49 protein-coding genes are annotated in these 57,671 nt (G+C 63.2%); 34 read left to right on the top strand and 15 right to left on the bottom strand.

Annotated elements, in window-relative coordinates; genetic code table 11:
• Positions 1-244 precede the first annotated feature (244 nt).
• Positions 245-454: a cold-shock protein gene (locus WD006_RS20485; protein WP_008644945.1), complete on the bottom strand. Its 210-nt coding sequence runs from the start codon at positions 452-454 to the stop codon at positions 245-247.
• A gap of 564 nt (positions 455-1,018) precedes the next feature.
• On the opposite strand from WD006_RS20485, the gene clpS reads away from it, so the two are divergent.
• From clpS to WD006_RS20465, 4 genes are all read left to right on the top strand, one after another.
• On the top strand, positions 1,019-1,345 hold the full coding sequence (gene clpS / locus WD006_RS20480; protein WP_008644942.1) for an ATP-dependent Clp protease adapter ClpS: 327 nt from the start codon (positions 1,019-1,021) through the stop codon (positions 1,343-1,345).
• A complete protein-coding gene (clpA, locus tag WD006_RS20475; RefSeq protein ID WP_008644941.1) occupies positions 1,342-3,639 on the top strand; it encodes an ATP-dependent Clp protease ATP-binding subunit ClpA in 2,298 nt (765 codons plus the stop codon). The genes clpS and clpA overlap by 4 nt, the downstream gene beginning before the upstream one ends.
• Positions 3,640-3,845: 206 nt before the next feature.
• A complete protein-coding gene (locus WD006_RS20470) occupies positions 3,846-4,850 on the top strand; it encodes a tripartite tricarboxylate transporter substrate binding protein (protein WP_011517444.1) in 1,005 nt (334 codons plus the stop codon).
• A gap of 14 nt (positions 4,851-4,864) precedes the next feature.
• Entirely contained in the window at positions 4,865-5,710 is an 846-nt protein-coding gene (locus tag WD006_RS20465) for a VOC family protein (RefSeq protein WP_060784844.1), read from the top strand.
• A gap of 51 nt (positions 5,711-5,761) precedes the next feature.
• On the opposite strand, the gene dut is transcribed toward WD006_RS20465, so the two are convergent.
• From dut to ltrA, 7 genes are all read right to left on the bottom strand, one after another.
• On the bottom strand, positions 5,762-6,256 hold the full coding sequence (gene dut / locus WD006_RS20460; protein ID WP_011517442.1) for a dUTP diphosphatase: 495 nt from the start codon (positions 6,254-6,256) through the stop codon (positions 5,762-5,764).
• 104 nt (positions 6,257-6,360) lie between these two features.
• The gene (locus WD006_RS20455) at positions 6,361-7,380 is read right to left on the bottom strand and encodes an LLM class flavin-dependent oxidoreductase (RefSeq protein WP_017511833.1); all 1,020 of its coding nucleotides are present in this window, start codon (positions 7,378-7,380) and stop codon (positions 6,361-6,363) included.
• 18 nt (positions 7,381-7,398) lie between these two features.
• On the bottom strand, positions 7,399-8,598 hold the full coding sequence (coaBC, locus tag WD006_RS20450) for a bifunctional phosphopantothenoylcysteine decarboxylase/phosphopantothenate--cysteine ligase CoaBC (RefSeq protein ID WP_060784846.1): 1,200 nt from the start codon (positions 8,596-8,598) through the stop codon (positions 7,399-7,401).
• A 121-nt stretch (positions 8,599-8,719) separates the two neighbouring features.
• Positions 8,720-9,256: a signal peptidase II gene (gene lspA / locus WD006_RS20445; RefSeq protein WP_008644930.1), complete on the bottom strand. Its 537-nt coding sequence runs from the start codon at positions 9,254-9,256 to the stop codon at positions 8,720-8,722.
• Positions 9,256-12,135, bottom strand: coding sequence for an isoleucine--tRNA ligase (gene ileS / locus WD006_RS20440; protein ID WP_011517438.1), 2,880 nt, complete (start codon positions 12,133-12,135; stop codon positions 9,256-9,258). The genes lspA and ileS overlap by 1 nt, the downstream gene beginning before the upstream one ends.
• A 119-nt stretch (positions 12,136-12,254) precedes the next feature.
• On the bottom strand, positions 12,255-13,238 hold the full coding sequence (locus WD006_RS20435; protein ID WP_017511836.1) for a bifunctional riboflavin kinase/FAD synthetase: 984 nt from the start codon (positions 13,236-13,238) through the stop codon (positions 12,255-12,257).
• A gap of 123 nt (positions 13,239-13,361) precedes the next feature.
• Positions 13,362-15,062 carry a group II intron reverse transcriptase/maturase gene (ltrA, locus tag WD006_RS20430; protein ID WP_035884682.1) on the bottom strand — a complete coding sequence of 567 codons (1,701 nt, stop codon included), beginning with the start codon at positions 15,060-15,062 and terminating at the stop codon, positions 13,362-13,364.
• A gap of 1,384 nt (positions 15,063-16,446) precedes the next feature.
• Between ltrA and WD006_RS20425 the strand changes: the two genes are divergently transcribed.
• Positions 16,447-18,285 carry an ATP-binding response regulator gene (locus WD006_RS20425; RefSeq protein WP_060784847.1) on the top strand — a complete coding sequence of 613 codons (1,839 nt, stop codon included), beginning with the start codon at positions 16,447-16,449 and terminating at the stop codon, positions 18,283-18,285.
• Between the two features lie 65 nt (positions 18,286-18,350).
• Here the strand turns inward: WD006_RS20425 and WD006_RS20420 are convergent, their stop codons facing one another.
• Complete coding sequence (locus tag WD006_RS20420) at positions 18,351-19,010, bottom strand: response regulator (RefSeq protein WP_011517433.1); 660 nt, start codon at positions 19,008-19,010, stop codon at positions 18,351-18,353.
• Positions 19,011-19,247: 237 nt separating this feature from the next.
• On the opposite strand from WD006_RS20420, the gene purN reads away from it, so the two are divergent.
• From purN to nadC, 6 genes are all read left to right on the top strand, one after another.
• Positions 19,248-19,910 carry a phosphoribosylglycinamide formyltransferase gene (gene purN, locus WD006_RS20415; protein WP_035884684.1) on the top strand — a complete coding sequence of 221 codons (663 nt, stop codon included), beginning with the start codon at positions 19,248-19,250 and terminating at the stop codon, positions 19,908-19,910.
• Complete coding sequence (locus WD006_RS20410) at positions 19,907-21,307, top strand: RsmB/NOP family class I SAM-dependent RNA methyltransferase (RefSeq protein WP_060784848.1); 1,401 nt, start codon at positions 19,907-19,909, stop codon at positions 21,305-21,307. Before purN ends, WD006_RS20410 begins: the two co-directional genes overlap by 4 nt.
• On the top strand, positions 21,307-22,677 hold the full coding sequence (locus WD006_RS20405) for a mechanosensitive ion channel family protein (RefSeq protein ID WP_035884685.1): 1,371 nt from the start codon (positions 21,307-21,309) through the stop codon (positions 22,675-22,677). The genes WD006_RS20410 and WD006_RS20405 overlap by 1 nt, the downstream gene beginning before the upstream one ends.
• A gap of 295 nt (positions 22,678-22,972) precedes the next feature.
• The gene (locus WD006_RS20400) at positions 22,973-24,163 is read left to right on the top strand and encodes a DesA family fatty acid desaturase (RefSeq protein WP_029310125.1); all 1,191 of its coding nucleotides are present in this window, start codon (positions 22,973-22,975) and stop codon (positions 24,161-24,163) included.
• Positions 24,164-24,304: 141 nt separating this feature from the next.
• A complete protein-coding gene (gene nadA / locus WD006_RS20395) occupies positions 24,305-25,459 on the top strand; it encodes a quinolinate synthase NadA (protein WP_011517426.1) in 1,155 nt (384 codons plus the stop codon).
• A complete protein-coding gene (gene nadC, locus WD006_RS20390; protein WP_011517425.1) occupies positions 25,456-26,319 on the top strand; it encodes a carboxylating nicotinate-nucleotide diphosphorylase in 864 nt (287 codons plus the stop codon). Before nadA ends, nadC begins: the two co-directional genes overlap by 4 nt.
• A gap of 27 nt (positions 26,320-26,346) precedes the next feature.
• Here nadC and nadB read toward each other — a convergent pair whose 3' ends face one another.
• The 3 genes from nadB to rpmB form a co-directional block, all read right to left on the bottom strand.
• Entirely contained in the window at positions 26,347-27,954 is a 1,608-nt protein-coding gene (gene nadB / locus WD006_RS20385; RefSeq protein WP_060784849.1) for an L-aspartate oxidase, read from the bottom strand.
• 181 nt (positions 27,955-28,135) lie between these two features.
• The gene (rpmG, locus tag WD006_RS20380) at positions 28,136-28,306 is read right to left on the bottom strand and encodes a 50S ribosomal protein L33 (protein ID WP_008644909.1); all 171 of its coding nucleotides are present in this window, start codon (positions 28,304-28,306) and stop codon (positions 28,136-28,138) included.
• Between the two features lie 13 nt (positions 28,307-28,319).
• On the bottom strand, positions 28,320-28,553 hold the full coding sequence (gene rpmB / locus WD006_RS20375) for a 50S ribosomal protein L28 (RefSeq protein ID WP_008644908.1): 234 nt from the start codon (positions 28,551-28,553) through the stop codon (positions 28,320-28,322).
• A gap of 382 nt (positions 28,554-28,935) precedes the next feature.
• Between rpmB and WD006_RS20370 the strand changes: the two genes are divergently transcribed.
• The 7 genes from WD006_RS20370 to WD006_RS20340 all read left to right on the top strand — a co-directional run bounded on the left by WD006_RS20370 (position 28,936) and on the right by WD006_RS20340 (position 36,143).
• On the top strand, positions 28,936-29,427 hold the full coding sequence (locus WD006_RS20370) for an FKBP-type peptidyl-prolyl cis-trans isomerase (protein WP_008644907.1): 492 nt from the start codon (positions 28,936-28,938) through the stop codon (positions 29,425-29,427).
• Positions 29,427-30,419 (top strand): 4-hydroxy-3-methylbut-2-enyl diphosphate reductase, encoded by a 993-nt coding sequence (gene ispH, locus WD006_RS20365; RefSeq protein WP_011517422.1) that lies wholly within the window; start codon positions 29,427-29,429, stop codon positions 30,417-30,419. Before WD006_RS20370 ends, ispH begins: the two co-directional genes overlap by 1 nt.
• A 674-nt stretch (positions 30,420-31,093) precedes the next feature.
• Positions 31,094-32,299 (top strand): branched-chain amino acid ABC transporter substrate-binding protein, encoded by a 1,206-nt coding sequence (locus tag WD006_RS20360; protein ID WP_011517421.1) that lies wholly within the window; start codon positions 31,094-31,096, stop codon positions 32,297-32,299.
• 217 nt (positions 32,300-32,516) lie between these two features.
• Positions 32,517-33,452 carry a branched-chain amino acid ABC transporter permease gene (locus WD006_RS20355; protein ID WP_008644904.1) on the top strand — a complete coding sequence of 312 codons (936 nt, stop codon included), beginning with the start codon at positions 32,517-32,519 and terminating at the stop codon, positions 33,450-33,452.
• A gap of 13 nt (positions 33,453-33,465) precedes the next feature.
• Positions 33,466-34,620, top strand: coding sequence for an ABC transporter permease subunit (locus tag WD006_RS20350; protein ID WP_008644903.1), 1,155 nt, complete (start codon positions 33,466-33,468; stop codon positions 34,618-34,620).
• Positions 34,621-34,633: 13 nt separating this feature from the next.
• Complete coding sequence (locus tag WD006_RS20345; RefSeq protein WP_011517420.1) at positions 34,634-35,410, top strand: ABC transporter ATP-binding protein; 777 nt, start codon at positions 34,634-34,636, stop codon at positions 35,408-35,410.
• A gap of 16 nt (positions 35,411-35,426) precedes the next feature.
• Positions 35,427-36,143 (top strand): ABC transporter ATP-binding protein, encoded by a 717-nt coding sequence (locus WD006_RS20340; protein WP_011517419.1) that lies wholly within the window; start codon positions 35,427-35,429, stop codon positions 36,141-36,143.
• A gap of 112 nt (positions 36,144-36,255) precedes the next feature.
• Here the strand turns inward: WD006_RS20340 and WD006_RS20335 are convergent, their stop codons facing one another.
• Together WD006_RS20335 and WD006_RS20330 are read right to left on the bottom strand one after the other, a co-directional pair.
• Complete coding sequence (locus WD006_RS20335; RefSeq protein WP_008644896.1) at positions 36,256-37,443, bottom strand: acetylornithine transaminase; 1,188 nt, start codon at positions 37,441-37,443, stop codon at positions 36,256-36,258.
• Positions 37,444-37,720: 277 nt separating this feature from the next.
• Positions 37,721-38,776 carry a CDP-6-deoxy-delta-3,4-glucoseen reductase gene (locus tag WD006_RS20330; RefSeq protein ID WP_011517418.1) on the bottom strand — a complete coding sequence of 352 codons (1,056 nt, stop codon included), beginning with the start codon at positions 38,774-38,776 and terminating at the stop codon, positions 37,721-37,723.
• Positions 38,777-38,786: 10 nt separating this feature from the next.
• On the opposite strand from WD006_RS20330, the gene WD006_RS20325 reads away from it, so the two are divergent.
• The 11 genes from WD006_RS20325 (at position 38,787) to hutG (ending at position 51,075) form a co-directional block, all read left to right on the top strand.
• A complete protein-coding gene (locus tag WD006_RS20325; RefSeq protein ID WP_060784850.1) occupies positions 38,787-39,812 on the top strand; it encodes an NAD-dependent epimerase/dehydratase family protein in 1,026 nt (341 codons plus the stop codon).
• Positions 39,813-40,141: 329 nt separating this feature from the next.
• Positions 40,142-41,095, top strand: a complete 954-nt coding sequence (locus WD006_RS20320; protein WP_011517416.1) for an ABC transporter substrate-binding protein — start codon at positions 40,142-40,144, stop codon at positions 41,093-41,095.
• Between the two features lie 16 nt (positions 41,096-41,111).
• Positions 41,112-41,987 carry an ABC transporter permease gene (locus WD006_RS20315; RefSeq protein ID WP_011517415.1) on the top strand — a complete coding sequence of 292 codons (876 nt, stop codon included), beginning with the start codon at positions 41,112-41,114 and terminating at the stop codon, positions 41,985-41,987.
• Complete coding sequence (locus tag WD006_RS20310; protein WP_008644773.1) at positions 41,984-42,763, top strand: ABC transporter ATP-binding protein; 780 nt, start codon at positions 41,984-41,986, stop codon at positions 42,761-42,763. The genes WD006_RS20315 and WD006_RS20310 overlap by 4 nt, the downstream gene beginning before the upstream one ends.
• A gap of 4 nt (positions 42,764-42,767) precedes the next feature.
• Positions 42,768-43,535: a histidine utilization repressor gene (gene hutC / locus WD006_RS20305; RefSeq protein WP_011517414.1), complete on the top strand. Its 768-nt coding sequence runs from the start codon at positions 42,768-42,770 to the stop codon at positions 43,533-43,535.
• A 109-nt stretch (positions 43,536-43,644) separates the two neighbouring features.
• Positions 43,645-45,213 carry a histidine ammonia-lyase gene (hutH, locus tag WD006_RS20300; RefSeq protein WP_060784851.1) on the top strand — a complete coding sequence of 523 codons (1,569 nt, stop codon included), beginning with the start codon at positions 43,645-43,647 and terminating at the stop codon, positions 45,211-45,213.
• 68 nt (positions 45,214-45,281) lie between these two features.
• Positions 45,282-46,988 (top strand): urocanate hydratase, encoded by a 1,707-nt coding sequence (gene hutU, locus WD006_RS20295; RefSeq protein WP_011517412.1) that lies wholly within the window; start codon positions 45,282-45,284, stop codon positions 46,986-46,988.
• A complete protein-coding gene (locus WD006_RS20290) occupies positions 46,985-47,560 on the top strand; it encodes a HutD/Ves family protein (protein WP_060784852.1) in 576 nt (191 codons plus the stop codon). Before hutU ends, WD006_RS20290 begins: the two co-directional genes overlap by 4 nt.
• On the top strand, positions 47,557-48,804 hold the full coding sequence (gene hutI / locus WD006_RS20285; protein WP_011517410.1) for an imidazolonepropionase: 1,248 nt from the start codon (positions 47,557-47,559) through the stop codon (positions 48,802-48,804). Before WD006_RS20290 ends, hutI begins: the two co-directional genes overlap by 4 nt.
• Positions 48,801-50,210 (top strand): formimidoylglutamate deiminase, encoded by a 1,410-nt coding sequence (locus WD006_RS20280; RefSeq protein ID WP_060784853.1) that lies wholly within the window; start codon positions 48,801-48,803, stop codon positions 50,208-50,210. Before hutI ends, WD006_RS20280 begins: the two co-directional genes overlap by 4 nt.
• A gap of 49 nt (positions 50,211-50,259) precedes the next feature.
• Entirely contained in the window at positions 50,260-51,075 is an 816-nt protein-coding gene (hutG, locus tag WD006_RS20275) for an N-formylglutamate deformylase (protein WP_008644124.1), read from the top strand.
• A gap of 119 nt (positions 51,076-51,194) precedes the next feature.
• Here the strand turns inward: hutG and WD006_RS20270 are convergent, their stop codons facing one another.
• Positions 51,195-51,944 carry a M48 family metallopeptidase gene (locus tag WD006_RS20270; protein ID WP_011517408.1) on the bottom strand — a complete coding sequence of 250 codons (750 nt, stop codon included), beginning with the start codon at positions 51,942-51,944 and terminating at the stop codon, positions 51,195-51,197.
• Positions 51,945-52,060: 116 nt separating this feature from the next.
• Between WD006_RS20270 and WD006_RS20265 the strand changes: the two genes are divergently transcribed.
• From WD006_RS20265 to WD006_RS20245, 5 genes are all read left to right on the top strand, one after another.
• On the top strand, positions 52,061-52,456 hold the full coding sequence (locus WD006_RS20265; RefSeq protein WP_375199003.1) for a hypothetical protein: 396 nt from the start codon (positions 52,061-52,063) through the stop codon (positions 52,454-52,456).
• A 122-nt stretch (positions 52,457-52,578) separates the two neighbouring features.
• Positions 52,579-53,610: a site-specific integrase gene (locus tag WD006_RS20260; protein WP_375199002.1), complete on the top strand. Its 1,032-nt coding sequence runs from the start codon at positions 52,579-52,581 to the stop codon at positions 53,608-53,610.
• Complete coding sequence (locus tag WD006_RS20255; RefSeq protein WP_375199001.1) at positions 53,607-54,185, top strand: exonuclease domain-containing protein; 579 nt, start codon at positions 53,607-53,609, stop codon at positions 54,183-54,185. Before WD006_RS20260 ends, WD006_RS20255 begins: the two co-directional genes overlap by 4 nt.
• A 220-nt stretch (positions 54,186-54,405) precedes the next feature.
• Positions 54,406-56,097, top strand: a complete 1,692-nt coding sequence (locus tag WD006_RS20250) for a site-specific DNA-methyltransferase (RefSeq protein WP_375199000.1) — start codon at positions 54,406-54,408, stop codon at positions 56,095-56,097.
• The coding region (locus WD006_RS20245) for a DEAD/DEAH box helicase (protein ID WP_425648267.1) at positions 56,094-57,671 on the top strand (1,578 nt) is incomplete at its 3' end. The genes WD006_RS20250 and WD006_RS20245, both read left to right, overlap by 4 nt.

Genomic DNA, 57,671 nt, shown 5'->3' with positions numbered 1-57,671 from the left:
AAGACGCCCAGCGGGTGAGCGGTCTGAATATCGACGGACGGTGGGAGTGAGGCGAGGGGCGGAAAGCAGAACGCCCGGCACGAGGCCGGGCGCTCCATCGGATGCGTGGCGTACCGCCAAAAGCAGCGTGCCGCTGGCCGGCATTGCCGTACCGTGGCACTGGATCCCGTTCCGCGGGGGTACATCCCCCCAGCATCCTGACGGACCGACGCGGCTCTGCGGCCGGTTCGGTCGCGGCGCACTCTTACTGGTTCGCGTCCTGGATGTTCGTAGCTTGCTTGCCCTTCGGGCCTTGCACGATTTCGAACACCACACGCTGGCCTTCCTTCAGCGTCTTGAAACCCGACATCTGAATTGCCGAAAAGTGCGCAAACAGTTCTTCCTCGCCGTCGTCCGGCTTGATAAAGCCGAAACCCTTGGCGTCATTGAACCATTTGACGATACCGCTTGCCATAAACTCCCCCAACGAAAAAGCAGATTTCAAGCGGGGAAACCGATGGCCAGCTGAAAAACACTTCGACGGGCTTCCAGCGTCGGCGCCCTGCGGCACCGGCAGCCAGAAGGCGCCGTATCGATGAGATTCGCGTGGTCGGCGCCCGGTTACCAGTCAAATGCTGGCATGCGGGCGCATGACCGACGCCGGTCGTGGGCCTCCCCTGCTCACGGAATCATCCGGACTGACCTTGTTGCTTGGCTCGCGTGACCATGCCCGAATGCGCGAACGATTCTTTCGGCAAACCTACATACTGTCAAGCTGGCAGAATCCCCACTCGGCGCGGGGTGTGGCGGGATTGAAACGGCCACCAGTGGTACCTTTGGCGCCGGGGCGTACGGATTTTCCCGAATGCCCCGGACTGGTGCCAGGGAGCCGTCCCGCTCGTGTGCGGCGTGCTCCGCCAACGTGCGCCGAACGTCCTTTGTGTGGCGGGCCACGCAGAGAATTTACCGGGTGCGGGGCTTGAATAACAGCCCAGTTCCCCAAATTGCAGACTTGTGAACAAGGGTTAGAATAAAAGCCATGGCGACACGGCTGGCGAACACCCCCCAACGCGAAACAGGCACTGTCATCGAACGGAAGGAGCAGCAGCTCAAGCCGCCGGCGATGTACAAGGTGGTCCTGCTCAACGACGACTACACTCCGATGGAGTTCGTCGTGATGATCCTGCAGCAGTATTTCAGCAGGGACCGGGAAACGGCGACGCAGATCATGCTGACCGTCCACCGGGAAGGTAAGGGCGTTTGTGGTATCTATACGCGTGATATCGCGGCGACCAAAGTCGAGCTTGTATCAACCCATGCGCGGCAGGCGGGGCACCCGCTGCAGTGCGTGATGGAGGAAGCATGATTGCGCAAGAATTGGAAGTGAGCCTGCACATGGCCTTCGTCGAGGCTCGCCAGGCGCGCCACGAGTTCATCACCGTGGAACACCTGCTGCTGGCGTTGCTCGACAACCCCACGGCGGCCGAGGTGCTGCGCGCGTGCGCAGCCAACATCGAGGACTTGCGCACTAGTCTGAAGAACTTCATCGCGGACAACACGCCGGTCGTGCCCGGCACCGATGAAGTGGACACACAGCCGACACTCGGTTTCCAGCGAGTGATCCAGCGCGCCATCATGCATGTGCAGTCGACCTCCAACGGCAAGAAGGAGGTGACTGGCGCAAACGTGCTGGTGGCGATCTTCGGCGAGAAGGATTCCCACGCGGTCTACTACCTGCAGCAGCAGGGCGTCACGCGCCTGGACGTGGTGAATTTCATCAGCCACGGCATCCGCAAGGATCAGGCCGAGCCCGCCAAGCATGGCGACGGCAACGCCGAAGGCGAGGGCGGTGACGGCAAGGAAAGCCCGCTCGAGCAATACACCCAGAACCTGAACACGCTGGCCAAGGCCGGCAAGATCGATCCGCTGATCGGCCGCGAAAGCGAAGTCGAGCGCGTCGTCCAGGTGCTGTGCCGCCGCCGCAAGAACAACCCGCTGCTGACCGGCGAGGCCGGCGTGGGCAAGACGGCGATCGCCGAAGGTCTGGCCTGGCGCATCACCAAGGGCGAGGTGCCGGATATCCTGGAAAAGGCCGTGGTGTACTCGCTCGACATGGGCGCGCTGCTGGCCGGCACCAAGTACCGTGGCGACTTCGAGCAGCGCCTCAAGGGCGTGCTGAAGTCGCTCAAGGACAATCCGAACGCGATCCTGTTCATCGACGAGATCCACACGCTGATCGGCGCGGGCGCCGCATCGGGCGGCACGCTGGACGCCAGCAACCTGCTGAAACCGGCGCTGTCGTCGGGGCAGCTCAAGTGCATCGGCGCGACCACGTTCACCGAGTACCGTGGCATCTTCGAGAAGGATGCGGCGTTATCGCGTCGATTCCAGAAGATCGACGTGGTCGAGCCTTCGGTAGACCAGACCGTGCAGATTCTGCGTGGCCTGAAGTCGCGCTTCGAGGAGCATCACGGCGTCAAATACGCGGCCTCGGCGCTGACCGCGGCGGCCGAACTGTCGGCACGCTTCATCACGGACCGTCATCTGCCGGACAAGGCGATCGATGTGATCGATGAAGCGGGTGCGGCACAGCGCATCCTGCCGAAGTCGAAGCAGAAGAAGACGATCGGCAAGGCCGAGATCGAGGACATCGTGTCGCGCATCGCGCGTATCCCGCCGCAAAGCGTGAACCAGGACGACCGCAGCAAGTTGCAGACGCTGGAACGCGACCTGAAGTCGGTGGTGTTCGGTCAGGACCCGGCCATCGAGGCGCTGGCTTCTGCGATCAAGATGTCGCGTGCTGGCCTGGGCAAGACCGACAAGCCGATCGGCTCGTTCCTGTTCTCGGGCCCGACCGGCGTCGGCAAGACCGAAGTGGCCAAGCAGCTCGCGTTCATCATGGGCATTGAGTTGCTGCGCTTCGACATGTCCGAATACATGGAGCGCCACGCGGTGAGCCGCCTGATCGGCGCGCCCCCGGGCTATGTCGGTTTCGACCAGGGCGGCCTGCTGACCGAGGCCGTCACGAAGAAGCCGCACTGCGTGCTCCTGCTCGACGAGATCGAAAAGGCACATCCGGATATCTTCAACATCCTGTTGCAGGTGATGGACCACGGTTCGCTCACCGACAACAACGGTCGCCGTGCCGACTTCCGCAACGTGATCATCATCATGACCACCAATGCGGGTGCCGAGACGATGAACCGTGCCACGATCGGCTTCACCACCGCCCGCGAGCAGGGCGACGAGATGGCCGATATCAAACGGATGTTCACACCCGAGTTCCGTAACCGGCTCGATGCGATGATCAGCTTCCGTTCGCTGGATGAGGAAATCATTCTGCGCGTGGTGGACAAGTTCCTGATGCAGCTGGAAGAGCAACTGCACGAGAAGAAGGTAGATGCCAGCTTCTCGGAGAAGCTGCGCAAGTATCTGGCGAAGAAGGGCTTCGATCCGCTGATGGGTGCCCGTCCGATGCAACGTCTGATCCAGGACATGATCCGCAAGGCGCTGGCCGACGAGCTGCTGTTCGGCAAGCTTGTCAGCGGCGGCAAGGTCGCGGTGGACCTGGACGACGACGACCAGATCAAGCTGACGTTCTCCGAAGCGGATCCGGAGCCGCCCGAGGCGCCGGAAAGCGAGCAGCGCGCAGAAGTCTGAGCGTCTGACATATCAGCAAATTGGATAACGGCCGGGTCATTCCCGGCCGTTTTTCTTGGGCGATTGTTCCAGCTTCGTGGGCTTTTGGGCGATCAGCGAAGGCATTGCCTCCAACGCGAGCGATCATCGGGCAAAATACGGGCGGGCGGCATGTCGCCCTTTCTTTTTTGTCACGCGGCCATGTGGCCGCACAGCTCAAGTCACCGATGTCCTCTCCAGACCGCATGCGGCTGCGCCGTCTGCTGCTCAAGACCTTGCCGATGGGTGCCGTGCCCGTCGCTTCGATCTCCAGCCTTGCCCGCGCGGCAGAACCTGCCTCGGGTGGCCGTCCCATTTCCATGGTGTTGCCGTTCCCGCCGGGTGGCAGCGTGGACATCGTTGCGCGCCAACTGCAGCCCGGGCTGAAGAGTGGACTCGGCCAGACCGTCGTCGTCGATAACAAGCCTGGCGCTGGTGGACTGATCGCCAGCAGCACCGTGGCGCGCGCCAAGCCAGATGGCAATACGCTGCTGATGGCTTTCGATACGCATGCGATCAATCCATTTGCGTACAAGAACCTGCCGTACGACACGTTCAAGGATTTCACGCCGATCTCCCAGCTGGTGCGCTTCCCGCTGGTGATCGCCGCCAATCCCGCGCTTTCGGCCTCGAACGTGCGTGAGCTCGTGGAATTGGCCCGCGCCAATCCCAAGGGCGTGCGCTATGCCTCGTCGGGTATCGGCAGCCTGAATCAGCTTGCCGCGGAAGCGCTGGCCACAGACGCGGGCGTCCAGTTCCTCCACGTGCCCTACAAGGGTGGCGGCCCGGCCGTGCAAGCCGTGCTGGCGGGGGAAGTCGACCTGTTCTTCAGCAGCTACGCCGCCGTGCAGGCCCACATCGCCGCCAAGACGATCAAGGTGCTCGGCGTGACCGGATCGAGCCGCATCAAGCAACTTCCGCAGGTGCCGACCGTGGCCGAGCAGGGCTTCAAGGGCTTCGAGGCCTACTCGTGGATCGGCGTTTTCGGCCCGGCTCATATGCAACCCGATACAGTGACTCGCCTGCACGATGCGCTGGGCGTCGCGATTCGCCAGCCCAAGGTGGTTGAGGCGCTGACGGCTCAGGGTTTCGAAATTGCGGTTGGCACACCTGCCGACCTTGGCAACCTGGTGCGCCACGAGCATGACAAATGGCAGGCGGTGGCTCGCAAGGCCAATATCCAGTTCGAGTAAATGTCGAGTCAGCAATGAGCGGTCTGCCTGAACCTTTCGATCATGCCGTGGTGGTTTGCGGCGACCTGGACGCCGCAGTTGCCAACTGGCGCGCGCTGGGATTCACGCTGACGCCGCGCGGCTATCACACGCTGGGATCGCAGAACCACTGCATCATGCTGGCGCGTGATTACCTGGAACTGCTGCACGTCACCGCGCCGAGCCCGAGTCGCCAGTATTACTGGGACGCCCAGCGGCGTGGGGGTGGCTGCGCGGCCATGTCCTGCAAGAGCAGCGATGCGTTCGCCACGGCCGACCGCCTGCGTGCGGCGGGCTTCCAGCCGTCCGATCCGATCGAGTTCTCACGCCCCGTCCGGCTCGATGATGGCAGCGAGCATCCGGCCACGTTCCGCGTCACGGCACTTGATGGCGCGCCGGGCGCGCGCTACTTCGTCTGCGAACACCGCACGCCGGAGCTGCTGTGGCGCCCAGAATGGATGGCGCACGCCAATGGCGCTCGGGCCATTGCGGCAACGTATCTGGTGGTGGAGGCGGAGCAGGTGAGCGCGACGGCCGAGGCCTATGCTGTGCTGACGGGCGGGGCGATCATCGAGGCGACCGATGAGGCTGCCACGATCGCCATTGGCGACGCCAGGTTCGTGATCGTGGCGCCGCAGGCGCTGGCGGTTGCCGCTGGCGCACCGCGATTGCAACACGCCGAGCGCGGCTACGCGGCTATTCGCCTTGCCACGTCCAACCTGGCTGGCGCGCGCGCTCACTGGCGCGAGCAGGGTGTCGAATCTATCGACCTGTCACCGGAAGTCACGCTGATCCCGGCGATGCAGGCCAACGGTGTAGCGCTGATCTTCGAGCAGCGCTGAAATCTTTCTCCCTCTCCAGGACAGCGTGAGAGGGAGAGTACCGCTCTGGCTTTACGCCTTTGCGTGCGCGACGCCGGTCGACCCGAAGCCACCGGCACCACGCGTCGAATCTTCCGAGAATTCTTCCACCGTCGTGAACACCGGACGCAGCACCGGCACGAACATCATCTGGGCGATACGCTCGCCGGGCTGGATCATGATCGGTTCGGTGCCGGGCGCGTTGCGATTCCACACGCTGACCATGATTTGCCCCTGGTAATCCGCGTCGATCACACCGATCGAATTGCCGAGTACGAGCCCCTTCTTGTGGCCCAGACCCGAGCGCGGCACGATCGTGGCGCACATGTACGGATTGGCCATATGCACCGCGATACCGGCCGGAATCAGTTGGGCAGGCGTGCCGGCCTCGATCGTGACCGGGCCGTCCACGCACGCGTGCAGGTCGATGGCTGCGGCCATGTCGCTCTGGTAGGCGGGCAGGCCCCAGTCATTCAGGCGGGCGTCGAGCACCTTGATTTCGACGGTCGGATTGGCGGCTACGGTCATGGAAGCGGTTTCCTGCAATGCGTGAAAGATGGGCTAGGCAGTCCGGCAAAAGCACGGACTGGCCAAAGGCCGAATCATACCGCGCCGCGCCGGATGGCCTGGAGTCAGGCGGCCAGGTCGAATGCCTCGGCCAGCAACTGATAGGTGCGCAGACGCGCCTTGTAGGAGGCCGTCACGCTCAGCACAACTAGTTCGTCCGCCGCGAACCGGTCCTTGAGCGCCAGCATCCGCTCGGCAACCTGCTCGGGCGTGCCACAGATCGTGCGCGGCCGTTCGCGCTCGATGATCATCCGGTCGCGTTCGGTCGGCGTGAAGTCGGCGGCCTGCGCCAGCGAGGGAATGGGCGCGTTCACGCCGTAGGCCATCTGCAGCCGGCGGATATCGACCGCGCGTTCCAGCGTCGCGGCTTCCTGTTCGGTATCGGCGCAGATCACGAAGATAGCTGCGGCGCTGTAAGGCTTGTCTTCGTAGCCGGACTCGAACGCTTCGCGATATTGCTGGGTAACCAGATGCCCGCTGTGCGCATTGATGAAGTGGGCAAACGCGAATCGCAGTCCAAGGCGGGCAGCCAGCGCGCCGCCGAAATCGCTCGAACCAAGCACCCAGAGTTCGGGTTTGGTATCGATCACCGGCTGCAGCAGCACCCCTTCAGCCAGATGGTCGGGCGGGACTTCCCCGCGCAGCAGCCAGGCCAGGTCCTGCACCTGTTGCGGGAACTGGTCGCCACGGTTGTACTGCCCCATGGCCACCGCCTGCGCAGTGCGCATATCGCCGCCGGGCGCGCGGCCCACGCCCAGGTCGACGCGGTTCGGAAACAGCGCTTCGAGCATACGGAACTGCTCGGCCACCTTGAACGGGCTGTAGTAGGGCAGCATCACGCCGCCGGAGCCCACGCGGATGCGCTTCGTCGCGCTGCCCAGCCGCGCAAGCATGACTTCGGGCGCGGGATTGCAGACGCCTTGCAGACCGTGGTGCTCGGCGCACCAGTAGCGGGTATAGCCGAGATCGTCGGCCATCTGGGCCAGTTCGACGGTCGCAGCCACCGCGTCGCGCGCGGTATGGCCGGCGATGACCGGGCTCTGGTCGAGCACGGACAGGCGCAGCTTGGGGCGGGGTTGGCTCATGGCGGGCAGGGCGGGGGATTACACGAGTTTGCGCGGCAAACGCTGGCCGATTGCGTTGACAAGCTCGCGCGCCAGCGAGAGCTTGTCCGCGCGCGGCAGGCGCGTCATGCCGTTGGCATCGAACAGCACGATCTCGTTGTCGTCGAGACCGAACGTGCGATGGCCGATATTGCCGACCAGCAGCGGCACGCCCTTGCGCTTGCGTTTCTGCTCGCCGTATTGCTCCAGGTTCTCGCTCTCGGCCGCAAAACCGACGCAATAGGGGGCATCGGCACGGGCGGCCACGGCAGCCAGGATGTCCGGGTTCTGCACGAATTGCAGGGTCGGCGTGTCGGTGTCGTTGGCCTTCTTGAGCTTCTGCTGCGCGACCTCCGCGGGACGCCAATCCGCCACGGCGGCCACGGCGACGAACACGTCGACATCGCGCAGTTGCGCCATGACCGCGTCGTGCATCTGCTGGGCGCTGCGCACATCGGTGCGTGTGACGCCACGGGGCGTGTCGAGCGCGGTCGGGCCAGCCACCAGCAGTACCTCGGCACCCGCTTCACGTGCGGCGCGCGCGATCGAGAATCCCATCTTGCCCGAGGACAGGTTCGTGATGCCGCGTACCGGATCGATCGCTTCGAACGTCGGGCCCGCCGTGATCAGCACGCGCTTGCCAGCCAGCGGTTTGGGCTGGAAGAACGCGATCAGGTCGTCGACGAGTTCCTCCGGTTCGAGCATCCGCCCATCGCCGATTTCGCCACAGGCCTGGTCGCCCGTGCCGGGGCCGAGGATCATGACCCCATCGGCGCGTAGCTGCGCGGCATTGCGTTGCGTTGGCGCGGCGGCCCACATCTGCCGGTTCATCGCCGGCGCCACCAGCAGCGGGCATTCACGCGCGATGCACAGCGTGGTCAGCAGGTCGTCGCAGAGGCCGTTGGCCACCTTGGCGAGGAAATCGGTCGATGCTGGCGCGATCAGGATGGCGTCTGCCTCTCGCGAGAGGTCGATATGCGCCATGTTGTTGTCGATGCGGGTGTCCCATTGGGAGAGGAACACCGGACGTCCGGAGAGCGCCTGCATCGTGACCGGCGTGATGAAGTGCGTTGCCGCTTCGGTCATCGCCACCTGCACCGTGGCGCCAGCCTTGGTGAGCAGTCGGACCAGCTCGGCTGACTTGTAGCAGGCGATGCCGCCAGTCAGACCAAGGACGATGTGCTTGCCGCGCAAATCCATGGGGAGAGCTCTTCAGGGAGACGGGAGTCTGCGCATGATACCGCTGGGAGAGGCGACGCGCTGGAAGGGATGGTTGGCTGGCGCCCTCTCCCGCTTGTGGGAGAGGGGCGTATGACAGGCGTCAGTGACGTCGCACGCGCCGCAGCTCGTCGACGATCAGCAGGATCGCCCCGAGCGTGATCGCGCAGTCCGCCACGTTGAATGCCGGGAAATGCGTGTTACGCAGATGGAAGTCCAGGAAGTCGATCACGTGGCCGTGGATGATCCGGTCGACCACATTCCCCACGGCGCCACCGAGAATCAACGATACCGCCAGGCAAAACAGCTTCTGTCCGGTATGGCGATAGAGCAGCCAGATGATAAACGCGCCGACCACCACGCCCAGCAGCGTGAAGAACCAGCGCTGCCAGCCGCCCGCATCCGCCAGGAAGCTGAACGCGGCGCCCTTGTTATAGACCAGTACCAGGTTGAAGAAGCTGGTGACCGGGCGCGACTCGCCATACTGGAACGAGCGCGTGATCACCACCTTGAAGAACTGGTCGATCATCACCACCAGCAGGGCAAAGGCCATCCACAGCCACGGCGTGACGTTGCTGCTGGCGCCCTTGCTCTTGCCGCGGGCCGGCGTCGAACGCGTCGAACGAGTGGACGATGCCATCAGGCGTGGCTCCTGTGTTCACCGGCGCCGAACAGGTTGCTGTCGCAGCGGCCGCAGATCGTCGGATGCTCGGGGTTGTGGCCCACGTCGGCGCGGTAGTGCCAGCAACGCTCGCACTTGGCGTGCTGCGACGGCGTGACCGTCACCAGCAGGTCGCCGCCTTCTGGCGCCGGCGTGACCTTGGCGGCCGACGTCAGCAACACGAAGCGCAGGTCGTCTTCCAGGCTCTGCAGCGCGGCCAGCACCGGACCGCCCGCGGCGATCGTGACTTCCGCCTGCAGCGACGAACCGATGTCGCCTTCCACGCGCACGGCTTCGAGCTGGCGCGTGACTTCGGCGCGCACGGTACGGATCTCGTGCCACTTCTGCAGCAGCGTGTCGCCGTCGTCCACCGACGGGATCGCATAGTACGTGCTCGTGAAGATCGTGTCCTTGTGCTCGGTGCCGTGGGCAAAGATCTGCCACGCTTCCTCGGCCGTGAACGTCAGGAACGGCGCCATCCAGTGCAGCATCGCCTGGGTGATGTGATACAGCGCGTTCTGCGCGCCACGGCGAGCCTTCGAGTCAGCGGCCGTGGTGTACAGGCGGTCCTTCAATACGTCCAGATAGAAGCCCCCGAGGTCCTCGGAGCAGAACGTCTGCAGTTTGGCGACGACCGGGTGGAACTCGTAGGCCTGGTAGTGCGACAGCACCTCCTTCTGCAGGCGGTCGGTCAGCGCCACGGCGTAGCGGTCGATCTCCAGCCATTCCGACGCCGGCAGCGCGTGCTTGGCGTGGTCGTAGTCGGTCAGGTTGGCCAGCAGGAAGCGCAGCGTGTTGCGGATGCGGCGATAGCCTTCCACCACGCGCTTCAGGATTTCGTCGGAGATCGACAGCTCGCCCGAATAGTCGGTCGATGCCACCCACAGGCGGATGATCTCGGCGCCCATCTTGTTCGAGATGTCCTGCGGCGACACTGTATTGCCGACCGACTTCGACATCTTCCGGCCTTCGCCGTCGACCGTGAAGCCGTGCGTCAGCAGTGCCTTGTAGGGCGGCTTGCCATAGAGCATCGACGCGGTCAGCAGCGACGAGTGGAACCAGCCGCGATGCTGATCCGAGCCTTCCAGGTAGAGGTCGGCAAGGCGGCCATCCGGCAGGTCGGCGGCCGGATCGTACAGCTCGTCACGGTGCGAGCCGCGGATCACCGTCCAGTGCGTGGTGCCCGAGTCGAACCACACGTCGAGCGTGTCGCGGTTCTTCTCGTACTGCGCGGCTTCGTCGCCGAGCAGGTCCTTCGGGTCGAGCGTCTGCCAGGCCTCGATGCCGTGCTTCTCCACAAGCTTCGCCACTTCCTCGAGCAGCTCGGGCGTGCGCGGATGCAGGGCGCCCGTTTCCTTGTGGACGAAGAAGGCCATCGGCACGCCCCACTGGCGCTGGCGCGAGAGCGTCCAGTCCGGGCGGTTGGCGATCATGTTGTGCAGGCGCTGCTTGCCCCAGGCGGGGTAGAACTCGGTGGCCTCGATGCCAGCCAGCGCGGTTTCGCGCAGCGTCGGGCCGTTGTCCACCGGGTCCACGTCCATGCCAGCGAACCACTGCGACGTGGCGCGGTAGATGATCGGCGTCTTGTGACGCCAGCAGTGCATGTAGCTGTGTTCGTACTTGTGCGAGTTGAACAGGTTGCCCGACTCGCGCAGCACCTCGACGATCTTCGGATTGGCATCCCAGATCGACAGGCCGCCGAACAGCGGCAGCGTGCTGGCGTAGACACCATCGCCCATCACGGGGCTGATGATGTCCGAATCCGGCATGCCGTGCGCCTTGCACGACTGGAAGTCTTCCACGCCGTAGGCCGGCGCCGAGTGGACGATGCCGGTACCGGTGTCGGTGGTCACGTAGTCGCCCAGGTAGACCGGCGAGGTACGGACGTAGCCGGCGTCCATTTTCGCCAGCGGGTGGTGGAAGCGCACTTCGGTCAGCGCGTCACCGCGCGCCGTGGCGACGATCGTGCCTTCCAGCGCGTAGGTCTTGAGTTGTTCCTCGACGCGATCCTTGGCCAGGATCAGGAAGCCACGCGGCGTGTCGACCAGCGCGTATTCCACCTCCGGGTGCATGTTCAGCGCCTGGTTCGACGGGATGGTCCACGGGGTGGTGGTCCAGATCACGATCCAGCCCGGCTTGCCTTCTAGCTGGGCCAGCGGCACATGGAATGCGTGGGCGATCTTGTCGGTCTCGGCGAACGGGAAGCCGACGTCGATCGACAGGTCGACCTTGTCCTTGTACTCGACCTCCGCCTCGGCCAGCGCCGAGCCGCAGTCAAAGCACCAGTTGACCGGCTTCAGGCCGCGGAACACGTAGCCGCGCTCCATGATCTTGCCCAGCGCGCGAAGCTCGTCGGCCTCGTTGCTGAAGTTCATGGTCAGGTACGGGTTCTCCCAGTCGCCGAGCACGCCCAGACGCTCGAAGTCCTTGCGCTGGCGGGCGATCTGCTCGGTGGCGTAGGCGCGCGCCTTCGACTGGACTTCCTGCACGGGGAGACCCTTGCCGAACTGCTTTTCGATCTGGATCTCGATCGGCATGCCGTGGCAGTCCCAGCCCGGCACGTAGACGGCGTCCAACCCGGTCAGGCCGCGCGCCTTGATGATCATGTCCTTCAGGACCTTGTTGACTGCGTGGCCGATGTGGATATCGCCATTGGCGTACGGCGGGCCGTCATGCAGCACGAATTTCTTGGCGCCATGGCGGGCGGCGCGGATCTTCTTGTAGAGCTGCTTGTCCTGCCATTGCTTTACCCATTGCGGCTCGCGCTTGGGCAGATCGCCGCGCATCGGGAACGGGGTATCCAGCAGATTGACCGGATACTTGCTTTTTTCAGGCTTGGCGCGTTTGTCGTCGGACATGGTTGATTCTCAAGGCAATTCGGTAGGGCGCGGCGCGTGCATGACCACCGCGCGTGTCATTCGGGGTGAGGCAGGGCGGGTCCCGGCCGCGGCTCGTGGATCGAGCGCGCTGCCGGCCGCTAGCTAATTCGGTCGGTGGCGGAGGTGGCGAAGTCGCGCCGGCCGGCATCCGGCGCGGTCTGGCCAAAGAATGCGCGTGCGTCGGCGGCATCCTTGGCGATGGCCGCGGTCAGCGCTTCGAGCGAGTCGTAGCGCTTCTCGTCACGCAGCTTCTTCATGAATTCCACCCGTATCAGCTTGCCGTACAGGTTTTCGTTGAAGTCGAAGAGGTGCACTTCCAGCAGCACGCGGCCGGCGTCCTCGACGGTCGGCCGCACGCCGATGCTGGCCACGCCCGGCACCGGGTGGTCGGCAATGCCATGCACCTGCACCACGAAGATGCCGTTCACGGCCGGGCGCTTGTGCGAGATCCGCAGGTTCAGCGTCGGAAACCCAAGGTCACGGCCGAGCTTGCGTCCATGGATTACGTGGCCGCTGATCGCGTAGCCGTGGCCGAGCAGCCGGCGCGCATGTTCCAGGTCGCCACCGGCCAGTGCCTGGCGCACGGCTGAGCTGGAGATGCGGATGCCGCCTTCGGAGACCGATCCCATCTGCTCGACGTCGAAACCGAACTGCCGGCCGGCCTCCTGCAGATAGGAGAAGTCGCCGGCGCGCTTGGCGCCGAAGCGGAAGTCGTCGCCAACCAGCACCCATCGGGCGTGCAGGCCGTGCCAGAGCACGTTCTCGACGAAAGCCTGAGGCGACTGGGCGGCGAAATGCGCGTTGAAATGCTCCACCACCACGCGATCCACGCCGTTGCGGCGCAGCGCGTCGAGCTTGTCGCGCAGCAGGGCGATACGGGTGGGAGCGTGCTCGGGGGCGAAGAATTCGCGCGGATGCGGCTCGAATGTCATCACGCACAGCGGCAGGCCGCGTGCATCGGCGGCCGCGCGGGCGCGCGCGAGCAACGACTGGTGGCCGCGATGCACACCGTCGAAATTGCCGATGGTAAGCGCGCAAGGCGCCCGGCTTTCGGCATTGGGCAGACCGCGGAAGACTTTCACGAGGACGGCGGACGAGCGTTTTTGGGGAGGGTAGGAGCATACCATCACTGGCAATGCTCCCCCCTAAGAACCGTACGTGCGAGTTTCCCCGCATACGGCTCAAGCCTCTACAAAATGAATGAGTTAATCAAACACCGGCTTCACTGCAACTTGACCATAGGAGTGAACTTGGACATGACAGTCGGGGTGCACCAGAACTCGATTCCCTAGAGCGTCCGAGCCACCGGAAACCCGTGGTTCGATGTGATGGTCATGCCATCTTGTCTCTTTGGTTATCTTGCCTTGGCATACCGCGCATAAGCCCCGCTGGGACATGAACAGCTTTGCCCACTGCTTTCGGTACGACATGCTTTCTGCCATGCGTTCCTGCCGCAGTGTTTCGCCATACATTTCCTGCGCTGGGTCGAAGGGGTTGTAGTCCCCTCGAACCTTCTTGTGCCTCCGAATAGGCGTACTCGGTATCGAATACAACTCCATCCAGTAGCGTTCGCCAGCCTTACCCAAAACGTTGGTTCCAAACACCCAGTTCCGCATTCCGATTGAGGCAAAGTACTTCTTCCGCACCCACTCGGTATTCTTCCCTCGGTGTCGCCGTTTTGCCCACCTCCATAGACACCTGAAGATCAGGTGCTCCATTCGGGTGAACGCCGCCTTTGCAACCACTGGGCCGTGATACTGTGCCCAACCCCTCAGCATCGGGTTCAGCGTTCGGATCAGATCCTCCGGCTTTTTCCCATGGTGTGTCCTGATAACCTCCTTGGCCCTGCGATAGAACGCTAGTGCGTTCTTCTTGCTCGGCTTGATGAGCAGCGTTCCCGAATACTTCCGGAAATTCCACCCAAGGAAGTCAAAGCCATCGGCGATGTTCACGATTCGCGTTTTCTCCGGGGAAAGAGTGAGTCCCCGTACTGCTAGGAACTGTTCTACCCACGGCTTCACTTCGTGCTCCAAAACTTCCGGCGTATTGCCGGTGATCACGAAGTCGTCCGCGTACCGCACGACATTCACCTTTAGCCTGTTGGCCTGGACAGTCCCGAGTTTCGTTCGTAAGAACTTCATCAGGTCACGTTCCAGCCCATTCAGTGCCACGTTGGCCAAGGTTGGGGAGATGATGCCCCCCTGTGGTGTTCCAGCATCGGTCGCCTGAAACTGGCCTTGAAATACCACGCCAGCCTTCAGCCACTTCCGAAGGATTGCTTTGTCCATGGGGACATTGCGCTCCAGCCAGTCGTGGCTGATATGGTCGAAGCACCCTTTAATGTCTGCCTCCAGCACCCATTGGGCCGAAGCCTTTTTGGACAAGGAGACAAACAGCTGGGACATGGCATCCGCAGTCGAACGATTAATCCGAAACCCGTAAGAGTTCGGATCGCTCGTCCCCTCGGACACCGGCTCCAGCGCCAGCAGGTATAGCGCCTGCATGGCTCGGTCGTGCAGAGTTGGAATGCCCAAGGGGCGCTCCTTCCCATTCGCCTTGGGGATGTACACCCGCCTTAACGGCAGCGGACGATACCCCCGGCGCTTCAACCTCCCAATGGCTTCCCATCGAGCTTCAGGCGAGTCCCACGCAACGCGGTCGACACCAGCCGTCCGCGCCCCTTGGTTCATCGCCACTCGCCTTACCGCCGATGCCTTGGCAGAAAACGAGCGGGTCAGGGACCGTTGCAAGGTTTTCACCCTGCGCCAATCCCCTTCCTGTGTTGCCTTCGCAATTCGAATCTGCATTGCCCGAACATTCCGTTCGACGCGGCGCCAATTGATGTCGCCCCATCGCTGCGGGATGCCGGAGGGCGCAGATTCATCCTCACGGATCAATGCTTCCATGCTGCTCTCCTATCTTGAGGACTTCCCAAGACAACGGAGACAACATGCCCCTTGAGGGGCATATCACCCCCCAAGGGAAGAAAATTAAACAAGCGGGTTCAGTCAGCCGTCTTGCGACGAAAGACCAGTTGGAAGTCTGCCCGCTTTCGCGTGAGGTAATGTCTCAACCCCTATCCGGACCATTACAGCTCGGCATTCGCTTTTTCCAACCTCCCATACCCGCACAGCCAACAGCGTTCCTTGCGGTTCGCCTGCCTGAGCCATACCGCGCTCCGGCAGCCATACGGGCTTACCACGTTCCCTGCGCATTACACGACTGGGTTAGGGCCTGCCTCTTCACCGGTGGTCCGAATGGCGACGTGTTCCGAACTTTCAGCGGAACAACCGACCACATACCTTTTGGTTAGTGCCTATCAGCAGCTTTGGCACTGCAATGCTTACGGTGTTTATCAGCAGTTCACATATGTTGCCCATACCAGCCAGCCTGGCTCCTCGACCCCATTGCTGCTAGGAGTCTCTGCGTCTCTACCTCTCGGCAGTTACGCACCCTTGCGGGGGCTTCGTTGTCAGGAGAGCTTCACACCCCACAGTTACCCGTGACGCATGTCTCCCTAGGCTACTGCTAGTCGCATAGCAGGTTCTCTATCGAGGCACCCTCGCGGGTGTATTCGACCGAACCATAACGCGCAGAGCTAAACGCTCCGGAAACCTCACTTCATTACTTCAGTGCCTCCATACTGGCAGGCGCTCGATGAAGACAGACGCTGACGCGCCCGCCTTCATCCCAAAGACGTAGTGCCGACCCTACTGGGCCGGTCTGAATGCTATGTAGCGAAGACGCAGCAAATTACCGCCGCATATTCGCCCACACCTCCGTAGAGAGTGCGTACTGCAAAGACACCTGCCCAAAGGCAAGCGTCCCCGCCTTTGGGCAATGGCTGGAAATCCATCCAGCAGAAAGCAAGCTTTGAGTCGGCCGATACTTTGGCCTCCTCGCAACACATGGACTCGCTCCGGCCTTGCGGCCGGGTTTGTCAAAGCAAGAAATGGTTGAGATTGGACGGTTCTGGCCGAAGCCTTCCCCTTGTCTCAACAAAGGTCGATGCTCTTAACGTAGAGCTACCGGACACGAGGGTGCGTGTCGCACGAAAGGGGGCATTATAAGGCGAACCACCGGTTTGCCGCCCGAAAAGCCTGCCGGCCGACCAATTTGACGCCGGTCTGGCGCGCGCTTTCGACACACGCCCCCCACAAACGTGGTGCTTTTGACAAATTTGTGGGTTATTGGGGCGCCTCGCAATGGCGCGGCGCCGCAAAAATCGGCATGATATGCCCCACTTGCAACAAAATTGCGCGATTTCTGCAACGTCGGCAGACTTGTCTGATGCCAGTTGCAGCGACGAAGAACGTCGCCTTACGTGCCACGCCACACTTGAACGCGCTGCTCAACAAGATCCTGCCCCCGCCCGGGCCGCAACTGGACACCGAAACGCGAGCCAAGCTGCTCGTCACCGTTCATCGTGTCTCCCCCACGGGCATTGCATCCTCGGCCCTGCTGCCGGGACTGACCGCGTACACGTTCTGGAACGAAGCCAACCACGTGGCGCTGGTGATCTGGTGCACCATCATGCTGCTGCTGACCATCGGCGGGATGTGGTTCTACCTCGGGTTCCAGCGCGATATGGGCAGGTTGAGCCGCTCGGCGCACACGCGCAAGTGGTGGAACAACATGCGCGCCATTGCGTTCCTGACGGGACTGACCTGGGGCAGTTCGGCGCTGCTGCATCTGTATTCGTCGTCCGTGGTGTTCTCGAGCGTGCTGTATCTGCTGACGTTGGGGGTGCTCGCGGGCGGCGCCACGTCGCAGTCGCCCATCCCATCGAACCTGGTCTTTGCCGGCGTGCCGATCCTTGTGCCGAATGTGCTGCTGGCTGACTTTGCCTTTCCCGGCCACGGCACCTATGTGCAATTGCTGCTGGCAATCTACGCGCTGATGCTGGCACGGCACTCGCTGAATCTGCAGCACACGCTGGTGCGGGCCATCCAGCTCGAATCCGAAAGCCGCCGGCTCGCCAAGCAGTTTCAGGAAGAGAAGGAACGGGCACTTCATGCCAGCGAGGAGAAATCCCGCTTCCTGGCGGCCGCGAGTCACGACCTACGCCAGCCTGTTCATGCCCTGGTGATGTTGGTCGAAGCGTTGCGTGCGCGCAACCAATCGAGTTCGCTCCACCCACTCGTCGAACAGGTGGCCGCCGGGACGCAGACCATCGACCTGCTGTTCCGGTCCCTGCTTGACCTGTCCAAGCTTGAAGGGCGCAAGGTGTTACCAACGCTGGAGCCATGCGAACTCAATTCGCTGATCCATGACGTGATGAGCCAGTTCGCCGCCGATGCGCGCGAAAGCGGTCTGACGCTGACGCCACGCGTGCCTGACGAACTGTTCGCCATGGCCGAGCCGGTGCTGCTGCGGCGGGCGCTATTCAACCTCGTGCAGAACGCGCTGCGCTATACGAAGCGCGGCGGCATTCTGGTAACCGCGCGACAGCGCCGCAAGCACGTGCGGCTGGAGGTCTGGGACACCGGTGCGGGCATCACGCCCGAGCACCTGCCGGAAATTTTCTCGCCGTACTACCAGGTTCACAATCCGCAGCGCGATCCGTCGCAGGGTCTTGGTCTGGGGCTCGCGATCTTCCGGGAATGCGTGCGTCTGATGCGCGGGACTTACGGCGTGCGCTCGGTGCCGGGCAAGGGATCGGTATTCTGGTTCGCGCTGGCGCCGGTGCCCGAGGAGACCGTAGCCAGTGTTCGGGCGATGCGGGCGAATGCGCAGGCGGAAGAAGCGCGACACGATCGTTTGCGTGGCACTGTGCTGGTGGTCGATGACGATAGCCAGATTCGCAAGGCGTGGATCGCCTTGATGGAGGCCTGGGGCATTCGCGTGGCATGTGCCGCGCACGGGGAAGAGGCCGACCGTCTCTTCGCGAAGGGTCTCAAGCCGGACATTATCTTCTGTGACCTGCGCTTGCCCGGCAACGAGAACGGGCTCGATTTGCTGGAGCGCTGGCAGACCTCGCAGCCTCAGGCACGCAGCGCGCTGCTGACGGGCGATCTGAAGTCCGCGGCGCTGCAGGCGGCCGAGGAGGCAGGCTACTTCGTCCTGCCGAAACCGGTGGACCCGGCGAACCTGCGCATGTTGCTGCGCCGCTGGTTGCCCACGGCATGAACGCATGAATGACAACGCCGCCTCAAGGGCGGCGTTGTCATTCATGCGTGGCGATGTTCACTGCCTCACTGGCGCAGGCGAAAACGCTCCATGCGCGACATGACCTGCATGCGCGTGCGCACGCCCAGCCGTTGCAGGATGGCGGAGACGTGTTCCTTGACGGTGTTCTCGGTCAGCCCCAGCTTGCGGGCGATGACCTTGTTCGGCAGTCCTTCGAGCACCAGCGCGAGCACCGAGCCCTGGCGCGGCGTGAGGCCGAGTTCGGCCGGCGTGACCGGAATGCCGTGGGCGGGGCCGAACGATTGCGATCGGCCGGACAAGGCCTCATCGGATGGAAAACTGGTGTCGCCGGCCAGGACCTTGCGCACGGCCGCAGTGAACGCGTTGGCGTCCAGATGCTTGCCGACGAAACCGCAGGCCGATAGCGCGCGGGCGCGGCCCACGATCTCGGGTGTGGCCTCCGCCGACATGAAGATGAAGCGGGCGCCCGGGATCACGGTCTTGAACGACTGCATGGCATCGAAGCCAGTACCATCGTTCAGCCAGATGTCGAGCAGCACGATATCGGGACGGAGGCCCTGATTCAGGGAGTGAAGGGCTTCCTTGGCGCTGCCAGCGGAATGAACGGCGACGTCGGGCATCACTTCCGCCAGGAAGGCGGTTGTGCCCGAGAGCGCCATAGGATGATCATCGACCACCAACAAAGTCGGTGCAGCGTTCAACATGCGTATTCCCGTCTAAGTTCCCGTTTCGCCCTTGTTGTCACCGTCTTTTTGTGTCGCGGCGCGTGGGCGTAGGGCCCACTCTAACAGAGCGGGTTGCGCGTCACAATCCATCACACGGGGGTAGTGGGATTGGTGGGCGCGCCTGTCTTTGTTGCCCCATGTGCGTTTGGCGGTAATTAAGTACCTAATGCGCACGGTTTGCAAGTGTTTGGACCACAGCTTGGTAGAATCGCGGCGATGAAGAATATTGTGATATTGATTTCCGGGCGTGGCTCCAACATGGAAGCGATCGTCCGGGCCTGCGCCGCCGAAAAATGGCCGGCGCGCGTGGCCGCGGTACTGTCGAACCGCCCCGATGCTTCGGGCCTGCAGTTCGCCTCGCGCCACGGTATTGCCACCGGTGTGGTGGACCACAAGCAGTTTTCCGGACGTGAGAGTTTCGACGCCGCGATGCGGGACGCCATCGACGTCTATCAGCCCGACCTCGTCGTGCTGGCAGGCTTCATGCGGATCCTGACGCCTGGCTTCGTTGAGCACTACGCCGGGCGAATGCTCAACATCCATCCGTCGCTGCTGCCGAGCTTCCCCGGGTTGCATACCCACAAGCAGGCGTTGGAGGCGGGCGTCAAGCTGCATGGCGCGACAGTGCATTTCGTGACGCCAGAACTCGATCATGGTCCGATCGTGTTGCAGGCGGCACTTGATGTTCTGCCTGGCGATACACCGGAGTCGCTGGCCGATCGCTTGCTCGATAGCGAACATGTCATTTACCCGCGCGCCGTGCGCTGGTTCGTCGAAGACCGTCTGCACGTGCAGGACGGTGTCGTTCAAGTAGTTCAACCGGCCGAGCCCCAATGGTTCATGGCCATCTCGCCCCAAGCGGCAGGAAAACAGCCATGAGTCGCAATCCCGCAACTTCCCAAGACAATCGCCAGCGCTCGCGTCCGAGCAAAGGCAAGGCCAGCCCGATCCGCAAGTCGCCCAACGCCCGGCAGCAGGGCGCTGACGGCGCGCCGCGCACGCCCGGCGGCCTGCAGGCTTTCCATCTGCAACATATCGACCGACTGCTCGGCAAGGTGCTGTTGTTCGCGCGTCCGTCCGACGCGGTGGTCAGCCATTACTTCCGCGAAAATAACAAACTTGGTCATCGCGACCGAGGCATCATCGCTGAAGCAATTTTTGCAGTGTTGCGCCGACGCGTCGAATTTGGTCAATTTGCCGAAAGTGGCACGGGTTCGGCCACGCGCCGCCTCGGGCTGCTGGGCCTGGCCGCGACGCTCGGCCGCGATGTGCTTTCGCCGTTCCTTCATCCCGACGAAGCTGTCTGGCTCGACCGCCTGACCACGATCGAGCGCTCCAGCCTGGCGCCGCGCGTGCGCGCCAACCTGCCCGAGTGGCTGTATGACGATCTGGTGGCGCGTCATGGCGAGGCATTCACTGCTGCGCTTGGCGATGCCTGGCTGCGGCCCGCGCCGCTCGACCTGCGCGTGAACACCGCCAAGCTGTCGCGTGAAGAGGCACTGGCCGAACTCCAGACTGCCGGTATCGCCGCCGAACTGGCCCCGATGGCGCCGGCTGGCATCCGCCTCAAGGGCAAGCCCGCGTTGAACCAGCTCCCGCTGTTCATCAACGGTGGCGTGGAAGTGCAGGATGAAGGCAGTCAACTGCTGTGCCATCTGCTTGCGCCGCGTCGCGGCGAGATGGTGGTTGACTTCTGCGCGGGCGCTGGCGGCAAGACGCTGGCGCTGGGTGTGGCCATGCGCTCGACTGGGCGGCTCTATGCATTCGATGTGTCGGAGAAGCGCCTGGCCAATCTGAAGCCGCGTCTGGCTCGTAGTGGTCTGTCGAACGTGCACCCGGTGCTGATCGACTCCGAGCGCGATGCCAAGGTCAAGCGCCTGGCCGGCAAGATCGATCGTGTGCTGGTGGACGCGCCTTGCAGCGGCCTGGGTACCCTGCGCCGTAATCCCGATCTGAAGTGGCGTCAGACGCCGGAATCGGTTGTGGAACTCACTGCGAAGCAAGCGGCCATCCTCGATGCCGCGGCAAAGCTGGTGAAGGGCGGCGGCCGTGTCGTGTACGCCACGTGCAGCGTGCTGGAGGCCGAAAACGAGGCAATCATCCGTGATTTCCTGGCATCCCACGAGAATTTCCGACTTGTGCCGGTGAGCGAAGTGCTGGCCGAGCAGAAGATCGAGGTGCCGGAGTTGCCGGCGGAAGGCGGCATGTTGGCGCTCTATCCGCATATCCATCAGACCGATGGCTTCTTCGCCGCTGTTCTGGAGCGCACGCGCTGATGGCGGATAGCACGCTGATGAACCCCGATACGCTCGCGGAGCTGAAACGATCGCACGCGATGTTCGGCAAGATGGTGCAGGACCTGATCCACGATGCGGGCGGTCCGGGGTTTTTCTGGCAGATCGGGGTACTGGCCATTTGCCTGCTGATCGCGTGGCCGCTGTCGCGGCGCGTGGTCAAGCGGCTGGAGGTTCGCCACCAGTCGGCAAGCTTCTCGTTGCGCATGGCCGCGGTCAGCCTGGAGCGTGCGGTGTTCCCGCTCATCAGCTGGCTGCTGGTGTTGGTGGCGCGTTTCTCGCTGGAATCGCTGATCCCGATCAGCGTTCTGCGGCTCGCGCTGGTGCCGCTGTTCGGCATCACCTCGTTGTATGTGACGTTCTACATCCTCCGGCGAGTGATATCGGGACATGGCCAGCTTCACGGCATGCTTGTGCTGGTGGAGAAGGTACTGACGACCCTGACGTGGATCGCCATGGGTTTGTACGTGCTTGGCGTGCTGCCGGACGTGGTCGCGTGGATGCGGGACGTGCGGTTCTCGATTGGCGGCAAGCAGCACATCAACCTGGCCGATTCGCTGATGGCAATGGTCTGGATTCTCCTGACCGTGCTGGTGGCGATGTGGTTTGGTTCGTGGCTGGAAGAGCGCCTGATGCGTGCGACCACGCTCGATTCGAACCTGAAGGTCGTGCTGACGCGCATCACGAAGGCGCTGCTGTTACTGGTGTCGTTGCTGCTGAGCCTGTCGCTCGTGGGCATCGACCTGACCGTGCTCTCGGTGTTTGGCGGCGCACTGGGTGTCGGCCTCGGTCTTGGCCTGCAGAAGATCGCGAGCAACTACATATCTGGCTTCATCATCCTGCTCGATCGCTCGGTCAAGCTTGGCGACCAGATCACGGTCGACAAGTACACCGGCATCGTGTCGCAGATTCGCACGCGCTACACCGTTGTGCGCAATGGCGACGGCGAGACGCTTGTGCCGAATGAGCAACTTGTGGCCCAGTCAGTGCAAAACCATTCGTTCTCTGGAACGAATGTGCGCGTGGCTACCCGGGTGCAAGCGGACTATGCCGCCGATCCAGAAATGGTGATCGGATTGCTGCAGGATTGTGTGCGCAATTTGCCACGTGTGCTCGAAGCGCCGGCACCCGCCGCATTCCTTGTGATGTTTGCTGACAGCGGCATCGAGTACGAAACTGCCGTCTACATCGCGGATCCACAGAACGGCAAGCTTGGCGTGCAGTCGGCGATGAATCGGGCCATCTGGCGCGCGTTTCACGAAAATGGCATTTCGATCCCATATCCGCAGCGCGAGGTGCGGATGCTGAATCCGGCGACGCCACTTGTCGTGGCGGATGCCGCACAGGATTGAACGTTTCCCGCGCCAGCCGCTCAAAGTCGGGGAAAAAGCGGATGTCTGACCCGCGTCGATCCGGTAGAATATCGGGCTGAACGCGGGTTGCAGACCAACCCGTCAGCCCCACTTCCAGACAACCGCCAGATTGCAGCGGTTCGTGCCTCGGCCCGGCTCCTGCCACGTACGCAGGATTGCGCCAGCGCCAGAAAGCTATCGCAATCGTTGAATTTGCAGTCTTTTTTCTGCGCGTTTGGTGCGTTGCATGGTAGTGCCGCACTGCATCCCTCGTTTTTTAGACGGAGAACACAGTTTGTTCGACTCAATTCTTGATTGGGCCGCCAACGGCCTCGCCAACTGGTCCTGGTGGGAGATCGTGATCTACACGCTCGTGATGACGCACATCACGATCGCCGGCGTGACTATTTTCCTGCACCGCTGCATGGCGCACCGGTCGCTGGACCTGCATCCGATCGCCCAGCATTTCTTCCGTTTCTGGCTGTGGATGACCACGGGCATGGTGACCAAGGAGTGGACCGCGATTCACCGCAAGCACCACGCCAAGTGCGAAACCGAAGACGATCCGCACAGCCCGCAGACCCGCGGCATCCGCAAGGTGCTGCTGGAAGGCGCCGAGCTGTATCGCGCCGAGGCCAAGAATAAGGAAACCATCACCAAGTTCGGCCACGGCACGCCCGATGACTGGATCGAGCGCAATTTGTACTCGCGCTTCTCCTGGCAAGGCGTAGCGCTGATGCTGATCATCGACCTGGCCCTGTTCGGCCTGGTCGGCATGTCCGTGTGGGCAGTGCAGATGCTCTGGATCCCGATCCATGCCGCCGGCATCATCAACGGCCTGGGCCACTACTGGGGCTATCGCAACTACGACTGCGAGGACGCATCGACCAACGTGTCGCCGTGGGGCTTCATCATCGGCGGTGAAGAGCTGCACAACAACCACCACACGTACCCGACGTCGGCCAAGTTCTCGATCAAGTGGTATGAGATCGACGTGGGTTGGTGGTACATCCGCGCGATGCAGTCGGTGGGCCTGGCCAAGGTCAAGAAGATCCCGCCCAAGGCTCGCCTGGTGGAGGCTCGTCCGGTGGATCACAACACGCTGGAAGCGATCATCGCTAACCGCTACGACGTGATGGCCCGCTATGCCAAGACGCTGAAGTCCGCCTACAAGGATGAACTGCGCAAGCACAAGGAAGGCAATACGCCCGAGTACTCGAGCTTCAAGCCGGCCCGCAAGTGGTTCCACCGCGAGGAAACCAAGCTGGCTGCGCCGCAACGTCAGCAATTGGCGACCATCGTCGAGCAAAACAAGATGCTGAGCACGTTCGTGGAAATGCGCCGCGAACTGGCTGTGATCTGGGGTCGCTCGAACCTGACGCGCGAGCAACTGCTGGCTCAGCTGCAGGCCTGGTGCCATCGCGCCGAAGCCAGCGGCATCCAGGCGCTGCAGGAGTTTTCGCTGCGCCTGCGCCGGTACGCCTGATACAATCGCCGACGCGCCCGTCATGGCTACAAAGCCCCGCCCCAGGCGGGGCTTTTCTTTTGGCTAAACTTCTCCATGTGATGGCACAGACCGCGCGTTCACAGCGCGGCGGCCAACGGTGCGCCGAGGAGTACTGCAGAGATGACCCCACAAACGATCAAGAGCGTCGAGTTCGAGAAGCCGAACCTGACGGACCCTGACGCGGCCGCCGGTGGTAGCTGCGTCGCGCACGCCTGGGCCAAGGTGCCCCCGGCGCTGACACCCGATGAGCGCCAGGCGCTCAAGTCCCGCATTCGCAAGTTGCTGAAAGAGCGCAATGCGGTGCTGGTAGCGCATTACTACGTCGATGCCGACCTGCAGGATCTTGCCGAGGAAACCGGCGGCTGCGTGTCCGATTCGCTGGAAATGGCCCGCTTCGGGCGCGATCACGATGCCAAGACGCTCGTGGTGGCCGGTGTACGATTCATGGGCGAGACCGCCAAGATCCTGAGCCCCGAGAAGACCATCCTGATGCCGGATCTGGACGCCACCTGCTCGCTGGACCTGGGCTGCCCGGCCGACGATTTCTCGGCATTCTGCGATGCGCACCCGGATCGCACCGTGGTGGTCTATGCCAACACCAGCGCGGCGGTGAAGGCGCGCGCCGACTGGATGGTGACGTCGAGCATCGGCCTGAAGATCGTCGAGCATCTGCACGCGCGCGGCGAGAAGATCCTGTGGGCGCCGGACAAGCATCTGGGCAGCTACATCCAGCAGCAGACCGGCGCCGACATGCTGTTGTGGCAGGGCTCGTGCCTGGTGCACGACGAGTTCAAGGGTATCGAACTCGATCTGCTGCGCCGCGAGCATCCGAAGGCCAAGATCCTGGTCCACCCGGAGTCGCCGGCCAACGTGGTTGCGCAGGCTGACGTGGTTGGCTCGACCAGCCAGCTGATCGCCGCGGCCCAGCAGTTGGACGCCAACGAGTTCATCGTTGCCACCGATAACGGCATCCTGCACAAGATGCGTATGGCCGCGCCGGGCAAGATGTTCATCGAGGCCCCGACCGCCGGCAACAGCGCCACCTGCAAGAGCTGCGCGCATTGCCCGTGGATGGCCATGAATGCGCTGACCAATCTGGCCGAAGTCCTCGAGACCGGCCGCAACGAAATTCACGTCGACGCCGACATCGGACGACGCGCCGTAACGTGTATCAACCGGATGCTCGATTTCGCCGCGCAGCAGAAAGCCAATGTTCGCCCCGCAGCCGATCTCGCCAAGGAATCGGCACTGTTCAGCGGAGTTGGCCCGGCATGAGCGTGAATTCCGTATTCGATAGCTACGGCCCCGCGCTGCGTGTGGCGCTGGCCGCCAACGTCAAGGCGGCGATTGCCGAGGATGTGGGGGCTGGTGACCTGACCGGTCTGCTGGTGCCGGCCGACAAGCCCGTGCACGCCCGCGTGATTGTTCGCGAAGCTGCCGTGCTGTGCGGTCGCCCGTGGTTCGACGCCTGCATGCAAGCCATCGACGAGAGGCTGCAGGTGACGTGGCAGAAGGAAGAGGGCGCGCGCCTGGCGCCGGACGACGTGGTCTGCGAAATCACCGGGCCGGCACGCGCGTTGCTGACCGCCGAGCGGCCATCGCTGAATTTCCTGCAACTGCTCTCCGGCGTGGCGTCGGCCACTCGCCGTTACGCCGATCTGATCGCCGATACGCGCGCACGCGTGCTCGATACGCGCAAGACGCTGCCGGGTCTGCGGCTTGCGCAGAAGTATGCGGTGAGGATCGGAGGCGGAGAGAACCAGCGCCTGGCGCTATACGACGGCATCCTGATCAAGGAGAACCACATCGCGGCGGCCGGCGGTATCGCGGCGGCGATGGAAGCGGCGCTGGCGCTTGGCACCGATGCTTCGATCCAGATCGAGGTTGAATCGATCGCCGAATTGGAAGAGGCGCTGGCGGCAGGCGCGACGTCCGTGCTGATCGACAACTTCTCGCTGGAAATGATGCGAGAGGCCGTGGCGATCAACCGTGAGCGCGCACTTCTCGAGGTGTCGGGCGGGGTGAACTACGAAACGATTCGCCGTTTCGCCGAAACCGGCGTCGACCGGATCTCGGTCGGCGCCCTCACCAAGGATGTGCGCGCGACCGATTACTCGCTGCGCATCGTCGGCTGAACCTGGTCCTGGGCTGTCGCCGGAGGCTCAGACCTTCCGGCGGCTTGCCGCGCGGCCCGTCAGCGGTTGCAGCACGGTAGGCAGCGCCTTCGGCAGCGTTTCCGGATAGTCACGGCTGAAGTGCAGGCCACGGCTTTCGTGGCGCGAGTAGGCGCTGTCGACGATCAGCGACGCCACTTCCACCAGGTTGCGCAATTCCAACAGATCGCGAGTAACGCGGAAATTCGCGTAGTACTCGGCAATCTCCTCGCGCAGCATGCCGATCCGGTGCTGCGCGCGCTCCAGCCGCTTGTCGGTGCGCACGATGCCGACGTAGTTCCACATCAGGCGGCGCAGCTCATCCCAGTTGTGCGAGACGACGACTTCCTCGTCGGCATCCGATACGCGGCTCTCGTCCCAGGCCGGCAGCGTGATGTCCGGCGCGTCGGCCTTGCCTTGCGAGGCAATGTCCGCAGCCGCGGCACGGCCGATCACCATGCATTCGAGCAGCGAGTTCGAGGCCAGGCGGTTGGCGCCGTGCAGGCCCGTGCAGCCCGTCTCGCCAACTGCGTAGAGATTGCCGAGATCGGTGCGGCCCGCCGTATCGGTGACCACGCCACCACAGGTGTAGTGCGCGGCCGGCACCACGGGAATCGGCTCGCGTGCGATATCGATGCCGAGTTCCAGGCAGCGGGCGTAGATCGTCGGGAAGTGTTCCTTGAGGAACGACACGGGCTGGTGCGTGATGTCGAGATACACGCAATCCAGGCCGCGCTTCTTCATTTCGAAGTCGATGGCGCGGGCTACCACGTCACGCGGCGCCAGTTCGGCGCGGGCATCATGCTCGGGCATGAAGCGCGTGCCATCCGGCAGCCTCAGCAGGCCGCCTTCGCCGCGCACGGCTTCCGAGATCAGGAACGACTTCGCGTAGGGGTGATAGAGGCAGGTCGGGTGGAACTGGATGAATTCCATGTTCGACACCCGGCAGCCCGCGCGCCAGGCCATGGCGATGCCGTCGCCCGTAGCCGTATCGGGGTTGGTCGTATAGAGGTAGACCTTGCCCGCGCCGCCGGCGGCCAGTACCGTATGCGTGGCTGTGAGCGTGCGCACTTCGCCCGTTTCCGCATCGAGCACGTACAGGCCATAGCAACGGTTGCCGGGCAAGCCGAGCTTGGCGGACGTGATCAGGTCGACTGCGAACTGGTCTTCGAGGATCGTGATGTTCGGATGCTGGCGGGCCTGCTCGGCCAGCGTGGTCACCACCGCATGGCCCGTGGCGTCGGCAACGTGGATGATGCGGCGACGGCTATGCCCGCCTTCGCGGGTGAGGTGGAAGCCGAGTTCGGCCTGTTCGTCGCGCGTGAACGGCACCCCGCGGTCGATCAGCCATTGGATCGCTTCGCGGCCATGCTCCACGATGAAGCGCGTCGCATCCTCGTCGCAAAGTCCTGCACCTGCAACCAGCGTGTCCTGCGTGTGTTCGTCGTGACTATCGCCCGAGTCGAGCACCGCGGCGATTCCGCCCTGGGCCCAATCGCTAGCCCCCGTTGTCATGGCGCGTTTGCTGAGGATGACAACCCGGTGGGTATCGGCAAGCTGCAAAGCGACGGTAAGGCCGGCCAGCCCGCTGCCGACGATCGCGACGTCGTAGTTCATGGTGCAGGGATCGCGCGAGGGCGAAAGAGCGTTGGGGGAAAGCTCGCAAGTCTACACCCACCTGCACCAGACTGTTACACCTTCCCCTTGGCTGGCAAGGTTTGGCGGCGATTGCCGGACGGCCGCCCAGAAACAAAAAGCCCCGCTAGTGCGGGGCTTTTGGCTGAAGACCGTAGATCAATTACTTGATCTTGGTTTCCTTGTAAGGCACATGCTTACGGGCGACGGGATCGAACTTCGAGATCTCCATCTTTTCCGGCATGGTGCGCTTGTTCTTGGTGGTCGTGTAGAAATGACCGGTACCTGCGGTCGATTCCAGCTTGATCTTGTCGCGTCCGCCTTTGCTGGCCATGGTGTACTCCTAATTAGACTTCGCCGCGTGCGCGCAGGTCTGCGAGCACGGCGTCGATGCCTTTCTTGTCGATCAGGCGCAGACCGGCGTTCGAGACGCGCAGGCTCACCCAGCGGTTTTCCGATTCAACGAAGAAGCGGCGGTTCTGCAGGTTGGGCAGAAAACGGCGCTTGGTCTTGTTGTTTGCGTGGGAAACGTTGTTGCCGACCATCGGCGCTTTCCCGGTCACTTGACAGACGCGTGCCATGAAGCACTCCTAAATCTTATTCGTGGACAATGTTCGCAACAGATCAACAAAAGGCGCGCGGGCCCGGACTGCAGCGGATTGGTACTTCAGCGAAACGAACATTATAGACCGGAAACGAGCGACGAATCAATGCCTTCCGACAGATTCGGAAGCGGGCCGTTGCATCGTGCTGCTTGCGTCACGTCATGGGCTGACGGATGGGCCGGTCATGTTCTGCCGTCGACCGGAGATCGACGGGGCCCACAATGTAACGGCCCCGGCGAGTGCTGTCCAGTCTCTTCCGGGATGTGTTTCCTCAAGGTTTTCCGAGTTGCCAGCGCGAGCAGCCCAACGGCCGATGGTCTAGTCGCATACAATGGCGGCTGTTGACCGGTTGACTCCCATGACTTTGCAATCTACTGCGGCCCAGGCCGAACGTGACGCCGCGCCTGCGCGCAAGACCGTCCAGGCAGACTCCTTCCTGACGCTTCATTACAGCATTGCCCTCGAGAACGGCACCGAAGTGGTGAGCACGTTCGAGGAAAAGCCCGCCACGCTGCTGCTTGGCCAGGGTCAGCTCGTTCCGACGCTGGAACAGGCGCTGCTGGGGATGGCCGAAGGCGAGCGCACCCTCTATCGCCTGGCTCCCGAACAGGCGTTCGGCCCGCGCAATCCCGAACTGCTGCAATGGGTCTCGCTGGCCACGCTGCGCGAGAACAGCTCGTTCGAGGAAGACTACGCGCCGGGCGACCTTGTCGAATTCAACGCGCCTGGCGGCGGCAAGTACGCCGGCGTGCTCAAGGAGTACGGCGAGACCGCCGCGCTTTTCGATTTCAACCACCCGCTGGCCGGACAGGCAATTCTGTTCGACGTCCAGCTGATCGGAATTCTCTGATGTCTGCCGTTGTAACGGAACGCAGCATGACCGAAACCACTGTCCCTGCCGATGCCGAGATCCTGATGGCGCAGCCGCGCGGCTTCTGCGCGGGCGTCGATCGTGCGATCGAAATCGTCGAACGCGCGCTGTCGCGGTTCGGCGCTCCTATCTATGTGCGCCACGAGATCGTCCACAACGCCTACGTGGTGGCCGACCTGCGCAAGAAAGGCGCGATCTTCGTCGACGAGCTCGACGAAGTGCCGCAGGGCTCGACGGTTATCTTCAGCGCCCATGGCGTATCGAAGGAAGTGCGCGCCGACGCCACAGCGCGAGGTCTGACCGTTTTCGATGCCACCTGCCCGCTGGTGACCAAGGTGCACGTGGAAGTCGGCAAGATGCGCGGCGAGGGTTGCGAGATCATCATGATCGGCCACCGGGGCCACCCCGAAGTGGAAGGCACGATGGGCCAATCCGAACACGGGATGCTGCTGGTGGAATCGGTGGACGACGTGAATCGTCTGGTCGTTGCCGATCCGCAACAGCTGGCCTACGTCACGCAGACCACGCTGTCGGTGGACGAGACCGCCGAGATCGTGGCCGCGCTCAAGGTCCGCTTCCCGCAGATCCGCGAGCCGAAGAAGCAGGACATCTGCTACGCGACGCAGAACCGCCAGGACGCCGTGAAGTTCATGGTGCCGCAGGTGGAAGTGGTGATCGTGGTGGGCAGCCCGAACAGCTCGAACTCGAACCGCCTGCGCGAACTGGCCGACCGTCTGGGCGTGCCGGCGTACATGGTGGACGATCCGGAACAGCTCAAGCCGGAATGGGTGACTGGCAAGCGCCGCATTGGCCTGACAGCCGGCGCCTCGGCGCCCGAGGCGCTCGCCCAGGCAATCGTCGAGCGTCTGCGGACCTTCGGCGTCAAGAGCGTGCGTGCGCTCGAGGGCGTGGAAGAGAACATGTCGTTCCCGCTGCCGCGCGGCCTGGCCAGCGTGTCGGTCCAGTCCTGATCCTGAAGCCCTGAGTTCCCGAGGCCGGGCGCCCTGCCTGCCTCGTCCCTGCCGGACACCTCACGCGTACGCGTGACCGTGTCCGCGCCGAAATCCCTCCCCAGCAATCCGCACCGCCTTTCTCCCGCCCATGATTGGTGCTTGGGTGTCATTCCGCACGTTCGTTGCCGCCGCGCATTTGTTCCTCGTCCAATACTTCTGTAATAGCCGTTTCTTTATTAATACGTTTCTCGCGTGTCTATACACGCAGACAATACAGGGTAATCCCCGATGCTGGGGTTTTCCCTATTTTGGGGCGGCGACATATTCTGCACATTAGAGAGGCAATCTTGCATTTGAAATGAAATGCCTAATTAATAGTTGGTGATTATAGGTGGCTCCGGCAATGCTTATACGGTGGTGCCGCTTGGTTGGGCAGGGGCTGGGCACGATTCTTGTAAGGGTATGTGACGGGTCTGCCAACTGAGCGGAGATTGCCCCATTTTGTGCATTGGGGAAATTCCCTAGCTCATTTGGCGGGTAAAAGGTTCAGGTTGTTGCGTCGCGTATTGCATCTACAAAGAAAGGGGATACAATTCGCGCGTTTCAAATTGAAACTAAACAAAGGCGGTTCGGGGAATACGTCCGGGAGGCGTGTTTTATTCCCTGTTTTTGTGAATCCTAGGAGATCACTCATGCAATTCACGTTTGCCAAGATTCTGCCGATCGCGGCCGCTGTGGCGCTGGTCGCTGCATGTGGCAAGAAAGAAGAAAAGCCGGTTGAATCGGCCGCACCGGCACCCGCTGCCACGGCGGCAGCCGACACGAGTGGCGGCGAGACCATCGTCAAGATCGGTCACGCGGCGCCCCTGACCGGCGGCATTGCCCACCTTGGCAAGGACAACGAGAACGGCGCCCGCCTGGCCGTGGAAGAGGTCAACAAGGATGGCCTGACCATCAACGGCAAGAAGATCAAGCTGGAACTGGTTGGCGAAGACGACGCGGCCGATCCGAAGACCGGTACCGCCGTGGCCCAGAAGCTGGTGGACGCCAAGGTCGTGGCCGTGGTGGGCCACCTGAACTCGGGCGTGTCGATCCCGGCTTCGAAGATCTACAGCGATGCCGGCATCGTCCAGATCTCGCCGTCGTCGACCAACCCCGACTACACCAAGCAGGGCTTCAAGACCACCTATCGCGTGGTGGCGACGGATGCCCAGCAAGGTCCGGCACTGGCCAACTACGCTGCCAAGACCCTGCACGCCAAGACCGTGGCCATCGTTGACGATGCCACCGCCTACGGCAAGGGCCTGGCCGATGAGTTCGAGAAGACCTCGAAGGCCGATGGTGTGAACGTGGTGGCACGTGAAGCCACCAACGACAAGGCCACCGACTTCAAGGCCATTCTGACCAAGATCAAGGGCAAGAAGCCCGACGTGATCATGTACGGTGGCATGGACGCCACCGGCGGTCCGTTCGCCAAGCAGGCCAAGGAACTGGGCATCACGGCGAAGATCGTTGGCGGCGATGGTGTTTGTACCGACAAGGTGGCCGAACTGGCTGGCGATGCGGTGGACAACCTCATCTGCTCGGAAGCCGGTCTGGCACTGTCCAAGATGGAGAAGGGCGCCGACTTCGAGAAGCGCTACCAGGCACGTTTCAACTCGCCGGTGCAGATCTACGCGCCGTTCACCTATGACGCCGTCATGGTGATCGTCGACGCGATGAAGCGCGCCAATTCGACCGACGCGGCGGCCATCCTGGCCGAGATGCCGAAGACGAACTACAAGGGCGTGATCGGCAACATCGCCTTCGACGAGAAGGGCGATATGAAGGAGGGCACCATCACCCTGTACGACTACAAGGACAAGAAGAAGTCCGTCCTCGACGTCGTGAAGATGTAATCAGGGCTTACCAGCCCGGACGAACGGCACCGTGAGCACTTTTACGGTGCCGTTCTTTTTAGTCTCGCCAACGTGTTGACAGCATCCTTACCAAGGGTGGAACAGGGCGGGAGGCACACCAGCAGAGCAACACCCACACCTGACCTATCCAACATTACCGTCCCATCCGAGGCATCCACACCATGCCGGCCGGATCGGGGCTGAAGCAGGAGTTTTCATGGATATCTTTATCCAGCAGATCGTGAACGGTCTTGTGCTCGGCAGCATCTACGCGCTGATCGCACTGGGCTACACCATGGTCTACGGCATTCTGGGCATCATCAACTTCGCGCACGGCGATGTGCTGATGATTGGCGCGCTGACCGCTTTGTCGGCAATCATGGGGCTGCAAAAGTTCGCCCCCGGCCTGCCCGAATGGCTGACGCTGGTGATCGCCACGCTGATCGCCATGCCCGTCTGTGCAGTTCTGGCCTATACCATCGAACGCGTGGCCTACCGGCCGTTGCGCAACGCGCCACGATTGGCCCCGCTTATTACCGCGATCGGCGTCTCGATCATTCTCCAGACCATGGGGATGCTGATCTGGTCGCGTAACCCGCTGACGTTCCCGCAACTGCTGCCGTCGAGCCCGATCGACATCGGCTCCACCGGCGCCACGATCACCGGCAAGGAAATCGTCATCATCGGCCTGGCCGTGATGGTGATGGCGGGCCTGCTGGCCCTGGTGAACCGTACCAAGCTCGGCCGCGCCATGCGCGCCACCGCCGAGAACCAGAAGGTGGCGGGCCTGATGGGCGTCAACCCCAACTTCGTGATTTCCGCCACGTTCATGATCGGTGCGGCGCTTGCGGCGCTGGCCGGCGTCATGATGGCCACCAACTACGGCAATGCCCATTTCTACATGGGCTTCATCCCGGGCCTGAAGGCGTTCACCGCCGCGGTGCTCGGCGGCATCGGCAACCTGGCTGGCGCAATGGTCGGGGGCATGCTGCTGGGCCTGATCGAAGCGCTTGGCGCGGGCTACATCGGCGACCTGACCAACGGTGTGTTCGGCTCGAACTACCAGGACGTTTTCGCCTTCATCGTGCTGATCATCGTGCTCGTGTTCCGTCCGTCCGGCATCATGGGCGAACGTGTGGCTGACCGCGCCTGAGGGGAGAGAATCCATGAATACTCCGATTCCATCCACGGCCGTGGCGGCGCCGTCGCGCGTGCCGGCCAAGACGCTGGCCGCGCTGGTCGGCTTCCTGGTGGTCGCGCTCTGCGCGCCGTTCTTCGTCCAGACCTTTGGCGGCAATTACTGGGTGCGCGTGCTCGACTTCGCGCTGCTCTACATCATGCTGGCGCTGGGCCTGAACATCGTGGTCGGCTTTGCCGGTCTGCTTGATCTGGGCTACATCGCGTTCTACGCGGTAGGCGCCTACATGATGGCGTTGCTCGGCTCGCCTCACCTGTCCAATCAGTTCGAGTGGATCCACCAGCTGTTCCCTAACGGACTGCACCTGTCGATGTGGTTCGTCCTGCCAATCGCGGTGGTGGTGGCGGCCACGTTCGGCGTGCTGCTGGGTGCGCCAACGCTGAAGCTACGCGGGGATTACCTGGCCATCGTGACACTGGGCTTCGGCGAGATCGTCCGCATCTTCATGAACAACCTGGACCGTCCGGTGAACATCACCAACGGCCCCAAGGGCATCACGGCAGTGGACCCGGTCCACATCTTCGGTTTCGACTTCTCGAAGTCGCACGAGATCTTCGGGCTCAAGTTCACACCGGTGTTCATGTACTACTACCTGCTGGTGGCGCTGGTCATTGTCATCGTGTTTATCTGCCTGCGATTGCAGAACTCGCGTATCGGCCGTGCCTTCGTGGCCATCCGCGAAGACGAAATCGCCGCCAAGGCGATGGGTATCAACACGCGCAACATCAAGCTGCTGGCCTTTGCCATGGGTGCCTCGTTTGGCGGTGCATCGGGTGCGACTTTCGGCGCATTCCAGGGCTTCGTCTCGCCGGAATCGTTCACGTTGTGGGAATCGATCTACGTCCTGGCGATTGTGGTGCTGGGCGGCATGGGCCACATCCCGGGCGTGATCCTGGGCGGCATCCTTCTGGTGGGCTTCCAGGAGCTGTTGCGTGCCGTGGCGGAACCGATCCAGACCGGCATCTTCGGCCAGGTCATTGTCGATGCCGAAGTGCTGCGCCAGTTGTTGTTCGGTCTGGCCCTGGTGGGCGTGATGCTGTATCGCCCGGCCGGCCTGTGGCCATCGCCACGCAAGGAAGACCGCCCAGTTGTGCGTCGTGCCGGCAGTGTCGGTCGTTTCTGAACAGGGGGACAACATGAGCAATTCCGATTTCCTCCTGTCCGTACAGGGGGTCAACAAACGTTTTGGCGGCCTGCAGGCACTGTCCGATGTGGGCCTGCAAATCAATCCGGGTGAGATCTATGGGCTTATCGGCCCGAACGGCGCCGGCAAGACCACGTTCTTCAATGTGATCACGGGCCTGTATACGCCGGACTCCGGCGAGTTCGTGCTGGGCGGCAAGCCGTACCAGCCGACTGCCGTGCACGAAGTGGCCAAGGCTGGCATCGCGCGCACGTTCCAGAACATCCGACTGTTCGGCGACATGACCGCGCTGGAAAACGTGATGGTGGGCCGGCACGTGCGCACCAAGGCAGGCCTGTTCGGCGCCATCTTCCGTCCGCCTGCGGTGCGTCAGGAAGAAGAGGCCGTTGAAGACATGGCCCACGATCTGCTCGAGTACGTTGGCATCGGCAAGTACGCCAACTTCACGTCGCGCAACCTGTCGTACGGCCACCAGCGTCGTCTGGAGATTGCCCGCGCGCTGGCCACCGAGCCGAAGCTTCTGGCGCTGGATGAACCCGCCGCCGGCATGAACGCCACCGAGAAGGTGGAGTTGCGTGGCTTGCTGGAGAAGATCAAGAACGATGGCAAGACCATCCTGTTGATCGAACACGACGTCAAGCTTGTGATGGGCTTGTGCAACCGCCTCACCGTGCTGGACTACGGCAAGGTCATCGCGCAGGGCCTGCCGCACGAAGTGCAGAACAATCCTGCCGTGATCGAGGCTTACCTCGGCGCAGCGGCGCACTAAGGCGGGAGAGACGCAAATGACACAGACGATCCTGAAGATCTCGGGCCTGAAGGTGGCCTACGGCGGCATCCAGGCCGTCAAGGGCGTGGACCTGGATATTAAAGACGGCGAGCTCGTGACGCTGATCGGCGCCAACGGCGCCGGCAAGACCACCACCATGAAGGCCATCACCGGCCTGCAGGGCTGGGCCGGCGGCGACGTGGAGTACATGGGCAAGTCGATCAAGGGCGTGCCCAGCTATGCGCTGCTCAAGCAAGGGCTGGCGATGGTGCCGGAAGGCCGCGGCGTGTTCGCGCGCATGACGATCACCGAGAACCTGCAGATGGGTGCGTACACGCGCAACGACGAGGCCGGCATCAAGGCCGACATCGACCGTATGTTCGAAACGTTCCCGCGCCTGAAGGAGCGTGCCAACCAGCTCGCCGGCACGATGTCTGGCGGCGAGCAGCAGATGCTGGCCATGGCCCGCGCGCTGATGAGCCAGCCGAAGCTGTTGTTGCTGGATGAGCCGTCGATGGGTCTCTCGCCGATCATGGTCGAGAAGATCTTTGAGGTGGTACGCACGGTGTCGTCGCAGGGCGTGACCGTTCTGCTGGTCGAGCAGAACGCGCGCCTGGCGCTGCAGGCGGCCCATCGCGGCTACGTAATGGAGTCTGGCCTGATCACGATGAGCGGCGACGCAAAGCAGATGCTCGACGATCCGAAGGTGCGGGCCGCGTATCTGGGGGAGTAAAAGGCCAGTGGTGCTCCTGTCTCCTGCTTGCGGGAGAGGGGAGCAGACACCCGGTGCTTCAAACAAAAAATGCCTCGCGAAAGCGAGGCATTTTTCATTGCATGGCGTGAAGTCAGGCCAGCTTCTTCAGCAACTCGCGCAGCATGCCGATCATCTGGTCGATCTCTTCGCGGGTCACGTTCAGCGCGGGCATGAAGCGCAGCAGGTTCGGGCGCGGCGCGTTCAGCAGCAGGCCCACCGGCGACATTTCGCGTGCTTCTTCCACCAGTTGCGGGCCGATGTCCTTGCCCAGCACCAGCGCGCGCAGCAGGCCTTCACCACGTTCGCCACCCAGGCCGAATTCCTTCGTCAGCACCAGCAGTTGCTCGCGCAGGTATTCGCCCTTGGCCTTCACGTCGTCCAGGAAGCCCGGCGCGGTCAGTTGTTCCATGACCGAGCTGCCCACGGCTGTCATCAGCGGGTTGCCGTTGTACGTGCCGCCCTGGTCGCCGGCTTCGAAGCTGGCGACATCGGCCTTGCACAGCAGCGCGGACAGCGGCACGCCGCCACCAATGCCCTTGCCGAGCGTCATGATGTCCGGCTCCACACCCGACAGCTCATACGCGAACAGCGTGCCACAGCGGCCGCAGCCGGTCTGCACTTCATCGACGATGAACAGCAGCTTGTGCTTGTCGGCCAGCGCGCGCAGGCCCTGCATGAATTCGCGCGTGGCGGGAATCACGCCGCCTTCGCCCTGCACCGGCTCGAGCATGATGCCAACGGTCTTGTCGGTGATCAGCTTTTCCACCGAAGCCAGGTCGTTCAGCTCGGCCTTCGGGAAGCCCGGCACCTGCGGCGCGAAGATCGTGTCCCAGCCGGCCTTGCCCGACGCGCTCATGGTCGCCAACGTACGGCCATGGAAGCTGTGGTCCATCGTGATGATCTCGTACGCGCCGTTCTTGTGCTTGCGGCCCCACTTGCGTGCGAGCTTGATCGCGCCTTCGTTGGCTTCCGCGCCACTGTTGGCGAAGAAGACCTTGTCGAAGCAGCTGTTATCGGTGAGCTGCTGCGCCAGCTTCAGCATCGGCTCGTTGTAGAACGCCGGGCTCGGGTTGAGCAGCTTGCGCGCCTGCTTTTCCAGCGCCTGGATCATGCCTTCGTTCGAATGGCCCAGTGCGTTGACCGCCCAACCCTGCACGAAATCGAGATAGCGCTTGCCGTTATGGTCCGTCAGCCAAGAGCCCTTGCCTTCGGTGAAAACCAGTTCGGGCCGGTTGGTGATGTACATCAGGGATTGGACGGGAAACTCAGCAAATGCCATGGCGGACTCCTGGGGTCGGCATGAAACTAAAAGTCGAAAAAAGCAAAAAGCCACGGGGATTGCCCGTGGCTTGTTGACCTGAACAGACGCTGTTGACGGTCAGCCGCGCGGCACCCCGAATGGGAGCAACGTACGAGCGCGGCGTCGGATGAAGTTGGCGGTGTTCATGGCGGCCAATATAAGACGCATGGGCCCGGGTGTCAAAGCGAAATTTGGCAGGCCCGGGTGCCATTGTTGTGTCAGCGGAACGGCGAGTGGCGTTCTGGGGGCAATGCCCTCAGGCCGCGCCACCCTTGTGCAGGTCTGCTTCTGACGTGAACGAGTCGGCGAAGAACGCGTCCTCGTGCAGCTTGCATTGCGCCGAGAAGTCGCCGCGCGCGGCGTTCACCATCACGGGCGCGCCGCAGGCGTAGACCTCGTGGCCGGACAGGTCCGGATGGTCGGCCATCACCGCCTGGTGAACGAAGCCGGTGCGGCCGGTCCAGTTGTCGTCAGCCTGCGCGTCGGATACCACCGGCACGTACTTGAAGTTCGGGAGGTCGCGCGCCCACTGTTCGCACAGCGCGTGCATGTACAGGTCGCGCGGACGGCGTCCGCCCCAGTACAGCGTCATCGGACGGGTGATGCCCGTGTACGCGGCATGTTCGACAATCGCCTTGATCGGGGCGAAGCCGGTGCCGGAGGCCAGCAGGATGATCGGCTTGTCCGATTCCTCGCGCAGGAAGAAGCTGCCGAGCGGGCCTTCGAAGCGCAGGATGTCGCGCTCCTTCATGGCCGGCGCGCCTTCCTTGGCGCCGAATACGTAGTCGGTGAACGCGCCGCCAGGCATGTGGCGGATATGCAGTTCGATCGGGCCTTCCTCGTGCGGCGGCGTGGCGATCGAGTAGCTGCGGCGCTTGCCGTCACGCAGCAGGAATTCCACGTACTGGCCGGCCAGGTACTGCATGCGCTCGGTGGCGGGCAGTTGCAGCTTGATGGCGATGACGTCGTCGGCCAGGCGCTCCACCGAGGCCACGCGGCAGGGGATCTTTTTGATCGGAATATCGCCGGCGCCATGCACCTCGCGGCATTCGATCGTAATGTCGGAAGTGGCGTTGGCGCAGCAGAACAGCGCGCGGCCTTCCGTTTTTTCCTGGGCGGTCAGGGCCGCGGCGGCGTGGTCGCCCTGGTGGATCGTGCCTTCGAGCACGCGGCCCTTGCAGGAGCCACACGCACCGTTCTTGCACCCGTAGGGCAATCCAATGCTGTGGCGCAGGGCCGCGCCAAGGATGGTTTCATCGGTGGCCACTTCGAACTTGTGGCCGCTGGGCATTACGGTGACTTGATACGCCATAATCGGATCTATGAGCCAAATTCTGTCGCCGCGAACGGCATTGTCTTCCCCACGGGGCGCACGGCGCCTGGGTCGTCCGCGCCTGCTGATCGTCGGTTGCGGCGATGTCGGCACGCGCATCCTGCGCCTGCTGTCCGCGCGTATGCGCGTGTTCGCCGTCACTTCACAACCAGAACGCCGGGCCGAGCTTCGCGCAGCCGGCGCGGTGCCGCTGGTGGCGGACCTGGACCGGCCCGCCACGCTGGCGCGTCTGTCGCGGCTGGCGGAGCGGGTGATCGATCTGGCACCGCCGCCCGGGCAGGGCGAGGGCGATCCGCGCACGCAGGGTTTGCTAGGCGCGTTGCGCCGCACGGCGTGGCGTCGAGCACGCTTCACCCGGCTCCCCACCGGCGCTGGCGAGGCCGCCATTCTACCCGAGCAAGGCTGGCACCGGGCGTTTCAGACAGCCCGCCGGCACCAGTCACGCGGGGTGTTCGTCTACGCCAGCACGACAGGTGTCTACGGTGATCGCGGCGGCGCTCGCGTGCGGGAATTCGATGCGGTGCGCCCCCAGACCGCGCGTGCGCGCCGTCGGGTCGCCGCGGAGGCGGCGGTGCGGCGTTTCGGCCGCGACGCCGGCTGGCGTGCCGGTATCGTCCGGATTCCGGGCATTTATGCCGAGGATCGCCTGCCAATCGCGCGCCTGAACAAGCGCACGCCGGCGCTGGCGTCGCAGGATGACGTCTACACGAGCCACATCCATGCCGACGACCTGGCGCGCACGATGATCGCGGCGATGTGGCGTGGCCGCCCGCAGCGCGTGGTCCACGCCAGTGATGACACGGAATTGCGCATGGCCGACTACTTCGACCTCGTGGCGGACCGCAAGGGCCTGCCGCGTCCGCCGCGCATCACGCGGCAGCAGGCGCGCGAGATGATCGAGCCGACGTTGCTGAGCTTCATGAGCGAGTCGCGCCGGATCGACAATCGCCGGCTCAAGCGCGAACTGCGGCTGCGGCTGCGATACCCCACCGTCGCGTCGTTCTTCGACCGCTGACCCTATCTGCTCCCGCCATCTCGCGGTGGCACGCCGATTGCGTATGCCTTTGTCATCGCTTGTTGTATATACAGCAATGGTGCTGCGTGCCATCCCAGTGGATCCGGATGTGATCGGCAACGGTGCGCCGCAGCATCCCGGCGCACCGCTATCGCGCATATTTATTGGTATTCCGGCAATCAGATGCGTGCCTGATCTCAGGTAAACCCCGGGTTTGACTTGTATATACAGCGTTGCTAAATTGCCCGTCACGGCGGCAGCGCAGTCAGCGCCGCCCGATCCGGGAGACGGGTCCTGCCCCCACATCTGACGACCATTGGAGCCGACGCATGTCGCTGCAACGCCACGCAGTTACCGCCATTCTTGCCCTCGCGGCTTCCGCCGCCGCCACCGCCCATGCGGATAACACGCCGGTTGTGCTCGGCATGAGTGGATGGACCGGCTTCGCGCCGCTGACACTGGCCGACAAGGCCGGCATCTTCAAGAAGCATGGCGTTGACGTGGACATCAAGATGATTCCGCAGAAGGACCGCCACCTTGCGCTGGCGTCGGGCGCGATCCAGTGCGCGGCGACCACGGTGGAAACGCATGTGGCGTGGAATGCCAACGGGGTGCCGATCACGCAGATCGTGCAGCTCGACAAGTCCTATGGCGCGGACGGCCTGGCCGTGCGCAGCGACGTCAAGAGCTTCGCGGACCTGAAGGGCAAGACCATCGGCGTCGATGCGCCAGGCACCGCGCCGTATTTCGGCCTGGCCTGGATGCTCAAGAAAAACGGCATGACGCTGAAGGACGTCAAAGTGACCACGCTGTCGCCACAGGCTGCCGCCCAGGCATTCGTGGCCGGCCAGAACGACGGCGCAATGACGTACGAGCCGTACCTGTCGACGGTGCGCGCGAACCCGGACAAGGGCAAGATCCTGGCCACCACGCTCGACTACCCGATGGTGACCGATACGCTCGGCTGCGCGCCGAAGTGGCTCAAGGACAATCCCAAGGCCGCGCAGGCGCTGGTGGATAGCTATTTCGAAGCGCTCGAGATGATCCGCAAGGAGCCGGACAAGGCCAACGAGATCATGGGCGCGGCGGTCAAGCAGACCGGCGAGCAGTTCGCGAAATCCGCGGCGTACCTGCGTTGGCAGGACAAGGACGCCAACCGCAAGTTCTTCAGTGGTGAGCTGGCCAGCTTCAGCAAGGAAGCCGCCGGCGTGCTGATGGACATCGGCGTGATTCGCCAGGTGCCGGATGTGACGGCGATCTATGACGCACGCTTCCTTAAGTAAGACGGAGTCCCCGGCCATGTCGCAAGCCTCCACGCCAACCACCGCGGCCGCTGCCCGCGTGCCCGCGCCGATCGAGGCGCAGGGCGCGCCCGCGCGGCGCGCGCGCCATCCGTGGATGTCGCCGCTGGTGCCGGTATCGCCCCGCGCGCGCTGGCTGCTTGGCATGTCGTTCTTCGTCGCGTTCTTCGCGGTGTGGGCCGTCGCCACGCTGGGCGGCTTCGTGTCGCGCACGTTCCTGGCCGATCCGCTGACGATGGCGCATGAAGGCTGGAGGCTCTTCACGCAGTACGGCTTCATCGGCGATATCGGCATGACCGTGTGGCGCGTGGTGGGCGGGTTCGTGCTGGCCGCGTTGCTGGCCGTGCCGCTCGGCATCTTCATGGGCGCGTACAAGGCAGCGGAAGCGTTCTTCGAACCGTTCGTCTCGTTCTGCCGCTACCTGCCGGCGTCGGCGTTTATTCCGCTGCTGATCCTGTGGGCAGGTATCGGCGAGACGCAGAAGCTGCTGGTGATCTTCATCGGCTCGTTTTTTCAGATCGTGCTGATGGTGGCGGTGACGGTGGGCGGCGCGCGCAAGGATCTGGTGGAAGCGGCCTACACGCTGGGCGCCACGCCGCGTGGCATCGTGCGGCGCGTGCTGATTCCGGGCGCCGCGCCCGATATCGCCGAGACGCTGCGTCTGGTGCTCGGCTGGGCCTGGACCTATGTGATCGTGGCTGAACTGATCGGCTCGTCGTCAGGCATCGGCCACATGATCACGGACAGCCAGGCACTGCTGAATACCGGACAGATCATCTTCGGCATCATCGTCATCGGCTGCATCGGGCTGGTGTCGGACCTCGTCTTCAAGCAGGCCAACCAGCGCCTGTTCCCGTGGAGTTCGATCAAATGAGCGCGCTGTCGATCCAGCAGGTCTCCCGCACGTTCGAGAATCCGCGCGGCGGCTCCACGCAGGCGCTGTTGCCCGTGGATTTCGAAGTACGCGACAACGATTTCGTGACGATCCTCGGCCCATCGGGCTGCGGCAAATCCACGTTGCTGCGCATCGTGGCGGGGCTTGATACGCCCAGCGGGGGCCGCGTGCTGCTCGATGGCCAGCCGGTGGCCGGCCCGGGCGCGGACCGTGGCATGGTGTTCCAGTCGTACACGCTGTTTCCGTGGCTGACCATCGAGCAGAACGTGCGCTTCGGGCTGCGCGAGCGCGGCATGAGCGAGGCCGCGCAGAAGGAGCGCAGCGACTTCTTCATGGCGCGCGTGGGGCTGCGCGGCTTCGAGCATCACTATCCGAAGCAGCTCTCCGGCGGGATGCAGCAACGCACGGCAATTGCGCGGGCGCTGGCCAACGATCCGAAGATCCTGCTGCTCGACGAGCCGTTCGGCGCGCTCGACAACCAGACCCGTGTGCTGATGCAGGAACTGCTGCTGGGCATCTGGGAGTCCGCACGCAAGACGGTACTATTCGTCACGCACGATATCGACGAGGCCATCTTCATGGCCAACCGGGTGGCGGTGTTCTCCGCGCGGCCGGGTCGGATCAAGAGCGAAATCGCGGTGGACTTCCCCCATCCGCGCCACTACACGATCAAGACCTCTCCCGAGTTCTCCGCGCTGAAGGCACGGCTGACCGAGGAGATTCGCGCCGAAGCCATGGCCTCGGCCGAGCATTGAGACCATGAACCAGTCCGCCAGCCAGGCACCCACCCCGACCAACGCCACCGCGCCTGCCGCGCTATATCGGCAGGTCAAGGAATACATCGCGCGCCAGATCCAGAGCGGCGTGTGGAAACCCGGTGACCGCGTGCCGTCCGAGCAGGAGCTCGTGAACCGCTTCTCGGTATCGCGGATGACGGTCAATCGCGCGCTGCGCGAATTGTCGGAGCAGGGCAGGGTGGTGCGCGTGGCTGGTGTGGGGACGTTCGTGGCCGAGCAGAAGCCGCAGTCGACGCTGCTTTCCGTGGTCAACCTGCAGGACGAGATCCGTATGCGTGGGCATGACTACGCGTGCGACGTGATCCTGGTGGAGCGCGTCTCCGCGCCGATCGAGGTCGCCGCCGCACTGGAGTTGCACACGGGCGAGTCGGTGTACCACTCGGTTTGTGTGCATCGCGAGGACGGCGTGCCAGTTCAGCTCGAAGACCGCTACGTGAACCCGCGCGTGGCGCCAGATTTCATCAACCAGGATTTCAGCGGCACCAAGCCCGGCGAATACCTGTTGCGCAATGTGCCGTACGACCAGGTGGAGCATGTGGTCGATGCGATCTCCGCCACGCCCGAGCAGGCGGCGCAGCTTGAGATGCCCCCGACGCAGCCGTGCCTGCTGCTGACGCGCCGCACATGGACCAACGGCGTGCCGGTGACGTTCGTGCGTTGCCTGCACCCGGGCAACCGCTACCGGCTTGGCAGCCGCTTCCGTGCCGACGGCAATCCTGCCTTCGGCTGATATTTGCGCCTGAGGCCAGCAACAGCTGGTCATCGGGCTTATTTTTCGACTAACCTGTATAGACAGGCCCATACAAGGTCTTTATCCAAGACCGACAAGCAAGCAGAGAATGACGATGACCCAAGATTCCCGACCGCTCCTGACGCTGAACCCCGGCCACGTGTCGCTGGACGACCTGCGCCGCATCCATCGTGGCGAAGTGCGACTGGCGATGGCGGAGTCGGCGTGGGCCGGCGTGCGTGCCGCGCAGGCCACCGTGCAGGACATCATCGACGCCGACGCGGTGGTCTATGGCATCAATACCGGCTTCGGCAAGCTTGCCCAGTCGCGCATCGCGCACGACAAGCTCGCCGAGTTGCAACGCAATCTGGTGCTCTCGCACAGCGTGGGCACGGGCTCCGACCTGTCCGTCGATACCGTGCGGCTGATCCTGGCCATCAAGGCTGTCAGCCTCGCGCGTGGGCATTCGGGCGTGCGCCCCGAACTGATCGAAGCGCTGCTGGCGCTGGCCAACCACGGCGTGACGCCGTGCATCCCCGCCAAGGGCTCGGTCGGCGCATCGGGCGATCTGGCGCCGCTGGCCCATATGTCCTGCACGCTGATCGGCGTGGGCGATGTGTATGTCGACGGCCAGCGCGTGCCGGCTGCGCAGGGTCTGGTCCATGCGGGGCTCGCCGCCTTCACGCTGGGCCCGAAGGAAGGTCTGGCGCTGCTCAACGGCACGCAGGTTTCCACCGCTCTGGCCCTGGCCGGCCTGTTCGCCGCGGAGGACGCCTTCGCGGCCGGACTGGTGGCGGGCGCGCTGTCGCTCGAAGCGATCAAGGGATCGGTCAAGCCGTTCGATGCTCGCATTCACGCGGCACGCGGCCAGGCGGGCCAGATCGCCGTGGCCGGCGCGGCACGCGCGATGCTTGATGGCAGCGAGATCGTCGACTCGCACAAGATGTGCGGCCGGGTGCAGGACCCGTACTCGATCCGCTGCCAGCCGCAGGTGATGGGCGCGTGCCTGGACAACCTGACCCATGCCGCCCGCATCCTGCGCATCGAAGCCAACGCGGCATCCGACAATCCGCTGGTGTTCTCCGAACAGGGTGATGTGGTCTCCGGCGGCAACTTCCACGCGGAGCCGGTGGCCTTTGCCGCCGACATCATCGCACTGGCGATCGCCGAGATCGGCGCAATCTCGGAACGCCGCCTTGCGCTGCTGCTCGACACCGGCCTGTCGGGCCTGCCGCCGTTCCTGGTGCGCGATGGCGGCCTGAACTCCGGATTCATGATCGCGCAGGTCACGGCCGCGGCGTTGGCGTCCGAGAACAAGTCGCTGGCCCATCCGTCCAGCGTGGACAGCCTGCCCACCTCGGCCAACCAGGAGGACCATGTGTCGATGGCCACCTACGGCGCGCGCCGCCTGGGCGATATGGCGGCCAACACCGCCGTGATCGTCGGCATCGAGGCGATGGCCGCCGCGCAGGGTATCGAATTTCATCGACCGCTCAAGTCGTCGCCGCTGGTGGAGCAGGAACTGGCGCGTATCCGCGCGCGCGTGGCGTTCGTCGAAGCCGATCGCTATCTCGCGCCGGACATCGAGGCCATGAAGCAGTGGGTGGTTCAAGGCGATGCGGGCGCGGGCTGGCCTGAAGCCGTGCGGGCGATCTTGCCGACGAACGTCGGCGCATGAGCTTTGTGAACCGCTAGTCCATTCTCCATTCTCCATTCGAGCAGCCTTCATCCATCCCGGGACCGACCATGAACGCCAACGAACACCAATTCACCCAGACGCTGCGTGGCCCGCGGGAGATCCGCGCGCCGCATGGCAGCCAGCTTCACTGCAAGAACTGGCTGATCGAAGCCGCCTATCGCATGATCCAGAACAACCTCGACCCCGACGTGGCGGAGCGCCCGCAGGATCTGGTGGTCTATGGCGGCATCGGCAAGGCCGCGCGCAACTGGGAGTGCTTCGACGCGATTCTCGACTGCCTGCGCCGTCTGGGCGAAGACGAGTCGCTGCTCGTGCAGTCGGGCAAGCCCGTCGGTGTATTCCGCACCCATGCCGATGCGCCGCGTGTGCTGATCGCCAACTCGAACCTGGTGCCGCACTGGGCAAACTGGGACAAGTTCAACGAACTCGATCGCGCCGGGCTGATGATGTACGGTCAGATGACTGCTGGCTCGTGGATCTACATCGGCACGCAGGGCATCGTGCAGGGCACGTTCGAGACCTTTGCCGAAGCAGGCAACCAGCACTACAACGGCGACCTGACCGGCAAGTGGATCCTGACCGCTGGCCTGGGCGGGATGGGTGGCGCGCAGCCGCTGGCCGGCGTGCTGGCCGGTGCTTGTGTGCTGGCGATCGAATGCCAGGAATCGCGCATCGATTTCCGTATCCGCACGCGCTATCTCGACAAGAAGGCCACCACGCTCGATGAAGCGCTGGCGATGATTGCCGAGGCCACGAAAAATGGCCAGGCGATCTCGGTGGGGCTGCTCGGCAATGCCGCAGAGATCGTGCCGGAACTGGTGCGTCGCGCGCAGGCCGGCGGTATGCGGCCGGACATCGTCACCGACCAGACTTCCGCCCATGATCTCGTCAATGGCTACCTGCCAGAGGGCTGGACCGTGGCGCAATGGGAGGACCTGCGCCAGCGCGATCCAAAGGCCGTGGAAGCGGCCGCGCGTACGTCGATCGTCAAGCATGTGGAGGCGATGCTCGCGTTCCAGCAGATGGGCGTGCCCACGCTCGACTACGGCAACAACATCCGTCAGGTGGCGTTCGACGAAGGCGTGAAGAACGCCTTCGATTTCCCCGGCTTCGTGCCCGCGTATATCCGTCCGCTGTTTTGCCGCGGCAAGGGGCCGTTCCGCTGGGTGGCGCTCTCCGGCGACCCCGAGGATATCTACAAGACCGACGCCAAGATGAAGGAACTGTTCCCGGAGGACAAGCACCTGCACCGCTGGCTCGACATGGCGCGCGACCGCATCGCGTTCCAGGGCTTGCCCGCGCGCATCTGCTGGGTTGGTCTCGACGAGCGCCATCGCGCGGGCCTGGCCTTCAATGAAATGGTGAAGTCTGGCGAACTGAAGGCGCCCGTCGTGATCGGCCGCGATCACCTCGACTGCGGCTCGGTGGCATCACCGAACCGCGAGACCGAGGCGATGCGTGACGGCTCCGACGCCGTGTCTGATTGGCCACTGCTCAACGCGCTGCTGAACACGGCTGGCGGCGCCACGTGGGTCAGCCTGCATCACGGCGGCGGTGTTGGCATGGGCTTCTCGCAACATGCTGGCGTGGTGATCGTTTGCGATGGTACGGACGCCGCGGCCAAGCGCATCGAACGCGTGCTGTGGAACGATCCTGCCACCGGTGTGATGCGTCATGCCGATGCCGGCTACGAATCCGCCATCGAATGCGCGAAGGAAAAGGGACTGAATCTGCCGATGGTGAACCGTACATGAAGTTTGGACTCGACAGGATCGTGCCGACCCCGTGGAAAAACGGTGGCGGCACCACGCGCGAAATCGCCGTATGGCCGCCGGGTGCGGGCATGGATACGTTCGACTGGCGCATCAGCGTGGCTGATATCGCCATGGACGGGCCGTTCTCGGCGTTTCCGGGTATCGACCGACAGATCGTGCTGATCGACGGGGCTGGCGTGCAACTGCAGGCTCACGACGATTCGTTCTGCCACAAGCTCAGGCACCTCGGCGAGCCGTTCGCATTCTCCGGCGATAGCGCCGTCCACGCGACGCTGGTTGACGGACCGACGCGCGACTTCAATGTCATGACGCGTCGCGGCGTTTGCCGCGCGGAGGTTCGACTGATGCGTCAGGCGTTCACCGCCGACCCCACCGACGCCACGGTGCTGATCCTGGTGCTGCGCGGCGCATGGGATTGTGGCGACGGCCAGCACATGACGGCTGGCGACGGCATCGTGATGGTGCCCGGAGCGCCGGCCGTCACGATGATTCACGATGAGATGTCCGCGCTGTGCCTGCGCGTGGCCTTGCATAAGGAACCGGTCCGATGAAATTCAACGAAGCGCCGTCAGCCGACGGCGTCTGGCATCACTGCCATCTGCTGCCCGCCGCCGATCCGGCGCAGGCGATTCGTGATGGCGCCATCGTCGTCGAGCAGGGCCGCATCGCATGGCTCGGCGCATTCGCCGCGCTGCCCGACGTATATCGCCATTTGCCGCGGCACGACGCCAACGGCGCGTGGATCACGCCAGGACTGGTCGATTGCCATACCCATCTGGTCTATGGCGGGCAGCGTGCCGACGAGTTCGCGATGCGGCTGGCCGGCGCAAGCTACGAAGAGATTGCGCGCGCGGGAGGCGGCATTGTGTCCACGGTGCGCGCCACGCGCGAGGCGGACGAAGCCACGCTGTTCGCGCAGGCGTCCGCGCGGCTCGAGCCGCTGCTCGCGGAAGGCGTGACCGCGATCGAGATCAAGTCGGGCTATGGCCTGTCGCTGGAAGCTGAACGCAAGCAGTTGCGTGTGGCGCGCCAGCTTGGCGAGACCTATGGCGTCGCCGTCCATACGACGTTCCTTGGCGCTCATGCGCTGCCACCCGAGTACGCCGGCCGCGCCGACGCGTACATCGAGCTGGTCTGCGAGACGATGCTGCCGGCGCTGGCTGCGGAAGGGCTTGTCGATGCGGTCGACGCGTTCTGTGAGGGCATTGGCTTCTCGATCGCGCAGACCACGCGCGTGTTCGAGGCCGCCGCGCGCCACGGCCTGCCGGTCAAGCTCCATGCCGAGCAACTGAGCAACCTGGGCGGCGCGGCGCTGGCAGCGCGCCACAAGGCGATTTCCGCCGATCACCTCGAGCACCTCGACGAGGCCGGTGTGGTGGCGATGGCCGAAGCGGGTACCGTGGCCGTGCTCCTGCCCGGGGCGTACTATTTCCTGCGTGATACGCAACTGCCGCCGCTGGCGCTGCTGCGCAAGCATGGCGTACCGATGGCGATCTCGACCGATCACAATCCAGGTACGTCGCCCACCACCTCGCTGCTGCTGATGATGAACATGGGCTGCACGATATTCCGCATGACGGTGCCCGAGGTGCTGGCCGGTGTGACGACACACGCGGCGCGCGCGCTCGGCGCGGCCGACCGGCATGGCCTGCTGGCGGTGGATCGCGCCGCCGATTTCGTGCTGTGGCAGGTCGCGTCGCCGGCCGAGCTTGCGTACTGGTTCGGCCGCAATCCATGCGCCGCCGTCGTGCGGCGAGGGCGGGTATTCCGCAAGGGAGAAGGTTGGCAACGATGACCGCAGTGACAAGCTTGTTTGCGCCGCACGCGTTGTTGCCCGGCGGGTGGGCACGCAATGTACGGCTGCAATGGGATGCTCACGGTGTGCTTACGTCGGTGACGACGGATGTGGCACCTGCCCCCGGAGAATCGCAAGCGGCAGGCCCGGTATTGCCCGGGATGCCGAATCTCCATTCCCATGCGTTCCAGCGCGGATTCGCGGGGCTCACCGAGTACCGCAGTGTCAGCCAGACCGCTGACCCGGCCGGTGGCGATTCGTTCTGGAGCTGGCGGGCGCTGATGTACCGTTTCGCGCTGCGCTTGTCACCCGATGCGCTGGAGGCCATCGCGACCCAGCTCTACATCGAGATGCTGAGCGCGGGCTATACGAGCGTGTGCGAGTTTCACTACGTTCATCACGATGTCGATGGCAAGCCGTATGCCGATCCGGCGGAGATGTCGCTGCGGCTGTTGCGCGCGGCGCAGACGGCGGGCATCGGCATGACGCTGCTGCCGGTGCTGTACCAGACAGCGGGCTTCGGCGGAAAGCCTCCGCAGGATGACCAGCGACGCTTCCTCAACGATACCGATGCGATGCTGGCGCTGCTGGAAAAGCTCGCGCCCCACTGCGCGGCCTATGGGGCGCGACTCGGCCTCGCGCCGCATTCTCTGCGTGCCGTGCCGCCGCACAGCCTGGCCCAGGCCGTCGCGCACCTGCACGCGATGGACGCGACGGCGCCCGTGCACATCCACATCGCCGAACAGCAGAAAGAGGTGGATGAATGTCTGGCGACCACGGGCGTGCGTCCCGTGCAGTGGCTGCTCGATCACGCGCCGGTGGATGCGCGCTGGTGCCTGGTCCATGCCACGCACATGGACTGGGACGAACGCCGGCGCCTGGCGCACAGCGGCGCGGTGGCGGGCATCTGTCCGACCACCGAGGCGAACCTTGGCGATGGCGTGTTCGACGCGGCGCCGTACCTCGCGCAGAACGGCGCATGGGGCATCGGCTCGGACAGCCATGCCAGCGTGAGCGTGGCCGAGGAACTGCGCCTGTTCGAATATGGCCAGCGCTTGGCCATGCAGCGGCGCAATGTGCTGGCATCGGCGCGGCATCCGCAGGTGGCGGATCTGCTCTGGCTCGATGCCGTGGCTGGCGGCGCGCGCGCGTCGGCGCGTCCGGTGGCGGGGCTGGCGGTGGGCCAGCGTGCCGACTTCGTCGTGCTGGATGGCAATCATCCGACGCTGGCTGGCCTGGACGGCTCGCGCGCGTTGGCCACGCACGTGTTTGCCAGCCACGGACATGAGACACTAGCGGAAGTCCGCACCGGCGGCATGTGCCGCGTGCAGCATGGCGTGCATCCGCAACAGGCGGAGGCGGGCCGGTTGTTCGCCGAGGCGCGTGCTCGCCTGCTGGCCGACTGAGCCAGGCCGACCGAGCCTGGACTGCAATCCCGAAGCCCCAGAGACAACGATGTCCTTCACCACCGATATCCCCGCTTTCACCCTGCATCGCGGCACACGCCCGCTGCTGGTGTCGATGCCGCACGTTGGCACCCATCTTCCCGCGAAACTGGCCGAGCGCCTGACGCCAGAGGCCCGCACCGTGCCGGACACCGACTGGCACATGGATCGCGTCTATGAATGCGCGCGCGAACTGGGCGCGTCGATCCTGATGGCCACGCACTCGCGCTATGTCATCGACCTGAACCGCCCGCCCGATAACCAGAATCTGTACCCGGGCCAGGACACCACGGGCCTGTGCCCGGTCGATACGTTCGACAAGACGCCGATCTACGCCGATGGCACGAACGGGCCGGACGATGCGGAAGTCGCGCTGCGCCGTGGCGCAGTCTGGCACCCGTACCACAACGCGTTGCAGGAAGAGCTGGCGCGTCTGCGTGCCGAGCATGGGACGATTGGCCTCTGGGAAGCGCATTCGATCCGCTCGATGCTGCCGCGCTTTTTCGAAGGCAAGCTGCCGGATTTCAACCTGGGCACGGCCGATGGCAAGAGCTGTGATGCTGGCCTGGCAGCCGAACTGATCGCGATCGCCGACGCGGTGCCGAACCATACCGCGGTGCTCAATGGCCGCTTCAAGGGCGGGTATATCACGCGCCAGTATGGCAACCCGGCACAGGGCGTGCACGCGGTCCAGCTTGAGCAGACGCAGTCGTCCTACATGGAAGAGGTGTACCCGTTCGCGTACAGCGAGGCCAAGGCCGCCGCGATCCAGCCCGCTATCCGCAAGATGCTGGAGACGATGCTGGCGTTTGTCGAAGCGCGCTGATGCGCCTGCGGTGTTCGTTCCTCTCCCGCTTGCGGGAGAGGAGCGGGGGCCAGCGGTTCAATATGCCGTACGTCGCATCCTGAACCTCCACACCCGCTCCCGCGCCTGGGAGCGCGAGACTACTTCCCGCTGGCGATCCGGTCCTGAATATGCTGTGCGCGCGCAGCCGAACCGGGGTGCGAACTCAGCATGCTCGACTGGCCGCCATCGAGCTTGGCCAGTTTCTGGAATGCCGTGACAAGCGCCTGGCGGTTGGCGCCGTTCTTGGTGAGCAGGTCGAACGAGTAGTCATCGGCCTGGCTCTCCTGCCGCTGCGAGAACTGCGCATTGACGAGCTGCTCGCCGAGCGCGCCCAACTGCGACGACGACAGCGCGGTCAACGTGGCGTTGCCCGTCGAACCGAGCAGTCCACGCGCGGCGGCGGTGGAGTAGGCCACCTGCATTGCCGACTTGGTATGGCCCAGCGCCACGTGGCCGATCTCGTGACCGAGCACGCCGCGCACTTCGTCGTCACTCATCATGTCCATCAGCCCGCTATAGACCCGCACGCAACCATTGGCCATGGCCCACGCGTTGACATCCTTGGTCATGTAGACCTTCGCATCGAGCGGCAGCCCGGTGTTCTGCAGACCGCTCATGATTTTCACGAGCCGTTTCGAATAGGTGCTGTCCGGCGTGGCCAGCGTGTTCTGCTTGTCCATCTGGGCGCAGGACTGGTCGGACAGTTGCTTGACGTTGGCATCACTGAGTGTGGCGGCCGAGAACATGCTGGTGCCAGCCTGGGTGAGGCTATCCATATTGGCGCCGGCGCAGCCAGCCAGTAGTGCGGCGCAGGCGACGGCCGCGGTTGTGGCGGTAAGTCGGATCATCTTCATTCCCTGTGTTGCAGTTTTCGAGGATTGTTCGTGCCGGCGGGTCTTCGACGGGCCCGCTCGATCGCACGGTAGAAGAATAAGCAACGGATGCGCCTTTGCGCCAGCGGGATATGTCTTACGTATTCGTGCACAGCCTGCACGATCGGCTCGGTGAGCCGCAGTACGTGGAAGAGCAGGGCTTCGACCGGGACAGCGACAAGCCGGCCTCCGGCGGGCTATACGCGGTTGGCAAGTGGGAAGGTAGCCAGACCGCCACGGGCCGGGGGCACCTGAGCCTGATGGGCAGCGATGGTCATTCCAGCACCGATGCCAGCGCCAGGGGCAACCCGGACAATGCCAAGGGCAAGGTCGAAGACTGGAGCGTCGGTTTCGCCATGCCTGGATCCTCCACGCTGGCGGTGGATAGGTTGGCAATGGAATCGATGGGGGAGTTGGTGCCCGGGGTCGGACTCGAACCGACACGCCTTGCGGCGGGGGATTTTGAGTCCCCTGCGTTACTTCCATAGAAGTCTTTGTGTACAATGGGTTGCACAAATCTACCTCGAATTTTTGGGAAAAAATGGGAAAAAGCAGGGCGGTTGAGCGAGGGATCTACCAGCGTGGCCCGTACTCCTTCCAGGTCAAGCTCATGGTGGACGACCATCGCATCACGGGTACCTTTGACTCGCTGGAAGAGGCGCGAGCCTATCGAAACAGTAAGCGGGCGGCCCTGGCACTCGATCCCGACGCGCAGCGCGTTCTGGGTGCCAGGGTGAAACGGCACGAGGTCAAGGCCGCCACGCTATCGGCGATCTTGGATCGATATGCGAAAGAGGTATCCGCCAAAAAGAAGTCGGCGGAGTCTGAGGCGCATAAGATCGCCAGGCTCAAGCGGAGCAAGCTCGCGAAGATGAGCCTCTACAGGATTTCCGCGGACGACGTTACCGCCTTTCTCAAGGACTTGAAGCGAGACCAGGAGGGTCCTTTGCAAGGCCAGCCGCTCTCTGACTCAACTAAGCGAAAGCTCGTTGCATTGCTCTCGCACGTCTTCACTGTGGCTCGCAGGCGCTTTCGCATGGATGTTCAAAATCCTGTGGCCGACATTGAGTTGCCATCTCAAGGAAAACCTCGGAAACGACGTCTAGAAGAGGGGGAGGAGCAACGACTGCTGAGTGAACTTGCGAAGGCTCGGCAGGCGGCCGTCGTCGTGCCGATGGTGCGGCTAGCCATCGAAACAGCGATGCGCCAAGGGGAATTGCTGGCGCTAGAGTGGAAGGACGTACGAATTACTGGCACGCATGGAACGGCCGCGCTGCACGACACCAAGAATGGGGAGCCGCGAATTGTCCCGCTGAATGCGGCCGCATGCGAAATTCTAGGTGCGATGCCACGTCCGCTGAAAGGAGGTCCCGTGTTCCCCATCAAGACACCAGCGCTGCGGGCAATCTGGGAGCTTGCATGTGAGCGGGCATCCATTGACGGGCTCCGCTTTCATGATTTGCGTCATGAAGCGACCAGCCGTCTGTTTGAGCTGGGGCTGGACCGTATCGAGGCAGCGTCGATTACGGGGCACAAGACTTTACAGATGTTGAAAGACTACACCCACCTGCGTGCTGAACGGCTTGCTCAAAAAATGAACCACGCCGCGAACTCTCAGGGCCTGGGGGTGCGGCAGCTATGAACGCCCCTGTGCTTGTGGTGGATCTTGAGGCTACGTGCTCGGAGGACATGACGGGGTGGGATATGGAAACGACCGAAATCGGGGCCTGCGTCGTTCGTGATGGTGCCGTGCTAGCTTGCTTCCAGACCTTCGTGCGCCCCGTGGTGAACCCACGGCTCACCGCGTTCTGTACCGCACTGACTGGCATCAGCCAGAGCGACGTAGACAGCGCGCCACTGTTCCCGGTCGCAGCCGAGCTGCTGCGCCAGTTCGTCGAGCTGCATCAAGAACCGGGATCGAGCTGGGCGAGTTGGGGAGCGTACGACCGCACCCAACTGACGCGCGACGCCCTGCGAAGTGGCGTAGCTGAACCGATCACCCTTCCGCATGTGAATTTGAAACAACTTTTCGCCAAGCAACAGCGAATCGGGAAGCAGGTCGGCGCGACGAGGGCGCTGACCCTGGCCAACCTGGCGTTTGAGGGTATTCATCATCGGGCCCTGGACGATGCCCGGAACATTGCCAAATTGTTGCCCTACGCTTTCGGAGAGAAGCTGTTGAGGACGCAGCACCAGTCAAGACAGGTCGCCCCATAGACATTCACCATTCGTTCCTCCCAGGTCCCCCTGGACCATCGGGGAAAAGACGACATCTGCGGGTCGGCAGTTGCCTGCGGCACCCGCAAGCCCTGGCCAGAATCGGCTGAGGGCAGAGACCGGCCAGGTCCGGACATTCGAACTTCGTCGTGCAGGAAGCGCCTTCCAGATTACCTGCGTAGTAGTAGAATCGCCGGTTGGCAAAAATTGGTGTTTCTACGTGAACTACGACAACCTCACTCGGGAAGAGCTGATTGCTGTGCTGCAAAGGCGCGATGCCTTGGCGCGCTATGGTTTGCGCTGGGAACGCGGCAGTATCTCGCAAGACAAGTCGCTCAACCGAGATTTTGTCGGTTTCGAGCTAAATGCGGGTCTGTCGGTAGGCGAAGGTCCCTGGACCAATATGGTCGTAGAAGGCGATAACTTCGATGCACTACGTCATCTTGTGACAACCCATGCCGGCCAGGCCAAGCTCATCTACATTGACCCTCCGTATAACACGGGTCGCAAAGATTTTGTCTACAACGACAGCTACTTTGACGCCACCAATAGGTACAGGCATTCCACCTGGCTGGAGTTCATGTACCAGCGGCTGAGCTTGGCCAAGAGCCTCTTGGCAGAGGACGGCGCTATCTTCGTTTCGATTGACGACAATGAGCTGTTCAACCTCGGGCTGCTGATGAACCAGGTGTTTGGTGAACAAAACTTTATCGCCAACGTCATCTGGCAAAAGGTCTATTCACCCAAGAACACGGCCGTTCATTTCTCTGATGATCATGAATATGTGCTTGTTTACGCACTGAATAAGGACAAGTGGCGTCCCAATCCGTTGCCTCGCTCAGCTGAACAAGACAAGGCCTACAAGAATCCTGACAAAGACCCGCGCGGTCCTTGGAAACCCAGCGACCTAACAGCACGCAATTACTATAGTGAAGGCCGCTACCCAATCACTTGTCCATCTGGTCGCGTGATTGAAGGCCCGCCACCCGGCACCTACTGGCGTGTTTCTCGACCGAAATTTGATGAGCTGGATGCCGACAACCGAATTTGGTGGGGCAAGGACGGGAACAATATTCCGGCGCTAAAGCGTTTTCGTTCCGAAGTTAAGGATGGCGTTGTGCCACAAACGCTATGGACTTACGAAGAAGTAGGCCACACTCAAGACGCAAAGAAGCAACTCAACGCGATACTACCCAAATCCCGCAACGAGGATGTGTTTTCCACGCCCAAGCCTTTGCAACTGATGGACCGCATCTTGCGCTTGGCAACTAAACCTGGCGATCTCGTTGTCGATTTCTTTGCCGGGTCCGGTACGCTAGCTCAAGCGCTGCTGGCATTGAACAAAGAGGATGGTCGGCAGCGCAGGTTCGTGCTGGTATCCAGCACAGAGGCCACGGTGGATGAGCCTGAGCGGAACTTGTGCCGAGATGTCTGCGCCGCACGCGTGCGAAACGCCATTGAAGGCTACGAGAACGGAAGCGGCGAGAAGGTTGATGGTCTGGGGGGGAACTTTGCCTATATGAAGGCTACCCGCGTACCCATGCATCGCTTGGAGGAAGGCATCACCGATAACATGGTCTGGACGTTCGCCCTACAGGCCTGTCGCCACTCACTGACCCCAGCCACACCTGGACTGTCAGTGTCCGTCCAAGACGAGCACATGGTTGCCTACTGCAGCAATGTTAAAACGGCCACACTCGAAAAGCTGGAGGCGGCAATCACGCAGCATAGCGGTGTCGCTGTGGTCATGACCTGGGCACCCGCCGTGGTTGCTGAGCGGCTGGAAGAACATATGCACCGCATCCGCCTGGTTTCCGTGCCCCACGACTTCCGCCGCGCATTCAAGCAAGGCAACGTACGTGATACCCAAGAAGAACAATCTGAGATTCAAAATCAAGGGGAGCCGGCATGAGCCGTATTTCGCCACTGGAGTTTCAGTCCAAGCACATTGGCGCACTTGTTGCTCGATTTGAAGACCTGAAGGCGACCTATGACGCCTTGGGCTCCAGGCCGGACCCGAAGCAGCTGACTGCCGCTCGGCAGAATGGCGCCTGCGTCATGCTCCAGGCACCGACCGGTATCGGCAAGACGCTGATGGCTTGCGAACTGTTGGCAGAGTTCTCCACCAAAGACCGGGTCGTCTGGTTCTGGTTTGCTCCTTTTACCGGGGTCCTCGCCCAAGCCAAGGCAGCGCTCACCCGCCAGGCCCCGACACTCAGTTTGCTAAGCATTGACTCTGACCGCAGCCCAGACAAGCTGGCTGACGGCAGCATTTTTGTCCTGTCGTGGCAGACGGTAGCTGCACGAAGCAAGGAGAGTCGACTTGCCCGCCAGGACAGCGATGCAGGTTGCTCCATTGATGACCTGATTGGCGCCGCCCGTGCCCAGGGATACCGCGTTGGCGTGGTAGTGGATGAAGCGCACCATGGCTTTGTTCGTGCTACCGAAGCTGGCCGTTTTTTTGCTCAGGTGCTCGCACCGGACTATGTGCTGATGATGACCGCGACACCGCGCGACGCTGATGCCGGCAAGTTCGCCACACAGACGGGCTACCGCATCGGCTCGCCGAATGAATGGGCTTCCATCTCCCGTGCAGAAGGTGTTGATGCCCAACTGCTCAAGCGCTCCGTCAAAGCGGCTCGCTTCATCAGCCAGAACGCGGATGATGCTCAACTGGTGGCCTATGAGGAGGTTGCGCTGTCCGAGTGCGCAGCCATGCATCGGCTCATCAAGAAAACGCTGGTGGATGAATGTATTGGCCTGACGCCACTGATGCTTGTGCAGGTGCCAAACGGGGGGCAGGCCATTAAGGATGCCAAAGCGTACCTGGTCGACGTTTTGAAGTTCCCCGAGTCAGCTGTTCGCGAACATACTGCCGATGAGCCGGACCCCAACCTGGACGCCTTGGCAAACGACCCCAGCGTAGAGGTGATTCTTTTCAAGATGGCGATTGCAACAGGCTTTGATGCGCCCCGCGCCTTCACGCTGGCAGCCCTGCGTGGCACCCGTGATGTCGATTTCGGTGTCCAGGTCGTTGGCCGCATCATGCGCGTGCATCGCAGCCTCCAAGGGCGCTTGGACACGTTGCCGAAGCTGCTGAGCTACGGATATGTCTTCCTTGCCAACAGCGCTGCTCAAGAGGGCCTAGTGAATGCTGCAGCCCAAATCAATCAGATGCCGGAACAGATGGCGCAGGCCGCCGCTTCGACCGTGGTCACCGTGGTGGCCGGCGAACCGACTGTTCAAGTGGTCAAGCCTGGCCAGTCGCTGAGCTTGCTGCCACAACAGGACAGCGCGCCAACTGCGGCGCCGAGCGCAGAAAAGCCAGGCGCTACGCCCAGCTATGTGCCTCCGCCCCTGATGGTGCAGTCGCCGCTTTTCCAAGTGCTGACCACTCCGCCGTCAGGCTTCTTACCCGGCTACAAGGAGGGACACACGCTCCTGACCAAGGCATTCGAACTGGACGCTCAGAACGACCAACAGTTC

Origin of the sequence: Cupriavidus sp. Met-2 (genome assembly GCF_049843575.1) — a bacterium.
GTDB lineage: Bacteria > Pseudomonadota > Gammaproteobacteria > Burkholderiales > Burkholderiaceae > Cupriavidus > Cupriavidus metallidurans.
The sequence above is the reverse complement of the archived record's forward strand: the minus strand, read 5'-3'. Positions and strand labels throughout refer to the sequence as shown.

Coding starts and splice junctions, on each gene's coding strand:
- WD006_RS20485 (WP_008644945.1), bottom strand. CDS start 454: ATGGCAAGCGGTATCGTCAAATGGTTCAATGACGCCAAGGGTTTCGGC.
- clpS (WP_008644942.1), top strand. CDS start 1,019: ATGGCGACACGGCTGGCGAACACCCCCCAACGCGAAACAGGCACTGTC.
- clpA (WP_008644941.1), top strand. CDS start 1,342: ATGATTGCGCAAGAATTGGAAGTGAGCCTGCACATGGCCTTCGTCGAG.
- WD006_RS20470 (WP_011517444.1), top strand. CDS start 3,846: ATGTCCTCTCCAGACCGCATGCGGCTGCGCCGTCTGCTGCTCAAGACC.
- WD006_RS20465 (WP_060784844.1), top strand. CDS start 4,865: ATGAGCGGTCTGCCTGAACCTTTCGATCATGCCGTGGTGGTTTGCGGC.
- dut (WP_011517442.1), bottom strand. CDS start 6,256: ATGACCGTAGCCGCCAATCCGACCGTCGAAATCAAGGTGCTCGACGCC.
- WD006_RS20455 (WP_017511833.1), bottom strand. CDS start 7,380: ATGAGCCAACCCCGCCCCAAGCTGCGCCTGTCCGTGCTCGACCAGAGC.
- coaBC (WP_060784846.1), bottom strand. CDS start 8,598: ATGGATTTGCGCGGCAAGCACATCGTCCTTGGTCTGACTGGCGGCATC.
- lspA (WP_008644930.1), bottom strand. CDS start 9,256: ATGGCATCGTCCACTCGTTCGACGCGTTCGACGCCGGCCCGCGGCAAG.
- ileS (WP_011517438.1), bottom strand. CDS start 12,135: ATGTCCGACGACAAACGCGCCAAGCCTGAAAAAAGCAAGTATCCGGTC.
- ltrA (WP_035884682.1), bottom strand. CDS start 15,062: ATGGAAGCATTGATCCGTGAGGATGAATCTGCGCCCTCCGGCATCCCG.
- WD006_RS20425 (WP_060784847.1), top strand. CDS start 16,447: ATGCCAGTTGCAGCGACGAAGAACGTCGCCTTACGTGCCACGCCACAC.
- WD006_RS20420 (WP_011517433.1), bottom strand. CDS start 19,010: ATGTTGAACGCTGCACCGACTTTGTTGGTGGTCGATGATCATCCTATG.
- purN (WP_035884684.1), top strand. CDS start 19,248: ATGAAGAATATTGTGATATTGATTTCCGGGCGTGGCTCCAACATGGAA.
- WD006_RS20410 (WP_060784848.1), top strand. CDS start 19,907: ATGAGTCGCAATCCCGCAACTTCCCAAGACAATCGCCAGCGCTCGCGT.
- WD006_RS20405 (WP_035884685.1), top strand. CDS start 21,307: ATGGCGGATAGCACGCTGATGAACCCCGATACGCTCGCGGAGCTGAAA.
- nadA (WP_011517426.1), top strand. CDS start 24,305: ATGACCCCACAAACGATCAAGAGCGTCGAGTTCGAGAAGCCGAACCTG.
- nadC (WP_011517425.1), top strand. CDS start 25,456: ATGAGCGTGAATTCCGTATTCGATAGCTACGGCCCCGCGCTGCGTGTG.
- nadB (WP_060784849.1), bottom strand. CDS start 27,954: ATGAACTACGACGTCGCGATCGTCGGCAGCGGGCTGGCCGGCCTTACC.
- rpmG (WP_008644909.1), bottom strand. CDS start 28,306: ATGGCCAGCAAAGGCGGACGCGACAAGATCAAGCTGGAATCGACCGCA.
- rpmB (WP_008644908.1), bottom strand. CDS start 28,553: ATGGCACGCGTCTGTCAAGTGACCGGGAAAGCGCCGATGGTCGGCAAC.
- WD006_RS20370 (WP_008644907.1), top strand. CDS start 28,936: ATGACTTTGCAATCTACTGCGGCCCAGGCCGAACGTGACGCCGCGCCT.
- ispH (WP_011517422.1), top strand. CDS start 29,427: ATGTCTGCCGTTGTAACGGAACGCAGCATGACCGAAACCACTGTCCCT.
- WD006_RS20360 (WP_011517421.1), top strand. CDS start 31,094: ATGCAATTCACGTTTGCCAAGATTCTGCCGATCGCGGCCGCTGTGGCG.
- WD006_RS20355 (WP_008644904.1), top strand. CDS start 32,517: ATGGATATCTTTATCCAGCAGATCGTGAACGGTCTTGTGCTCGGCAGC.
- WD006_RS20350 (WP_008644903.1), top strand. CDS start 33,466: ATGAATACTCCGATTCCATCCACGGCCGTGGCGGCGCCGTCGCGCGTG.
- WD006_RS20345 (WP_011517420.1), top strand. CDS start 34,634: ATGAGCAATTCCGATTTCCTCCTGTCCGTACAGGGGGTCAACAAACGT.
- WD006_RS20340 (WP_011517419.1), top strand. CDS start 35,427: ATGACACAGACGATCCTGAAGATCTCGGGCCTGAAGGTGGCCTACGGC.
- WD006_RS20335 (WP_008644896.1), bottom strand. CDS start 37,443: ATGGCATTTGCTGAGTTTCCCGTCCAATCCCTGATGTACATCACCAAC.
- WD006_RS20330 (WP_011517418.1), bottom strand. CDS start 38,776: ATGGCGTATCAAGTCACCGTAATGCCCAGCGGCCACAAGTTCGAAGTG.
- WD006_RS20325 (WP_060784850.1), top strand. CDS start 38,787: ATGAGCCAAATTCTGTCGCCGCGAACGGCATTGTCTTCCCCACGGGGC.
- WD006_RS20320 (WP_011517416.1), top strand. CDS start 40,142: ATGTCGCTGCAACGCCACGCAGTTACCGCCATTCTTGCCCTCGCGGCT.
- WD006_RS20315 (WP_011517415.1), top strand. CDS start 41,112: ATGTCGCAAGCCTCCACGCCAACCACCGCGGCCGCTGCCCGCGTGCCC.
- WD006_RS20310 (WP_008644773.1), top strand. CDS start 41,984: ATGAGCGCGCTGTCGATCCAGCAGGTCTCCCGCACGTTCGAGAATCCG.
- hutC (WP_011517414.1), top strand. CDS start 42,768: ATGAACCAGTCCGCCAGCCAGGCACCCACCCCGACCAACGCCACCGCG.
- hutH (WP_060784851.1), top strand. CDS start 43,645: ATGACGATGACCCAAGATTCCCGACCGCTCCTGACGCTGAACCCCGGC.
- hutU (WP_011517412.1), top strand. CDS start 45,282: ATGAACGCCAACGAACACCAATTCACCCAGACGCTGCGTGGCCCGCGG.
- WD006_RS20290 (WP_060784852.1), top strand. CDS start 46,985: ATGAAGTTTGGACTCGACAGGATCGTGCCGACCCCGTGGAAAAACGGT.
- hutI (WP_011517410.1), top strand. CDS start 47,557: ATGAAATTCAACGAAGCGCCGTCAGCCGACGGCGTCTGGCATCACTGC.
- WD006_RS20280 (WP_060784853.1), top strand. CDS start 48,801: ATGACCGCAGTGACAAGCTTGTTTGCGCCGCACGCGTTGTTGCCCGGC.
- hutG (WP_008644124.1), top strand. CDS start 50,260: ATGTCCTTCACCACCGATATCCCCGCTTTCACCCTGCATCGCGGCACA.
- WD006_RS20270 (WP_011517408.1), bottom strand. CDS start 51,944: ATGATCCGACTTACCGCCACAACCGCGGCCGTCGCCTGCGCCGCACTA.
- WD006_RS20265 (WP_375199003.1), top strand. CDS start 52,061: ATGTCTTACGTATTCGTGCACAGCCTGCACGATCGGCTCGGTGAGCCG.
- WD006_RS20260 (WP_375199002.1), top strand. CDS start 52,579: ATGGTGGACGACCATCGCATCACGGGTACCTTTGACTCGCTGGAAGAG.
- WD006_RS20255 (WP_375199001.1), top strand. CDS start 53,607: ATGAACGCCCCTGTGCTTGTGGTGGATCTTGAGGCTACGTGCTCGGAG.